We start from the raw sequence: 54,896 nt of genomic DNA on the forward strand, positions 1-54,896 counted from the left end.
TGTGGCTCGTTGGGCTCATGGTAGGCCCGCTCGACCATCGCGTCGCGAAACCCATCGAGGCCGTACTCGCGTTCGGCCAGCTCGAAGAGATGGACCGCCCGGTACCCCAGCGGATCCAGGTCGGGATCGCTGATCGCGAGCTCCCCCTCGTCGGCGTCCTCGAGAACGTCGTACCACGGATCGCCGTCCTCGAGCCGCGCGCCCGGCTCGGTCTCGGGAGTGTAGGCGATCCCGACCTCGTTTGCCGCGAACTCGACGTCCCAGTCGGCGTGGTCGGGGTAGAGCCGATCCCGGAGCAGTTCGACGTCGGCGCTGATCACGACGTCGGGGTGTTTCGATCCGTCCTCGACCATCCGCATGACGGCGTTCGCGCCGTGGTACTCGCCCTCGTAGGCGATCCCGGTTTCCTCCTCGAAGGCCGGACCGACGTGGTCCTCGAGGACGACCGCCAGGCTCCCCGCCGAGAGGATCTGCACCCGGTCGTCACTGCCGAGACAGCCCGCCCCGAGCCCGAGCCCGCCGATCGCGGCCACCACCGCCCGCCGGCTCGCGGTCGATCGATCGTCGTCTCCGCGCATACATCAGCCGTTCGCACCCTTGGCCCATTATCACTCGTTTCGATTCCAACACCGCGGGAAGATAACCAAATTCAGTTACGTTCCGGTCAGTCCCCGTCAGCCGATCGCTCCTCGAGCGGGTCGAGCGCCAGCACCGTCTCGACGAGCGTCGCGAGGTCGTCGCGTCCTCGGCCGACGACCTCGCCGCCGACTGCGTCGGGGTCACGATCCCCGACGAGGATCGTCGGCAACGGTGCCTCGGCAAACCCCTCGACGAGGACGACGTCGTAGCCGCGACGGTCGAGGCGCGTGAGCACCCGCGACAGCGCCCGGAGTTCGGAATCGGTGGTCTCGAAGTAGTCGGCGTCGGGCTCGCGGGGCGGCTCCTCCTTCCCGCGGGCGGTGATGTCGATGGTCAGCTCGGGCGTGACCCCGACGACCGTCTCGGCGCCCGCGGTGCGGTGGCGGTGGGTGTCCGCACCCGGCGTGTCGATCTCGATGTCGTGGTGAATCGACTTGACGGTCGCGACCCGTCCCGCCTCGGCCAGCCGGGGGACGAGCTTCTCGACGAGGGTCGTCTTCCCCGAGTCGCTGGGGCCCGCGAGACAGACGGCTCTCATGGGTTGGGTGGGACGTCCTCGGGGGCGATCGGATCACGGTCGCGCACGTCGTGCATACGTGGAAGTGGGCGACGTTCGCCAATAGCCGTTGGGATTTGACGGTCCGAAATCCGATTCGTCGTACTACGGCTCCCAGAAGGCGCGCTGGCGAGCTTCGATTTCCGAGAGCGCCATCGAGAGGACGTCCCGCCAGTCTTCCGGGTGCGACGTATCGTCACCAGGTGTCGGGGCGTCAGGCCCTGGATGGACGTGGTCACGACTGTTGTGATTGGATGGATGTCTGTCCCATCGATGGTCGAACTCGGTAGCGTCGTGCTCTTCGTGGTAGTGAAGCGAGAAATCCCCGTTCTCGAACCAGACTACCTCCAAGCAAGCGACGTGAATCCGCTCCGGATAGAACCGCCGATCGTATACGCAGACCAACCGCTCGGGGGCAAACGCCGGCTGACCATCGAGTCGTTCAAAACGATCGCTAGCGGCAAATCGCTCCCGGATCGCGTCGAGCCGATCAAAATCGATCGGTGCGCCGCTACACCCGTCGGCCGACCGTTCGTCCTCGTCGGTCATACTGCGGACTGGAGATCAGCGCTGTCACCGGTGGCGAGTGCCCGTTCTAGAAGCATCACCCGACGACGGGCCGTTCGCCACGCGGAAAGTTGTTCCCAGACGGCTTCGATGGATCGGTCGGTTTCTTCGGCATACTGTGCTATCGAGACGGCGTCGGGGGACGTGGCGTCGAATTCTCCCTCGAAGGTCTCCGTCCGCTCTACTTCTGACTCCAGCAGATCCAGGAGGGCCTTAGTAGTGTACTCCTTCCGAAGCGTCTGAACGCGACGCCAATTTAGATATTCCTGGTTACGTTCGTAGGTAGCTGGTGATTCCGTAACCTGCGTTACGATCCCCATCTGCTCGAACCAGTCCAAGTACTCGCGTGCAGCATCGACACCGTGACCCGCAAGTTCGGCTACGTCGCTCGCCGTCGCCGGCTCGTCGAGTGCGAGGACCGTATCGAAGAAATCGTCTCGCGTCGTGGTTTCCGAGCCAGGAGAGACTCAATCTACGGGCCTAACGTTCCCCGAGTGTGTCGACGCAGACGGGAACGAAGGCTACGTCTATGCGTCAGTGACTCGCATCGAAGAGGTTGAGGAAGGAGTCGACGACGAAGAGTCTGAGGAAGACGACGAAGACGAAGACGTCGACGAGGAACCGGAGGAAGAACCGGACGAGGACGAAGCAGAAGACGATGTCGGCGAAGAGCCCGAGAAAGATGACGAAGACGTCGACGAAGAGCCGGAAGAGGACGATCATGACGACGAAGAAGACGACGTTGACGAAGAATCCGAAGACGACGTCGACGACGAGGACGATCACGACGATCGCGACGACAAACCAGAGGAAGACGAGAAGGAAGAAGACGTCGACGAGAAGGACGACCACGAAGAGCGTGAGGTGGACGAGAAAGACAACGATGTCGCCGAGAAGGACGACGACTGTCCCGACGACGAAGCCGACGAGGCCGAGTCGAAGGACGAGAAGTCGAAGGACAAGAAGTCGGAGTCGAAAGACGACTACTGTCCCGAAGAAGAGCCAGAGCCGAAGCCTGAGCCCGAGGACGACTGCTAACGGGTAGCTACTCGTTCTCGAGTTTCCCGGGGACGTCTGAGTGGACCCAAATACACTATCCGATTTGTTTTTGCGGACCGAATTGCATTATAAACGGAGCTCTGTGGGACTGAAAAAAAGATTATTCAAACGCGTAGTTCGAATTAGTAGTAATATTTTGGGGAATGCTTTTGTAATACACCATTGTACTACTACACAGTATGACGGCAACAGTCTCAGCAAAAATTCCCGACGAGATGAAAAAGGACATCGAGGACGAGGATATCAACGTCAGCGAGGTCATCCGGAACGCCCTCGAGGAAGAGTTAGTCGAACGTCGGCGTGAAAAGCTCCGCAGAGATGCATCGTCTCTTCGGGAGAAAGTCGGTGACGGAGTTGAAACCGAGGATATCGTCTCTGCTGTTCGCGAAACGCGGGAGGATCGATGAGCTGTGTCGGACTCCTATTTGTTTGATGCGAGCTCCCTCGTCGATATCGTCCTCGGAACGGGAGGCGTGGACGTCGATATTGACGTCTTATTCGATGAGCACATCCTGGATTTGACGAAGTACGAAGCCGGGAACGCGGTATGGAAAAATGGTATTACTCATGATAATTTGAGTGACGATGAGATCGCAGACGCAGTCGAGCTTATCGATGACCTCAAATACGAGCTCGAGATCGAGGAGGCTCCCGGGAACGGGCTCGAATGGACAATGCGTGTCGCTGAGCGCAACGGGTTGACATTTTATGACGCATCATATCTTGCTGCTGCGGAACTCAACGATCTCAAGCTGATCACCGAGGATGGGCCTCTCGAGGATGCAGCGAAGGAACAAGATATTCCTGTCGGGTCGATATCTGATCTGAAGTGACCCTACCGTTCAGGAATTCTCAGAACCGCAAGAGGGTGGAGTCGGAAGTAGATGGTTGGTGGGTTTGACGGTCATTGGCCAGTTGCACGCTTACCTACGCTGCTTCAGAATCGGAAAGGTGGTACAAACGACAATCGGTTACTGAACATATTCTTCGTATTCAACAGTCAATTCTTGTCGTCTCCCGAGGACTTCAACAGAACCTCTCATCCCACCCTTCCGCGATTAACATCACGTAATTACAACAGGATATTCTAAGCGGTCAATTCGCACGTGGAGTGTGCAGTCGATTCACGTAAATAAATCTCTAAAGAAGAGGGTTTCAACAGAGCCCTGCTGTCGAATAATACGACTCAAAATCGTGAGGAGCAAAAGCGGGCCGGGCGCGATTTGAACACGCGACCGTCTGATTAAGAGTCAGACGCTCTGCCGGACTGAGCTACCGGCCCTGTACCTCCGACTTTCGGACGCGGATAAATATACGTTTCCCTTGGTAGGCGCCGTGTGAGAGGTCTCCAAACGCTTTCGACGCGTGCGTGCGCTGACGTGCCACTCTTCGAGAACGTTAAGTAGGGTCGGTTCGACCTCACGGTCACATGAGTACGGGGGTTACGATCTCGTCGATCTCGGACTACGCGATTCTCGGCTGCGGGAGCGTAGGGTACGCCGTCGCCGAGGAACTCGTCGAGCAGGGGAAAGACGTCGTAATCATCGACCGCGACGAGAGTCGCGTCGAATCCCTGCGCGACCAGGATCTCGACGCCCGCACGGCCGACATTCGCGAGCCCGAAGCCGCCGACCTCGTCGCCGAACGGGACGTCGTCCTGATTCTGGCCTCCGACGTCGAGGCCAACAAGGCCGCCGTCGAACACATCCGCTCGCGAAACGACGAGAGTCAGTTCCTCGTCGCGCGCGCGAGCGACCCCGTATCGGGCGACGAGCTCTCGGAACTCGGCGCCGACATCGTCATCAACCCCTCGTCGGTGATCGCCGAATCCGCGCTCCGGGCCCTGGAGTCGGGCGAACTGGAGTACAACGCCGAGAAGCTCGCCCGGCTGCTCGAGTCGACCGACTCGCGGCTGGCGATCCTCACCCAGGACAGCCCCGATCCCGACTCGATCGCCAGCGCGGCAGCCATGCAGGCGATCGCCAACCACCTCGGGATCGAGGCCGACATCGTCTACCTGGGCGACGTCGGCCACCAGGAAAACAGGGCGTTCGTCAACCTGCTGGGGATCGATCTGGTCCAGTGGGACGAGATCGACGACCCCGGCCAGTACGACACCGTCGCGCTGGTCGATCACGCGACCTCCTCCCAGATGAGCCTTGGCGTCGACATCATCATCGACCACCACGAGGCCGAGGACGCCTACGATCCCGAGTTCGTCGACATCAGGCCGAACATGTCCTCGACGTCGACGATCATGACGAAGTACATCCAGGAGTTCGACATGAACGTCTCCGAGGAGGTCGCCACCGCCTTGCTGTACGGCATCCGCGCGGAGACGCTGGATTTCAAACGCGACACGACCCCCGCCGATCTCACCGCTGCGGCCTACCTCTACCCGTTTGCCAACCACGACACCTTAGAGCAGGTCGAGTCGCCCTCGATGTCCCCCGAGACGCTTGACGTCCTCGCGGAGGCGATCACCAACCGGGACGTCCAGGGGAGCCACCTCGTCTCGAACGCCGGCTTCGTCCGCGACCGGGAGGCGCTGACCCAGGCCGCGGGCCACCTGCTGGATCTCGAGGGGGTGACCACGACCGCGGTCTTTGGCATCGCCGACGAGACGATCTTCCTGGCCGGTCGCTCGAAGGACATCCGCATCAACATCGGCAAGGTGTTAGACGACGCCTACGGCGAGATCGGCGAGACCGCGGGCCACTCGACGCAGGCAAGCGCCGAGATCCCGCTGGGGATCTTCACGGGGATCGAGATCTCCGAGGGGACTCGCGACACGCTGCTGGAGCTGACCGAAGAGGCGGTCAAGCGAACGCTGTTCGACGCGATGGGCGTCGACGGAAGCGAAGGATCGAACGGAAACTGATCAGGCGACGATCTCGTCGGATTCTTCCTCGTCGGGGTCGCGGACGCGCTCGACGACGTCGTTGATCAGGATGACGTCCCCGACCGACCGCACCCAGCGGTAGGGGACGATCACGCCCTGTCCCGCGTTGACCTCCTCCTGGAACAGCTCCGCGTTGAGGTTGCCGAGCGCGAGCCCCTCGATGGTCTGTTCGCTGATGTTGAGTTTGAGATCCTCGACCTCGCCGACGAAGACGCCGTTGTTCGAGTAGACCTCGCGGCCGACGAGCGAGGTAACCTCCTGGTGAGTGTCGTCCATGCCAGAGGTCATGGGTGGACGGCTCTTAACTTTTGGTCAGACGCGATCTGTCGGCCGAGCGGACCGTGGCGGTCACTCCGCCAGAAGTTCCTCGACGGCCGTGTGGTTGGTCAGCAGCCGTTCCATCCGCTCGACGGTCTCGGCGTCACGCGTCCGCCCGCTTCTGATGACGTCCTCGGCGCGTTCGACTGTCGTCAGCGTATCCGTCTGGACCGAGAGGATCGGCATCCCTTTCTCGGTAGCCTGGCCGACGATCGCTCCGGACGGACGGTGCCCGCCCGTGAGGATGAGACAGCGGACGCCGGGTGCTTCGAGGGCGGCCGTATGGACCTCGGCGCGGTCGCCGCCGGTGATGACCGCGGCGTCTTTCGTCCGCCGGAAGTGTCGCAGGGCGCTGTCGGCGCCCATCGCCCCGACGGTAAAGCGTTCGACGTAGGCGTCGTCCCCGGCGTCGACGAGCGTCGACGCGCCCAGCTCCTCCGCGAGCTCGGCGACGGTGACGCCCGCGAGGGTTCGTTCGCTCGGGATAACCCCGTGGACCGTGACGCCGCGTCCCTCAAGGAAGGGGACGACGTCGGTCTCGAGCCCGTCGTAGGCCGCCTCGGAGACGTCGTTGAAGATGACACCCTCGAGGCGGTCGCCGAAGGTTCGGGCGGCCGCCAGCACGTCGTCGGCGTCGCCGGGCACCTCGTAGGGTGCGACCAGCACCACTCGGGCGTCGAGCAGCTCGGCCAGATCGGCGTCGGCGAGCTCGATGATTTCGCCGACCTCGTAGCTGCCACCGCCCTCGAGGAGCATCCGATCGTGATCGGCGGCGAGCGAGTCGAACGCCTCCCGGACGCGCTCGCGGATCTCCGCGGGCTGTTCGCGGCCACGGATCGCCTGCTCGACGAACGTCGGCGAGTAGACGACGGGCTCGAGGTCGTGCATCTCCGCGTCGAGGTCGAGCAGCTCCCGGGCGAGCATCGGGTCCTCGTCTAAGGTCTTGCCGACGTTGCTCTGCAGGCGGGTCCCCTTCGGCTTCATGTAGCCGACGCTGTCGCCGTCCTCGTGGGCGAGGCGAGCCAGCGCCAGCGCGATCGCCGTCTTGCCGGTGCTCTCCGCGAGCGAGGCGACGAGGATCGGCTGGACGGAGCTGTCGGCGGTCGATTCGGTCTCGGTGTCGGTGTCGGTGTCAGTCATAGTTCGTCGGTGTCGACGGTGAGTCGGAGGTCGATCGCCTGTACGCCATCGGGGCCGGCCACGAGCGGGTTGACGTCGAGTTCGAGAATCGACGGGAAGTCGGATACCAGCTGGGAGAGCCGCTGGATCGTCTCGACGACGCCGTCGACGTCGGCCGGCTCGCGGCCGCGGGCGCCCCGCAACAACGGCGCGGCCTGGATCTCGTCGACCATCTCACGGGCCTCGTCCTCGCCGATCGGGGCAACCCTGACGGCGGTGTCCTCGAGGATTTCGACGAAGATTCCACCCAGGCCAAAGAGCAGCAGCGGCCCGAACTGCGGATCGCGGTTCATCCCGACGATCGTCTCGGTCGCAGACTCGAGGTCGAGCTGTTCCTGGACCTGCACGCCCAGAACGGTCGCGTCGGGCTGGTAGTTGCGCGCCCGGGCGACGAGGTCCTCGTAGGCGTCGTAGACGTCGTCATCGGCGACGCCGATCTTCACGCCGCCGATATCCGACTTGTGGGAGATGTCGGGGCTGACGATCTTCATGACGACGTCGCCCTCGATCGATTCGGCGACGTCGCGGGCGCGGTCGGGGTCGTCGACGATCTCGCCGTCGGGCGTCGGGATCCCGTAGGCGTCGAGCAGCGCCATCGACTCGACGCCCAGTCGGTTATCCTCGCGGTCGTGGGCCCGCTCGAGGATCTCCCGGGCGCGCTCACGGTCGACGTCGAAGGTGGTCGGCTCGCCGATCGTCCGCTCGCTGACGTCGCAATAGCGTGCCAGCGCGTCCAGTCCCGCGACGGCCCGGGACGGATCGAAGTAGTTCGGAATGCCGAACTCCCGGAGCACCTCCTCGGCGGCCCGGGCGCGCTCGCCGCCCATCAGGCAGGTGACGACGGGTTTGTCGTGTTCCTCGCGTTTCTCAATGACGACCTCGGCGAGCTTGTCGTACTCGAGGACGGCCGTCGGTGCGCTGACGACGACCGCGCTCCCGACGTTGGGGTCGTCGAGCGCGGTATCGAGCGCCTCGCGAAAGCGCTCGACGTCGGCGTCGCCAATGGCGTCGATCGGGTTGTAGACGTTTGCCTCGTCGGGCATCGCCTCGGCGAGCGCGTCGATCGTCTCGTCGGTGAAGTCGGCCATCCGGAGCGAGGAGTCCCCGACCGCGTCGGTCGTGAGCACGCCGGGACCGCCGGCGTTGGTGACGACGGCGACGCCGTCGCCGTCCGGCTGGGGCAGTCCGGACAGCGCGCGGGCATAGTCGAACAGCTCCTGGACGGACGTCGCCCGGATCACGCCCGCTTGCTCGAGACCTGCCTCGTAGGCCCGCTCGCTGCCCGCGATCGCGCCGGTGTGCGAGGACGCCGCCTGCGCGCCGGCGTCGGTGCGGCCGGACTTGACCAGTACGATCGGGGTGTCGTCGGTCACCTCGCGGGCCGTCCGGAGGAACGCCTGGCCGTCGTCGATATCTTCGAGGTAGCCAATGATGACGTCGGTGTCGGCGTCCTCGCCCCACTCGCGGACGAAGTCGGTCTCGTCGAGGACGGTCTTGTTGCCAAGCGAGACGACGTCCTGGAAGCCGATCCCCTGTTCGTTGGCCCAGTCCAGCACGGCCGTAATAAAGGCCCCCGACTGGCTCATAAAGGAGATCGAGCCCTCGAGGGCGTTCTCGGGGCCGAACGTGGCGTTCATCCCGTTCGGCGTCGACATCACCCCCAGGCTGTTCGGTCCGACGACGTTGAGGTCGTACTCCGCGGCGAGTTCGCGGAGCTGTCGCTCCCGCTTGGCGCCCTCGCCGCCGGTTTCGGCGAAGCCGGCGGTGATGACGACGACGTCGTCGATGCCTGCCTCGGCGACGTCCTCGATGGCGTCGATTACGATCGTCGGCGGAACGACGACCACCGCCAGATCGATCGGCGGCGCGGCCTGTACGTCGCGATAACACTCGAGTCCGAGCACTTCGTCGCGGTTGGGGTTGATCGGGACGACCTCGCCCGCGAACCCGTCTCGCAGGTTCTCGAGGATCGCCCGACCGACGGCGCCCTCGCGGTCGGTGGCGCCAACCACGGCGACGGTCTCGGGTGCAAAGAGATCGGATAACCGTCCCATCGCCCTGGTGTTCGCCAAGGACGCGGTTAAAGATATAGTGTGGTCCCGCAGCCCGGGAACCTAGTGCATCGAGATCGCGCTCCCGGAGCGACTCGAGGCGAGGATCGCCAGCGCGTAGATCGCGATCGCGACGACGACGATCGAACCGCCCGGCGGTAGCCCCTGCGAGATCGCGAAGCCGAACCCGCCAAGCACCGAGGCCTGGCCGAACAGAATCGACAGCGCCAGCGTCTCGCGGAACCCGTGGGCGATCTGCGAGGCGGCCGCGACCGGGATGACGAGCATCGCGGCGACGAGGATCACGCCCATGATCTGCATGGCGCCGACGACGACGACGGCGGTCATCACGATCAACAGCGTGTTGTACCAGGTGACGTTGAGGCGGGCGACCCGGGCAGCCTGCTCGTCGAACGTGATGAAAAGCAGCTGCTTGTAGGTTACCGCGACGACGCCGACGACGGCGATGGTCAAGATTGCGACCAGCCGCGCCCCCTCGGCGGGGATGACGGCTGCGCTCCCGAACAGGTAGTCCTCGATGCTGACTCCCGAGAAACCGCCCCGACCGTAGCTGATGATCAGGGTCCCGACGGCGAAGCTCCCGGTGAGCATGATCGCGATCGGGACGTCGCCGTAGGTGTTGGTCCGCTCGGCGAGATACTGCACGAGCAACGCGCCGATGACCGCGACGACGAGCGCGGCGACCAGCAGGGAGCCGTCCCAGTCGGTCGTCGCGCTAAAGAGCAGGCCGATGGCGACGCCTGCGAAGGCAGTGTGAGCCAGCGTCTCGCCGATCAGCGCCATCTCGCGGTGAACGAGATAGGTCCCGACCAGCGGTGCGGCGATCCCGACGAGGACTCCCGTCGCGATCGATCGCAGCATAAAGGAGTAGCCGAAGACGCCCGTACCGAGGTAGTGGTCGAGCCACATTCCGGCGATCGTGTACTGGTCGTACAGCGTCCCGGCGTATGGGTACTCCTGGAGCCACTCGAGAGCCAGGAAGGCAAGCATCACGACCGCGAGCAGGCCCGTCAACGCGATCCCGATCCGCTCGAGGCGGCGTCTGTGTGTCCGATCCATCAGTGATGGTGGTGGACGACCTGCCCGGTCGTTCCGTACGCTTGCTCCAAGGCGTTGCTTTCGACGAACGATTCCGTGTCCCCGTGGTGGAACAGCTCCGTGTTGATGCAGGCGACCCGATCGGCCCGGTTGGTGACGACGCCGATATCGTGTTCGATCAGGACGATCGTGATCCCGGCGTCGTTGAGCGAATCCAACAGCGCGTAGAACGCGTCCCGGGATTCGGCGTCGACGCCGACGGTCGGCTCGTCGAGCGCCAGCAGGTCGGCCTCGGAGGCCAGCGCCCGCGCAATGTAGGCCCGCTGGCGTTGTCCACCGGAGAGCTGATTGACGCGGCGGTCGGACAGGTCGGTGATGCCGACCGTTTCGAGGGCGTCGTCGACGATCTCGTGGTCCTCGTCGCCGAGCCGGGAGTGGCCCGCGTGGGCGAACCGTCCCATCGTCACCGCCTCGCGGACGGTAACGGGCATCGTCCCGCCGCGGCTCGTGGCCTTCTGGGAGACGTAGCCGATGCGCTCGCCCTGGTCGAACTCGTCGACTGGCTGGCCGAACAGCTCGATCCGTCCGCTGTCGGGGCTGTGAAGCCCGAGCATCAGGTGCAACAGCGTTGTCTTCCCCGACCCGTTCGGGCCGACCAGCCCGAGAAAGTCACCCGCCTCGATCGTCAGCGAGACGTCTCGAATAGCGACAGTTTCACCGTACGCGAACGTTACGTTCTCCATCTCGACGATCGAGCTCACTGCAATCTCACTCGCGTATCGAACGCGGATCGTCTTATGTCTTCCATTTCGGTGTCCTACTCGGCTCCGAGCGCGTTCGCGAGCGACGGGATCGTGATCTCTTCCATCAGTTCGACCCAGCCGTACCCCTGCTCGCTCCACTCTTCGGTGGTCCCCTCCGCCGGCGTAACCGGTTCGGCGTCGGTCGCGTCGGTTTCCTCGAGCAACACCTCGACCATCTGGGGGACGTCCTCCTCGGGATCGGGCGTCTCGAAGGGGTCGTAGAGGATCGTCTCGATGTTTTCCTCCTCGATCACCTCGATCAGCTCGGAGACGTCCTCGCTCGACTCGACGGCGTCGGGCGAGACGCCGACGGGGGTTCGGATCTCGAAGTCGTAGCGCTCCTCGAGGTAGCCGAACGACTGGTGGCCCGCGAGGACGGCGACGTCCCGGGTCGCGTTCTCGGCGACGTCCTCGAGCTGCCGGTGGACCTCGTCCATCCGGTCCGTGTAGTCGGCGGCGTTTTCTTCGTACGTATCGGCGTTGTCCGGATCGAGCTCGCCCAGCTCGGCCGCGATCGTCTCGACCATCTCCTGGGCGAGGACGGGGTCGACCCAGACGTGGGGGTCGGCGAACTCGGTTCCGTCTTCGCCGTCGTCCTCGACGACCGCGACCGAGAGGTTGTCCGCGCTCGTGTCCCAGACGACCTCGCCGTCGACGACGAGTTCGAAGACGACCATCGTTCGACTCTCCTCGAGGCCGTGGAACTCGACGTGGTCGCCCTGCGGTTCGATCTCGAGGGCGTCCTCGTCCGCGCCGTCGACGACGGTGGCCTCGAGTGTGAACGGCTCGTCATCGCCGAGCGGGAGGACACGACCCTTCGCGTCCTCGAAGACGCCCTCGATCGTGATCTGCCCGTCGAGCGGGACGTCGGGGACGCCGCCGTGCCAGTGGTCGTCGTGCCAGTAGGCGACCTCTTCGCCGGTGCGCCCGTCGTAGAGTTCGAACTCCGCGATCTCGACGGCGGCCGGATCGTCGTCGTACTCCGCGACCGGCTCGCGGTCCTCGTCGGTCTCGCGGTCCATCGGGAGCAGCTGGCTCTCGACGGCCTCGAGACCGTTGATCAGTGCGACGTCCTCGGACTCGAGGTCGGCGGCGACGTCTTGCGCCCAAGCGAACTCGGGGCTGTCGAGGTAGACGAAAAACGCCGACTCCGTGATCTCACGCTGGAGATCGACGGGCGGCTCCCAGCCGTGACCCATCTCTCCGGTTTCGACCGGGTTCTCGATCGTCAGCTCGTCGCCGACGATATGTTCCGTCCAGTCGGCGAGCGTGAAGAAAGCGGCGTACCCCTCCTCCGGGTTCCCGTCCTCGCCGCCGGGTTCGCTCAGACAGCCCGCGAGGACGCCGAGGGAGAGCGCGCCGGCACCCGAACGTAACACTGCGCGGCGTGACCGTGTCATAGGTAGAGGTACGGGCGAGCGGATAAAAGAGTTATTATGTGTACGAGGGGAGTTAATAACTCGTTGCAGCAATCGCTCGTGGGATAACAACGTGTCACGGCGTCGAGCGCGGCGGGTGAAATGGGGGGGGGGGGCCCGATTCGGGCGAGAAGGTGACACGAGAGTCGGGTTACGGGTTCGGGAGGGCGGGATCGAGTCGCTAGTGGTCGTCGTCGTGATCGTGATCGTCGTCGTGATCGTGGTCGTCGTCGTGATCGTGTGCGTCACCCTCGGCGTGGTTCTCCTCCGGATCGAAGTCCTCGACGACTTCGACCTCGAGCTCCGGGGAATCCCAGTCGGAGTGGTCGTCGTGCCAGACCTGGAGGACGATCTCGGTGATCCCTTCATCGTCGCCGGTTAGCTCGACGTGGTCGCCGTGGGACTCGATCTCGACGTTCTCCTCGGCACCCTCGACGACCTCGGCCTCGAGCTGGTACTCCTCGTCCTCGCCGAAGACGATCTCTTCGCCGTCGGCGTCCTCGGCGTGGGCTTCGACCGCGATGGCGTCCTCGAGGGGGACGTACAGCGGACCGTGATCCCAGTGGTCGTCGTGGACGTACGCGAGCTGTTCCTCCGACTCGTGGTCGAAGAGCTCGAACTCCTGGACGTCCATGTGGTGGTCGTCATCGTGATCATCGTCGTGGTCGTCGTGATCGTCGTCGCCGTCATCCGCATCTGCCTCGTCGTCCTCGTCGTCCTCGCCGTTGTCGCCGACACAGCCCGCAAGTCCGAGTGCCGCGAGGGAACCGGACGCTGCGAGCAGCTTCCGACGGGTCGAACGCGTTGAGTCCATCGTCATTGTTAGGTAGCGTGTGTAGAGTGAGATTGATTAGTAATCAACCTAACGATCTTGTTAATGTCGCCACGCGGAGCGAGGGGGCTTGGCAGGACGGAGTTCGAAGCGAGCGCGGTTCGAAGCGAGCGCGGTTCGGAACGAGCGCGGTTCGGAACGAACGAAGTGAGTGAGAACCGCGACTGCGAGCGCGGAACGAACGTGACGCGTGAGTGGACGAAGTGAGTGAGAACCGCGGAACGCGAACGAAACTATCCGTGTGACCAGTGTACAAACAGTTGCAGTTGGGACGAGACTCGCGGCCCGATCGCACAGCCGTTACAGGTGAACCGACTCGGGGGCAAGCCGTTCAGCGGGTCCCGGTATCGCGGTGATTCGCCGCGTCCTCGAAGTCGTCGACGACCTCGACGGCGAGTTCGGGCGAATCCCAGCCGAATCGGTCGCCGTCCCACAGCTCCGCGACGATCCTCGTCTCGCCCGTCGCGCGCCCGATCAGATCGAGACGGTCCTCGCGAGGCTCGATCGCGACGGGGTCGTCTCCGTCCTCGGCTGGAACCGCGCCGAGGCGGTACGGCTCGTCCCCGCCGAGCGCGAGCTCGCCGTCGGCGTCCTCGGCGCGGGCGCCGACCGAGAGCGTCCCCTCGAGCGGAACGAGCAACGGGCCACCCTCCCAGCGGTCGTCTGCGACCGTCGCGAGCGAATCGCCCGTCTCGGGATCGACGAGCTCGAACGACTCGACCGCGACGTGTTCCTCGTCGCCGCCGAAACAGCCCGCGAGCCCGAGCATCGTAAGCGAGCCCGACGCCGCGAGCACCGTCCGACGGGTCCGCTTAGTCGTCATCCGCAGTGTCCCGGCGCGGGCGATCGAGGAGACGAGCGGCTCGTGACGGGTTCGAATACATTACAGAAATCATGAACGTCGAGGACGCAAATGCTTTCGGGTACGGCGACGCCGACCGCTGGGGGACCGATCGATCAGTCCGCAACGGGCGCCGGTTCGGCGTCGGCGAGCCGGCGCAGTCGCTCGGGGTCGATCGGGAAGACCGCCGTCGGCGTCCCCGCGGCCGCCCAGACGGTGTCGAACTCGAGCAGCGTCTCGTCGACGACGACGGGAACCCGGGTGTCGTGACAGAACGGCGGGACGCCGCCGATCGACCAGCCCAGCGTCCCTTTGATCCGCTCGGGGTCGGCCATCTCGACGTCCTCGGCAGGAACGCCGAAGACGGCGCCGAGCGCGTCCTCGTCGACTCGGTTCGCGCCGCTGGTGACCGAAACTACGAGGGAGCCGTCGACGTCGAACGCCAGCGAGCTGGCGATCTGTGCGACGTCACAGCCGACGGCGTCGGCGGCGTCGGCCGCGGTCTTGGTACCTTCGGGAAACTCCTCGACGTCGGGATCGAGCCCGTACTCCTCGCGGGCCCGTTCGGCGAACGTCGCTGCGCGTGGATGCATGCGACACGCCACCGCGACCGCAACCAAAAAATCGTCGAGTGGCGTCTACTCGAGCGAGACGTCCACCTCGACGCCGTCGAGACGCCGGTAGGCGGGAACCGGATCGCGAACGACCTCGAAGGCGTCGAGTCGGATCACGAGGCGGCCGGGATCGACCGTCGCCCGAAGGACCGGTCCCCGGCTAGTGACGGTGACGTACGGCGGGGCGGGGACCGGACTGGCCCGCAGCTCACAGTCGGCAGCCTCGACGACGTCGGCGAGCAACGCCGCGAGTTCCTCGAGCAGGTTGGCCTCCTCGAGGCTTCTCCCTAGCGGGGCGACGACCCGGTCCGGGTTCGTCGTCCGGGACGTATCCCAGGGCTCGGCGACTCGATCGGCGCAGTCGTCGACCCCATGGACGACGGGCTGCCACTCGGCCTGGATCCGTCGTCGAGCCGCCCTGACTGGGTGGGACACGAGCCGGACTGCTACGGGCTCGTACTAAGCTCTCACGACTTCCGGCGCTACCGCTCGCGGATCGTTCCGATCCGCAGCGTCTCGATCCGGGAGGCGGCCTCGTGGAGCGCCTGTTTCCACTCGGGTTCGTCGCGGATCTCCAGCTCCGACTGCAGCCGTTCGGTCTCCGCCTCGAGCGCTCGGACCCGCTCCTCGAGCTCGCCGGTCCGGTCCTCGAGGCGGTATCGTCGGCTCCGATGGGCCTCGAGGTCCTGGCGGAGCTTGTTTCGCTCCCGCCGCAGCTCCCCGATCTGCTGGCGGAGCTGATCGTTCGTCCGGCGGCTCCGGTCGAGCCGCCGTTGCTGGACGGTCGCCTCGTCGTCGTCCTCGAGCGAGACCCGCCCCGATCGCGTCGCGTTGACGACGGCGCCGACGAGCAGGATCATCCCGCCGAAGTACAGCCAGGTGAGCAACAGGAGAATCGCGCCGATCGCCCCCGCCGACTCGGAGTCGGCTGCCAGCGAGACGTACACCTGGAACAACGACTGCAGCGCGGTCCAGCCGACCGCGGCGACGGCGACGCCGGGAAGGATCTCGCGGACGGAGACGTCGATCTCGGGGAAGAAGTAGTACATCGGAAGAAACGCGATCGAGAGGCCAACGATCAACAGGAGCGGGTTCAGCAGTCCGAGAAACGGGACGTCGGGCAGGACCGCAAACGCGATCGTCGCCCCCGACGCCGCGACTAGCGCGAGCGTGATCGCACCGAGGACGATGATCCCGTCCCGAACCTCACCGAGCAGGGAGCTCTCGCCGGTGGTGCCGTAGATCTCTGAGAACGCGGTGTCGATCCCGCGGAAGATCTTCAGCGACCCCCAGACGAGCGTGACGAGCCCGATGATCGAGGCGCCAGCGGTTGCGGGCGACTCGGTGAGGGCGTCCTCGAGCATGATCTGTCCGCTTTCGGGGAGGACGCCTTCGGTCGTCGCGGCGACGTCGGCCGCGAGCTGTTCGTCGCCGAGCAGCGAGACGAGAAAGAACAGGAGGACGAGCAGCGGGATCAACGAGATAAACGCGTGGTACGCGATGCTCGCAGCCATAAACGGGACGTTCTTTTCCTGAATCCCGTCGACGACCGATCGTCCGAACGAGACGGCGCCGCTGGCGTCGGTTGACATGTGCTACAGAACGCTCACGGAGACCAATAGATAATCGGCTTGCAGCGCCGAGCTAGGGCGACGACGCGGGTCGTCGGGAGTCCCGACACCCGGCAGGATTGCTCCGAGGGGAAAATATCTTTCTCAATACGGAAAAATGGTTTTTTCATGGGGAACCTTTAAGAGCGATGCGGTCGTACGTTAGAGTACGATGAGCACCCAGAAGACCGTTCGCCAGCAGGCAGACGTCGTCGAGGAGAACGAGCTCCGGCTCGAACAGGAGAAAGCGGAGCAGGTCGTCGAGGCGCTGAACACCGAGCTGGCCAACGCGTACGTACTGTACCACCAGCTCAAGAAACACCACTGGGTCGTCGAGGGCGCGGAGTTCCTCCCGCTCCACAAGTTCCTCGAAGAAGCCTACGAACACGTCGAGGAGGGCGCCGACGTGATCGCCGAGCGCGCACAGGCGCTGGGCGGCGTCCCCGTCTCCGGACCGTCGAACCACGAGGAGCGTGCGACCGTCGAGTTCGAAGGCGAGGACGTCTACGACGTGCGCACAATGTTCCAGAACGACCTCGAGATGTACGGCGACATCATCGAGTCGATGCGCGACACCATCGAGCTCGCGGACAACCTCGGCGACTACGCGACCGCCGAGATCCTCCGTGAGATCCTCGTAACCCTGGAAGAAGACGGCCACCACTTCGAGCACTACCTCGAGGACGACACGCTGGTGCTCGAAGAGGCGACGAAGTAACGCCACGCCGGCTCCCGACGACGGATCGAGCGGTTCGAGAACGAATTTTTCCGGCGTTCCGAACGAGGTTAAGGGCCCCGCGTTCCTATCCTCGCCCGTGTGTACGCTGACACTCGCCTGGCAGGTCTTCGAGGACGCCCCCGTAGCAGTCGCCGCCAACCGCGACGAGTCCCTCGAGCGCGAGTCGGTGCCACCGGGCGTCTACCGCGAGGAGCCACGGATCGTCGCACCCCGGGACGCGGAAGCCGGCGGCACCTGGATCGGGTACAACGAACACGGCGTTTTCGCCGGTGTCACGAACCGCTGGGGAACCCCCGAGCTCGCCGGCGACCGCTCCCGCGGACTGCTCGTGGCCGACGTCCTGGAGGCCCGTTCGGCCCGCGAGGCAGCCGAAATCGTCGCCGAGGAGACCGCGGCTCGAGAGTACGACGGGTTCTACCTCGTGATCGCCGACGAGCGCGACGCCGTCTGTCTGCAGTGGAACGGCGCGCTCGAACGGACGACCCCGGAGCCGGGGGTCCACGTCGTGGTCAACGTCCCGGTCGACGACGCCGACCGACTGCCGCCCGGACGGATCGACGCCGCCCGCGAGCAGGCTGCAAACGCCCGCCGGGTGCGGGCCGAGCTGGCCCCCGACTGCGACGAGGACGTCGACGGCTGGCTCGAGCGAGCGGGCGACGTCCTCGGGACTCACGAGTACGGCGTCTGCGTTCACGGCGACGGCTACGGCACGAAGTCCTCGTCGCTGATCGCACTCGGTGACCGCCCACGGTACGCGTTCGCGCCAGGGCCGCCCTGCGAGACGGCCTACGAACCGGTCACCGTCCCCGACTGGGATGACGACCGCGAAGGGCACATTTAAGCGGCTCGCTCCACCTGATACTGGTATGCACGCACTTGCGCCCGTAGCGTCGAGTACGGGGTGGTCGCAGTGAGCGTCTCCGAGACCGAAGCCGAGCTCAGCGAGGACGAGCGGGCCGGCCTCGAGCTCGTCCGTGAGACCGGCGGCATCCACCAGAGCGACTTCTGGAAGGAGCTCGACGTCTCCTCCAGGAAGGGGAGTCGAATCGTCGAGTCGTTAGTCGAAAAGGGGCTGGTCGACCGTGAGGATACGATCTACAACGGGCACAACACCTACTACATTACGCCGATCGCCCGTGACCTGGATTTTACCCTGCTGATGGCGGGCGACATGCTCTCGCCGTTTATCGGCGAGGACGAGGTCGATCCAAACAGCGACGCCTTCTCGCAGTGGATCATGAACCTCGCCTACGAGGAGTGAGCTAGCCCGGGCGGCGTCGCTTGCTCGCCGCCGCGCTCGGTCGGTAGCTCGAACAGCCGTCGCTACCGCTTCTGGTCGTCGGCGATTCGGGCTCGGAAACACACACCGGCGGTCGAAAAAACGTGCGTCGGCCTACTCGAGCGCGCTTGCAGCCCGAATCAGTCGCTCCTCGCCGAAGGCCGGACCGATCAGCTGGAGCCCCACCGGGAGCCCGTCGGTCTCGCCGGCCGGCACCGAGATCGCCGGCAGATCGGCGAGGTTGACCGGGACGGTGTTTGCGTCCGCGGGGTACATCTGCAGCGGGTCCTCGAGGCTCTCTCCCTGCTCGAACGGCGGCACCGGCATCGTCGGCGAGGCCAGCACGTCTGCGTCCTCGAGGGCCTCGTCGAAGTCCTGTTTGACCCAGGCGCGGGCGTCCTGGGCCTTCTTGTAGTACTTGTCGTGATACCCCGCCGAGAGCGCGTACGTACCGAGCAGGATCCGTCGCTTGACTTCGTCGCCGAACCCTTCCTTCCGCGCCTCCGCGAAGGTCTCGTTCCAGTTGCCCTCGCTATCGACGTCGTGACCGTACCGCACTCCGTCGAACCGGGCGAGATTCGAAGACGCCTCCGACATCGCGATCACGTAGTAGGCCTCGACGGCGTGTTCGACGGAGGGCAGCGAAACCTCGTGGTACTCCGCGCCCTGGGCCTCGAGGTCGGCAATCGCGTCCCAGAACGTCTCGACGACGTCCTCGTCGGCACCCTCGAGCAGTTCGGTCGGGACGCCGATCGAGAGTCCGTCGACGTCGCCAGTCGCGGCGTCGGCGTAGCTCGCGTCGTCGCCCTCGTCCCGCGTGGTCGCGTCCCGGTCGTCGCTACCTGCGATGACGTCGAGCAGCCGGGCGGCGTCCGAGACGGTTTCGCCGAACGGGCCGATCTGTTCCAGACTGTTGCCGTAGGCGACCAGGCCGTACCGCGAGACCAGCCCGTAGGTCGGCTTGATCCCGACGACGCCACAGAAGGCGGCCGGACAGCGAATCGATCCGCCGGTGTCGGAGCCAAGCGCGAGATCCGCCTCGTCGGCGGCGACGGCGGCCGCCGAGCCCCCCGAGGAGCCACCCGGGACGCGGCCCGGTGCGGCGGGGTTGTCCGTCGGTCCGAAGTACGACGTTTCGGTGGTCGACCCCATTCCGAACTCGTCCATGTTGGCCTTGCCGACGATCGTCGCCCCCGCCTCCTTGAGCCGCGAGATCACGGTCGCGTCGTAGGGCGGAACGTACTCCTCGAGCATCCGGGAGCCACAGGTCGTCCGGACGCCCGCGGTGGAGATGTTGTCCTTGACGGCGACGGTCGTGCCCGAAAGCGGACCCTCGTCGTCGCCCTCGATGCGTTCCTCGGTGATGAAGACGTTCTCGCTCATGAGACGTTCGGCCCCTTGAAGTAGCCGTCCTCGGTTTCGGGCGCGTTCCGCAGCGCCGCGTCCCGGTCCAGCGAGTCCCGTTCCTCGTCGGGTCGCATCACGTTCGTGAGGTCGGCCTCACGGTCGACCTCGGGCACCTCGTCGAGGGTCTCGAAGTACTCGAGGACGTCCGCGAACTGTCGGGTGAACTGGTCGACCTCCGCGTCGGTCAGGTCGACGCGAGCCAGCTCCGCGACGTGGCGGACCTCCTCGGCACTGACGGCGTCGTCGCTCATACCAGATCCCACCGGGCTCCGGAGAGTAAGAGTTTCGATACCGCCGTCGACAGTCCGGTCGTGGTAACGGCGTGTTACCTCGCAGGCGGGCCCGAGTACGACCGAAGTATTTAACTCCATCGGATCCGTGGAACGGGAACAGAACGTTCTCCGGTCGACTCCCCCGGCCGGATTCTCCCCCACGATGACAGACTCACGTATCCAGACCAGGAGCGGCCAGCGTCGCTCGGGCGAGCGCGAGGAGGCAAGCGAGTCGACCGACGAGCGAGAGCAGTGTCCCGAATGTGGCGGTCGCTTGCGCTCCGACAGCGAGCACGCCGAGACGGTATGCCAGGACTGCGGGCTGGTAGTCGAGGAAGGCGAGATCGACCGCGGTCCGGAGTGGCGCGCGTTCGACGCCGCCGAGAAAGACGAGAAGTCCCGCGTCGGCGCCCCGACGACGAACATGATGCACGACCAGGGGCTGTCGACGAACATCGGCTGGCAGGACAAGGACGCCTACGGCCGCTCGCTGTCGAGCCGCCAGCGCCAGAAGATGCAGCGGCTGCGCACCTGGAACGAGCGCTTCCGTACCCGTGACTCCAAGGAGCGCAATCTCAAGCAGGCGCTTGGCGAGATCGATCGGATGGCCAGCGCACTCGGACTCCCCGAGAACGTCCGCGAGACTGCAAGCGTGATCTACCGCCGGGCCCTCGAGGAGGACCTGCTGCCCGGCCGCTCGATCGAGGGCGTCGCCACCTCCGCGCTGTACGCGGCCGCCCGCCAGGCCGGCACCCCCCGCAGCCTCGACGAGATCTCGGCGGTCTCGCGGGTCGGTAAGGACGAGATCGCCCGCACTTACCGCTACGTAATCCGCGAGCTCGGGCTCGAGGTCCAGCCCGCTGATCCCGAGAGCTACGTCCCCCGCTTTGCGAGCGAGCTCGAGCTCTCAGACGAGACCGAACGGCGCGCCCGTAGCCTCCTCCAGACGGCCAAGGAAGAAGGCGTCCACTCGGGAAAGTCGCCCGTCGGACTCGCCGCCGCAGCCGTCTACGCCGCTGCGCTACTCACCAACGAGAAGGTCACCCAGAACGACGTCAGCGAGGTCGCCAGCATCTCCGAAGTGACGATCCGCAATCGGTACCACGAACTCCTCGAGGCCGAGGGCAGCCCCGTCATCTGAACGAGGACGAAGGCACGTCCGCAGCGAGATCGGTCGCCACGGCCGGCGCTCGCCGGGGGGTACGCAGATGGGCCTCCGGCCCGGACGTCCCGACGTGACCGCGACAGCACCAGCCACCGAGACGGACGCGTCGTTGCTCCCGTCCGGGGGAGCGACGTCGTCCTCGCGGGTCGTCAACGGAGTAGAGCTACACACCGTCGTCGCCGGTGACCCGGACGATCCGCTGGTCGTGTTGTTACACGGGTTTCCCGAGTTCTGGTACGAGTGGCGCGAACAGATCGAGCCGCTGGTCGAGGACGGCTACCGGGTCGTGGTCCCCGACCAGCGGGGGTACAACCTGAGCGAGAAACCCCGGTCGGTTCGAGCCTACCGGCTTGCGGAGCTCTCCCGGGACGTCGCCGAGCTGATCGCGAGCGAGGGCCGCGAGAGCGCTCACGTCGTCGGTCACGACTGGGGCGGCGTCGTCGCCTGGGACCTCGCGTACCGGTACCCCGACCGGATCGATCGGCTCGGGATCGTCAACGCGCCACATCCGACCGCCTACCGCCAGCAGCTCCTGTCGAACCCCGAACAGCTCAGGCGCGGCTGGTACGCGATGGCGTTCCAGCTCCCCTGGCTACCCGAGCGGCTGTGTCGATTCGACGACTTCCGACTGCTCGAGGACGCTCTCCAGGGAACCGCGGCGGAGGGAACCTTCACCGAACGGGAGCTGTCCCAGTACCGACGCGCGTGGCGTCGCGAGGGAGCGGTGCGCGGGCCGCTAAACTGGTACCGCGCGATCGCGCGACACCCGCCCGAACGGCGACGGGACTCCCTCGAGCAGCCGACGCTCGTGATCTGGGGCGAGGACGACGACGCGTTCGTTCCCGAGCTGGGACTCGAGAGCGTTCGCTTCTGTGAGCGCGGCCGCCTCGAGCGGCTGCCGGAGACGAGCCACTGGGTGCCCCACGAGCGGCCCGCGGAGACGATAGCGCTGCTGTGTGACCACCTCGCGGGTGCCGACTGACACGTAGGCCGTAGCGGATCGGTCGCCGTCTACGGCGTCGCGGCGTGCCGTCCAGTCGGGCGAGGACCCGCCGACGCCTCTCGACCGAGACCTCGATCGCAGCGCCACTCGTCGGGAGCGGTCCTGTACGCTCCATTCCCACGACGTAGGAATCGTAAGGGTACTATTGTCATCCTCCTCCCTAGGTCCGAGCCGAACAGGTTCGCATGGCCCACGCAACACTCACCGTCACGATGCCCGAACAGGTCTGGATTCAGCAGGTGTCGACGGCCTATCCGGCGGCGACGTTTCGTGTCCTCGCAGCCGTTCCCGGCAGCGAGTCCGGATTCGCGCTCGTTCGGATCACCGGCTCGTCCGTACCGGAGATGGTCGCCGAAATCGAGACCCACCCGCAAGTCCTCGAGCTCACGGTCGTCCAGCGAAGCGAGCGGGAGGCAACGATCCACTTCGAAACAACGGCGCCCCTCCTGCTGTTTTCGGCCAGGGAGTCGGGGATCCCGATCGAGCTCCCCGTCGAGATTCAGGACGGCGAGGCGACGATCGAGGTCACGGGTTCGCGCGAACGCCTCGCCGAACTGGCCGAACAGCTCGAACAGTTCGGACTCCAGTACCGTATCGAGCGGGTGCAAGAGCGGCTTCACCAGAGCCAGCTCCTCTCCGAGCGCCAGCTCGAGGTCGTTTCGGCCGCCGTCGACGCGGGGTACTACGACACGCCCCGGCGGTGCTCGCTGACCGAGCTGGCCGGCCACCTCGGAATCGCCAAATCGACCTGTAGCGAGACGCTCCACCGGGCAGAGGAGGCGATCGTCAAACAGTTCGTCGAGGACCTGCCGGGCGAAGATCGGCTCGAGGAACAGCTCGCGAGCGGGTGAGTTTCTCCGAGGACGTTCTTTCTCCGAGGACGTTCGCGATCGATCCCGAGTTCGTGCTAGTGAGAATCGGTACCATATATCGCCTCGATAAATCAGTTTCGGTCCCTGTAACTAAAGTATAGGCGAACATGTTCGCAATCGTTCTCAGAAGTTGGAAATCAGCTCGATGGTTCAACACCATCTAGTTGCGACTGCGGGATAGAGGCTACAGATATGGCTGTATTCAACTTTGTCCCGACGTGTAATCGATCGGACTCGACCAGAGGTGTTCTCGGGGAATGAGTGCGGACGACGAATCGTTCCACCCGCTCGGCGAGGAGTGGGAGAACGACCTCGAGGGGATGCTCGACGACACCGAGTACGACACCGACCTCGGGATGGCGATGGCCGAGGACGCCATGCGGGTTACCCGTGGCGAACTCTCCGAGGCCGAGTTCCACGAGAAGTACCACGAGGACGTCCTCGAGGAGTTCGGCGAGGACAACCGTCCGACCCAGGAGGCCTACGAGAAGGCCCAGGAGGAAGCGAAAGGCACCGTCGCCAGTATGCTCGAGCGCTTCGAGGGCGACGGCGAAGAGCCCCGCCGTGACGTGATGAAGAAGATGGGCGCCGGCGCCGCCGCCGTTGGACTCGGCGCCTGGGCGACCGTCGACGACGGGCAACAGGAAGCCGTCGCCGCCCAGGACGACGAGGAGGGCGAGGCCGGCGCGCCCGGCGAGGAAGAGGGCGAGGGCCTCCAGTGGGGGATGGCTATCGACCTCGAGCGCTGTGACGGCTGTCTCTCCTGTGTGACTGCCTGTTCCTCCGAGAACAACCTCGACCAGGGCGTCAACTGGATGTACGTCCTCGAGTTCGAGGACCCGGGCGCCTCCGAGAACGTCCAGGCAGAGGGCGCTCGCGACGCCGGTGTGGCCGCAACCCGGCTCGTCCGACCGTGCCAGCACTGTACCGACGCGCCCTGTGAGAAGGTCTGTCCGACGACCGCCCGCCACACGCGGGACTCGGACGGCCTCGTGCTGACCGACTACGACGTCTGTATCGGTTGCCGGTACTGTCAGGTCGCCTGTCCCTACGGTGTCAACTACTTCCAGTGGGACGAGCCCGACATCTCGACCGACGAGATCGCGGAGTTCCACGAGGATCACGAGGGCGATCACATGACGACCGACGACGGCTACGGCAGCGAACGCTGGGTCGACAGCCGTGCGCCGCGTGGCACGATGAGCAAGTGTACCATGTGTCCGACCCGACAGGACGGACAGATGGGCGACGAGATGGTCGGCACGACCGCCTGCGAGGAGGCCTGTCCGCCGGACGCGATCCAGTTCGGGAACATGAACGATCCGAACGACGATCCCCAGCTCTACGCCAGCAACCCGGCCCGCGGGCGGACCCTTGCACGGATCAACCCGCCGTCGGCCGACGAGCTCGAGGAGGAGCTCGACGGCGAGGACGATGACCTCGAGTCGGTCCTCGACGCGACCGACCTCGACGATGAGGAGCTAAGCCTGATGGTCGCCGTCCAGATCACCGGTGGCGACGAGATGGCCGAGGGCGACGGCGACGTCGCCGACCTCGAGGAGGACGTCCAGGACGCCCTCGCAGTCCTCGAGGACCACGGACTCGACCTCACCAGCCAGGAGGTTCTCGCCCAGCTCGACCTCGCCGACGAACCCGAGGACGAGGAGAACGGCGCTGACGACGAGGAGGAGGCCGAAGATCAGGCCGACGACGCCGGCGACGCCGACGACGACGACGCCGAGGAGGACGAAGACGAGGAGGACGAGGACGAGGAGGACGAGGACGAAGACGACGAAGACGAGTTCGAACCCGACGAGCAGGCGGCACAGGTCCGCCTCGAGCAGTTCGCCGGAACGCCGACCTCGAACTTCAAGCTCCTCGAGGATCAGGGTACCAACCCGAACATCATCTACCTCGGCAACGAACCCGGTCCGAGCGCCGAACAGGTCGAGCCGACCGGGACCGGCGTCAACTACGAGGACATCAGCTACGAACGCGCTGACGGCGAGTCGGTCGACGCCGTCGACAACCGCAAGGACGTCCTCGACGAGCAGACGGTCGGTGACGCAGGGGTGTCGCTATGAGCACCAAGTCGCCGACCGAAGCGGACATCCTCCGCCCGATCCAGAACGTTTCCAAGACGTACTTCATCGTGTTCGCCCTCGCCGCCCTGGCGCTTGGTGCGTTCCTCGTCGGCTGGGCCTACCAGCTGTCCGAGGGGATGGCTGTCACCGGGCTCTCCGACTGGGGCTCGGGCGGCGGTGTCACCTGGGGGCTGTACATCGGCGCGTTCATCTGGTGGGTCGGGATCGCCCACGGCGGCATTATCCTCTCTGCAGCGGTGCGACTGCTCGGCATGGATCGGTACATGCCCGTCGCCCGCCTGGCCGAGCTGCTGACCCTCGCCGGACTCTCCGCCGCGGGCTTTTACATTATCGTCCACATGGGGCGCCCGGACCGAATGGTCACGAGCGTCCTCGGCCACTACCACATCACGGTCAATAACTCGCCGCTGGTGTGGGACGTGACGGTCATCACGGCCTACTTCGTGCTGACCGCGACCTACCTCGCGCTAACGATCCGGTACGACGTCACGCGACTGCGCGACCAGCTGCCGGACCGCTTCGATCTGATCTACAACGTCCTGACGATCGGCTACTCCGAGAAAGAGGACAAGGTCATCGATCGGATGGTCTGGTGGGTTGCCCTCGCGATCATCATTATGGCGCCGCTCCTGTTGCACGGCGGTGTCATTCCGTGGCTGTTCGCGGTGCTTCCGAACTACCCGGGCTGGTTCGGCGGGGTCCAGGGGCCGCAGTTCCTCACCATCGCGCTGACCTCCGCGATCAGCGGCGTCATCCTGCTGTCGGCCGCCTTCCGTAAGGCCTACGACTGGGATCACATCATCACCGACGACATCTTCCGCGGGCTCTTGCTGTGGCTCGGGTTTTTCTGTCTGCTGTTCCTCTGGCTCCAGCTCCAGCAGCTCACCGCGGGGAGCTTCCACGCGACGGTCGACCACGCGACAGCAACCGAAGGGAAGTTCTCGAACCCGCTGTACTACGTGCCGATCCTGTCGGTGCTCGGCGTGCTCGGGTTTATCTTCGCGACGACGATCCGTCCGTCACTTTTCACCAAGCTTCGGGCGATGGTCGCCAGCGTCATCGTCCTGCTGGCGACGCTGACCGAGAAGCTCTACTTCGTCCTCTCGGGCTTCTGGTACCCCACCTTCAACATCTACGACGCCGTCCCGGGGGACTACTTCCCGAGCGCGATCGAGCTGCTCTCGTTGGCCGGAACGATCGGAATGGTCGTCCTGTTCTTCCTGGTCGTGGCGAAGGTCATCCCGGTGGTCGAGCTCCACGCGATCGAACACCTTCGTGGTGATCACGGCCACGGTCACGACTCCGAACACGAACCGGTAGAGGAAAGTGCGAAGCAGCCGGAGGTTGAAGCATGATTTCGGCACCGGCTATCGCAACCGCCCTCTCGCAGATCATGTACCACGGGTACGGTGGCACCGAGGGGCTGACCGGGTTCCCCAACATCGGGACCTACCTGATCTTCGGGGTCGTCCTCGTGCCCGTCTACGTGATGGTCGCCGCGTGGTTCCTCGGCGAACCCCGGGATACGAGCACCGGACTGCTCGGGGTCGGCTACCTCGTCGGCATCACGGCCCAGATGTGGATCGGGATGTTCATCCTGACCGTCATCATCGGGATCGTGTTCTACGGCGGGATGCCCGAGCCGCTCGGCTCGCCGGGCCCCTGACCCGACGGCGTCCGGAACTACTCCGTCGATCACTTGTTTGCTTTTTTGGGTCGATAGCGATCTAGCGCCGCGTTCGCCCCCGTTCGTCGTTCTCGGCTGGTTTTTCAGGGTCCGAACCATCACACGTATCCCGTTGCACACCCTACCGATTTCCGAGCACAGCCCGACACAGTATGAGCATCACAGAATACGAACTCAAGATCAAACTCGAGGGCATCGAAGATCCGGACGTCGGCGAGGACATCGTCACGCTCGGTCTGGTCAACGACGTCACGATCGACGACGAGACCGCCCGGATCTCGCTCGCGTTCAACACGCCCTACGCCCCCGCCGAGATGGAGATCGGCAACCGGGTCCGGGAGGTCGTCGAGGAGGCCGGCCTCGAGCCCGACCTGCGGGCTCACGCCGGCGCCGAACACGGCTTCGACGACGAGGTCCTCCCCAGGGTGCGCAACGTCATCGCGGTCTCCTCGGGGAAAGGTGGCGTCGGCAAGACGACCGTCGCGGCCAACCTCGCCGCCGGGCTCGAGAAACGCGGCGCGATGGTCGGCATCCTCGACGCCGACATCCACGGGCCGAACATCCCCCGCATCCTGCCCGTCGAGAGCGATCCAGGCGTTACGCCCAACGAGGACATCGTCCCGCCCCGCTCGGACGGCGTCCGCGTGATCAGTATGGGCTTTATGACCGAGGAGGAAGACGACCCCGCCATCCTCCGTGGGCCGATGGTCAACAAGTTCATGATGAAGTTTCTCGAGGGCGTCGAGTGGGGCCGACTCGACTACCTCATCGTCGACCTCCCGCCGGGGACGGGTGACGCGACGCTGAACCTGCTGCAGTCGATGCCGGTAACCGGCGCGGTTGTCGTCACGACCCCCCAGGAGATGGCGCTGGACGACACCCGCAAGGGCGTCCAGATGTTCAATAAACACGACACGCCCGTGCTGGGGATCGTCGAGAACATGAGCTCCTTTATCTGTCCGAGCTGTGGCGACCAGCACGGCCTCTTTGGGACCGAGGGCGCCGACAGGATCTCCGAGAAGTACGACGTCCCGCTGGTCGGTCGCGTCCCGATCCACCCCGACTTCGGCGCCGAGGGCAGCAAGGGCACGCTCGTCAAGGACGACGACAGCGAGGTCCAGGACATCCTCGAGGAGATGGTCGCCACCGTCGCCGATCGGGTCAGCGAGGCCAACCGCCGCACCGTCTCCGAGAACACCGCCGACGAGCCCGACGACGCCCTGCCGACCGAGATCGAGGACTGACCGTTTCTCCTGCCGAGTGCCGTTTTCGCCGTTACCATCGCCGAGCGCTACGTTCGGGTGTCACGCTCGCAAGCGGCCGCGACGAGTTCGGCAACACGCTCGCCCGAAACCGGGTTCGTCGTCTCGCCACCCTCCTTGAGCGCGGTGCCGACGATGACGCCGTCAGCGCCGGCTGCGAGACAGTCACCGACCGTCTCCGGAGTGACGCCGCTGCCGACGAGGACGGACGTCTTGCCGTCTCCCCCGCCGAGGACGTCGGCGACAGCCTCGACGTCCTCGAGTGGCGTCGCCGCGCCCGTTCCGGAACCCGAGACGATCACCCCGTCGGCGCGGCCGCGCTCGGCGGTCTCGAGGGCCGTCCGCCGAACGTCGCCGTCACCGATCGGCGTCGCGTGTTTGACGTGGACGTCCGCGAGGACGTCGACGTCGGCGTCGAGGCGCTCCCGCAGGCGCAGCGTCTCGTGGGCTCGTCCCGCTACCACGCCCTGGTCGGTCGCGGCGGCCCCGACGTGGACGTTGATCCGGACGAACGCGGCGCCAGCAGCCGCGGCGACCGACAGCGCCGCCTCGGCGTCGTTGCGGAGCACGTTGATCCCCAGCGGGACGTCGACGGCCTCGGCAACTGCGGTCGCGATCGCGGTCATCTCCGCGACGGTGTGGGTCGGCACGTCCTCGGGATAGAACGGCGCGTCGCCGAAGTTCTCGAGGACGATCCCGTCGACGCCACCATCGACGAGGGTGCGGGCGTCCTCGAGGGCGCGACGGCGGATCGCCTCGCGGCCGCCGTCCGCGTCGTACCCGGGCGCGCCGGGAAGCGCCGGGAGGTGGACCATTCCGAGGACGGGGCTGTCGGCGTCGAACCGATCGATGAAGTCGCTGCTCATACCCGCACTGTCGCTGCGAAGGGAATAAGGGGTCCGTTCTCGTAGCTCACACCGGCAAGAGCCTCGGTTTTCGGGGTCGTTAACCCCCGAGAGCGGCTACCCGCGGTCGATGTCAGAACTGTTCTCGACGCTATCGATGCGCGAGGTCGAGGTACCGAACCGGCTCGCCGTCTCGCCGATGTGCCAGTACTCCTGTGAGCCCGACGGGCTGCCGACCGAGTGGCACCGGGTTCACCTCGGCAGCCGCGCCGTCGGCGGCGCGGGGATCGTGATGACCGAGGCGACGGCCGTCGAGCCCCGCGGGCGGATCACGCCCGCCGACCTGGGTATCTGGAGCGACGAGCACGCGGCCGCGCTCGAGCCGATCACCGAGTTCGTCCGCGAGCAGGGCGGGGTCCCCGCGATCCAGCTGGCCCACGCGGGCCACAAGGCCAGCAAGACCCGTCCCTGGGAGGGCAACGTCCCGATCCACCCCGAGGAGAACGACGACGGCTGGGAAGTGCTCTCGCCGTCCCCGTCGGGGTATCCGCCGTTCCCGGGCGACGATCCATCGATCCGGAAGGCGACCCACGACGACATCGCGGACGTCGTCGAGGCCTACCGCGCGGCCGCCGAGCGCTCGCTGGCGGCCGGCTTCGAGATCGCCGAGGTCCACGCGGCCCACGGCTACCTGCTCCACGAGTTCCTCTCGCCGGCGACGAACCACCGCGAGGACGAGTACGGCGGCAGCTTCGAGAACCGCACGCGGTTCGTCCGCGAGGTCGTCACGGCGGTCCGGGAGGTCTGGCCCGACGACAAACCCGTCTTCGTGCGGATCTCGGGTACCGACTGGCTCGCGGACCGCCCGTCCTGGGACATCGAGCAATCCGTTCGACTGGCCAGTGACCTCAAGGAACTCGGCGTCGACCTGGTTGACGTCAGCTCCGGCGGGCTCCACCCCGACCAGAACCCGCCGGGCGGGCCGAACTTCCAGGTGCCCCTGGCCGAGCAGATCCGCGAGGAGACCGGGATCGCCGTCGGCGCGGTCGGCGGGATCACCGAACCCGAGCAGGCCGAGGCCATCGTGCAAAACGGCCGCGCGGACCTCGTCCTCGTCGGCCGGGAGTTCCTGCGCGATCCGTACTTCGGGCTCCGGGCGGCCGACGAACTGGCCGACGAGCCCGAGTCCTGGCCGATCCAGTACCGACGCGCCGTGCAGTAGCTCCGGACGGTCGACCCGACCGGACCGTTCCCGATCCGTGGGAGTCATCGATACCGTTCTGTGCTCTCGTCTCCAACGGAATTCATGACGCGACCGACACGACGAACGACGTTGAAAGCGATCGGCAGCACCGTCCTCGTGACGGCGACTGCGGGCTGTTTCGGCTCGAACGGTGACGACGACGAAGCGAGCGACGACGAGGACGAGGACGTCGACGGCTACGAGATCGATCCCGGAACGACGATCCTGTTCGACGGACGAACGAGCGGCTGGGTCGGGATCGAGCCCGAGGCGATTGCGGACGAACAGAACCCGACGCTGATCCTGCAGGCGGGCGAGGAGTACGAGATCGGCTGGACGGAAGGTGACGGCACCAGACACAACATCGAGATCTGGGACGAAAACGGCGACGTCGTCGAGGACTACGAGACCGACCTCACCGACGACCCCGGCGACGACCAGCTCCTCTCGATCACCGCGACCGAGGAGATGGCTGCCTACCGCTGTCGACCCCACGGCAGCATGGAAGGCGAGATTCGCGTCGAGTAGCGACGCGTGGGGTGCCGACGGTAGCCGGTCGTCGGTCGTCGGCCGTCAGTCGTCGGTCGTCGAAATCCCGGCCTCCTCGCGGGGCGCACTCTCGACGCGGAATCCCTCACCCCGCGGGGAGTGGACCCGGTGTGGGTAGGGGATCGAGATTCCTTCCCGGTCGAGCGCGTCCGCGACGGACTCGATGACCGCCGTCCTGGCGTCGTGGGTCCGGCGTTTCGTCGGGTTACCGATCCAGACGTGACACTCGAGCAGGATCGACGAGTCGCCGAAGGCTTTCGTGATCACCTGTGGGTTCGGGGAGTCCTTGACGATCTCGCAGTCCTCGACGGCGTCGACGATGATCTCTCGGGCCCGTCTCACGTCGGCGTCGTAGTCGATACCGACCTCGACCTCGACCCGGAGCTGGTTGTTCCGCGAGTAGTTCGTCAGCTGGCTGCTCGTCACCTCGTCGTTGGGGACCAGCACGTGCTTGTCGTCGAAGGTCTGGATCTTGGTCGTGAAGATCGTGACGTCGGTGACGATCCCGCCCGTCTCGTTGACCTCGATCCAGTCGCCGACGTGGAACGGCCGGGAGAACAACAGGACGAACCCCGCGAGCATCGCTGCCAGCGTCTCACGGGCGGTTAGCGCGACGATCGCCGTGATCGCGCCCGCCCCGAGGAAGATGTTCGTGAGGTTGATCCCCCACAGCGAGAGGATCACCGTCGCCGCCGCAGCGATGATCGTGACGTCGGCGACGTGGTGGGCGACCTCGCTCTGGTGTTTCGTGACCGCGCTCGTCTCCGCGAGCGTGTCGATCGACCGGTTGACAAAGCGGATCGCCAGATAGGCGGTGATGGCGATCCCGAGCGTGATGATCTGCTGGGCGGCCTCCCACCGGTCGATCGTCGCGGACTCGAGGGTAAACTCGAGGACGAACAACACGCCCCAGATCGCGCTGAAGCTGTAGACGACGACGGCGACGACGACCCCCAGGATGAGGATCGAGACGATCTCGCCGAGCTTCGGCCCGTACCGACTGCGGATCGCGTCGTAGACCCTGGAGGCGCTCGTGGCGCCGAGCAGGACCAGCAGTACCAGCAGGATCGTCGCGAACAGCTGAGCACCGAACGCGTCGAGATACGTCTCCTGGATCCACTCGACGCCGTCGGGCTGGAGCGTTAAACCGAGCGGCAGCGACGCGCTGGAGGGGACGGCGGCCATGGCGATGGGACCTGTCAGATCGACGGGGGGCCGCGCAGTAAGCTCTTGTGGTCCCGCAGCGATGCGATCGTCGCGTCGCTACCGGTCGTCGGCCCACTTGATCGAACAGCCCTGGGAGGGCTGCCACTCGAGGTCGACGTCTTCGTCGGCGAGGACGCGCTCGATGGCCTCGCGGACGTGAAACCGGGTGGGTTCGTCCTCGGGGTTCAGGGCGTCGTCGAGCCGACCGTGGTAGACCAGCCGGAACTCGCCGTCCGCGCGCTCGAACAGGAAGGGGTCGGGCGTACAGGCCGCGCCGTACTCGCGGGCGACGGTCTGGCTCTCGTCGCGGAGGTAGGCGTCGTACTGAATCGTCCCGTCGGCGACGTACTCGCGCATCTTCTCGAGGGAGTCCTCGGGGTACTCCGCGGCGTCGTTCGGGTTGATCCCGACGACCGAGACCGCGTCGTACTCGTCGGCCAGCTCGTTCAGCAGGTCGAACTTCGCCGCCGCGTACGGACAGTGGTTGCAGGTAAACACGACCAGCAGGGCCTCGCTGTCGGCGAAGTCCTCGGGCGAGTACGTGTCGCCGTCGGCGCCTTCGAGCTCGAAGTCGGGTGCGGGGTCGCCGGCGTCGAGTTCGGAATCGGACTCTTGGACCATACCGGTAGTTACGGCTAGCCGATCTTATAAGATACGCCGCGAGGACGCCGACGAGTGCTGCCGGAACGAGCGACTGTTCCAGACCGACTCCGGTCACGACCGAGGCGATCACCGAACCGGCGAACGCGAGCGGGCGCAACCCGAGCGCGAATCGACCGAGCCCGCTCTCGCGGCGTCCCTCCCTCGATGGTCGGTAGTATTCTGTGTCGAATTCCCAGGAATATATTTGTACCAGCAGAATGACTGGTTATATATGAAGACACTCGAGGTAACCGACGACCAGTACGCGATCGTCCAGCAGCTACGCGACGAGATCGGCGACCACGTCGTCGGCAAGTACGGCCACGTCCGGGAGCGCGACGCCGTGCAGTTCCTGATCGACAACCTCCACGACGAACTCGAACTCGAACCGGGAACGGCGAGCGAGGACGTCGAGATCGGCGAGGACGCCGTCCTCGAGGACGACTCGGATCTGCAGACGGTCTCGTACGACGAGAGCGAATCGGTCGACGACGAGAGCGAGACCGTCGAGGAGGACGATGACGGCGACTCGGCGCCGGAACCGGAGCCGACCGTCGAGGAGAGCTCCGAAACGGGGCTCGCGGGGACGCCCGGAGCGCCGACCGACGACGGTGAGGAAACGACGGGTGACGACGGTGGCGCCGACGACGACGAGATGTTAGACGAGATGCTGAACCTTCTCGAGACTCACGACGGGAAGTGGACGGAGTCGTCCGCGGCTGATTTCAGGTACACGGTGACGCTGCCCGACGGCTCGACGGAGTCGGTCCAGACGAAAGACGACGTCCGGGCGCTGCTGTTCAAACACTACCGGTGAGCCCCCGGCCGAAGCGGGCGCTCGGGCGCAAAAAACCGGGGATGGACAACGCTTTACTTCGCCCTCGCGCTTGGGTGGGGTATGAGCGAACGCGAGGTGCTCGAGTTGCTTCGTGAGAACGCGCGTTACTCCGCCGAGGATATCGCGCGAATGACCGACCTCTCGGCCGAGGAGGTCGAGGAGACCATCCAGGAACTCGAGGCAGCCGGCGTGGTTCGGGGGTACCAGGCCGTCGTCGACTGGGACGAACTCGAGGACGAGCGCGTTCGGGCCGAGGTCGAACTCAACGTTCACCTCGACCGCGAGACCGGCTACGGAGAGATCGCCGAGCGCCTCGCACGATTCCCCGAGGTGAAGGCGCTGCGGCTGGTCAGCGGGGACTACGACTTCGACATGGAGGTCGAGGGCGACTCGATCCGGGAGGTCTCGCAGTTCGTCAGCGAGAAGGTCGCCCCAGTCCCCGAGATCACCCAGACGGTCACCCACTACGTGATGACCTCCTACAAGGAGAACGGGATCGAGTTCGGCGACGGCGAGGAAGACGATCGGCTCTCGTTCTCACCATGACGTTCGAACTCTCCGAGCGGGTACAGGAGGTTCCACCCTCGGGCATCCGGCGCTTCTTCGAGATCGCCGAGGAGCGCGACGACGTCATCTCGCTTGGCGTCGGCGAACCCGACTTCTCGACGCCGTGGGCGGCCCGCGACGCCGCGATCGCCTCCCTCGAACGGGGTCGGACCTCCTACACGGCCAACCGCGGCACCCGGGAACTGCGCGAGGCGATCGCCGACTACGTCGCCGACCGATTCGCACTCGAGTACGATCCCGGCGAGGAGATCCTCGTCACCGCCGGCGCCAGCGAGGCCGTCGATCTGGCCTTTCGAGCCTTCGTCGACCCCGGTGACACCGTCGCCGTCGCCCAGCCGTCCTACATCTCCTACGAGCCCGGCGTGATCTTCGCCGGCGGCGAGGTGCTGTCGGTGCCGACGACCGAGGACGACGACTTCCGGCTCACGGTCGAGGCCCTCGAGGACGCCGGCGCCGAGACGGCCGACGCGCTCGTGCTCTGTTACCCGAACAATCCGACGGGTGCGATTATGCGCGAATCAGATCTCGAGCCGATCGCCGAGTTCGCCCGCGAGCACGACCTGACGGTGTTTTCCGACGAGATCTACGCCGAACTCACCTACGGTGACGACACAGACCACACCTCGATCGCGACGCTGCCAGGAATGCGAGAGCGGACGATCGTCTTCAACGGGTTCTCGAAGGCCCACGCGATGACCGGGCTCCGGCTGGGCTACGCGCTCGGACCCGAAGAGGCGATCGGGGCGATGAACAAGATCCACCAGTACACGATGCTGTCGGCGCCAACGACCGCCCAACACGCCGCGCTGGAGGCCCTCGAATCCTGCGAGGACGACGTCCGCGACATGGTCGATCAGTACGACCGTCGACGGCGGTTCGTGCTCTCTCGGTTCCGAGAGATCGGAATGGACGTCTTTGAGGCCAAGGGGGCCTTCTACTGTTTCCCCGAGGTGCCCGAGGGCTGGACCGCCGAGGAGTTCGCCGAGGGAGTGTTGCGCGAGCAAGGCGTCGCCGTCGTCCCCGGGGACGTCTTCGGACCCGGCGGGGAGGGCCACCTGCGGATCTCCTACGCGACGGGGCTCGAGGACCTCCGGAAGGCTCTGGCCCGAATCGAGACGTTCGTCGAGAACACCGTCTGAGCGCGCTCCAGAACCTTCTTTTCCGCCGCCGACGCGGTCGTTCGTATGGCCGACTACCGTCCGATCCCGGACGAGCGGGAGCGCTTCCACGAGTACCGCAGCTACGCGTTCAGACCCGAGGGGGGCGTCCCGCCCTACGACCCCGACGAACACGAGGACCCACGATCGACGCGAGGGGCCCGCCGCGGGATCGTCGCCGAGGGCGAGGAGCGACCCCGCGCCGTCTGTCGGCACTACTGGCTCGCGGCCCGCGTCCGCGGCGACGCCCACCCCGTCGCCGGGCTGGCGTCGGTCGCGACGCCCCCGGAGTACCGCCGCGAGGGCAACGTCCGCGAGCTCCTGGCGGGCTCGCTCGCGGAGTACCGCGATCGGGGCGACCGCCTCTCGATCCTCTGGCCGTTCCAGTACCGGTTCTACCGGCAGTACGGCTGGGACACCGCCAACCGAATCCTCACCCACGCGCTCGAGCCCGACGTCCTCTCGTTTGCCAGGGGCGTCGAGGAGGGTTCGTTCCGTCCTCTCGCGGCCGACGAGTACGACGTCCTCGAGCCGGTCTACGACGCCGCCGCGGCGGGGTTGGCGATCGAACGCGACGAGGAGTGGTGGCGCCACCGGATCTTTGCGGGCCACGACGCCGACCCGTTCGTCTACGTTTACGAACGGGACGGCAAGCCCGCGGGCTATCTCGTCTACCGGATCGAACGCGAGGACGGGGACCGAACGATGCGCGTCTCGGAGCTGGCGGCGGTCGACCGCGAGGCGCTACTCGCACTGTTTGCCTTCTGTGCCGACCACGACTCGCAGGTCGCCCGCGTGGAGCTGCAGGTCTCCGAGGCGGTCCCCGTCCGGGAGCTCGCGCTCGAGCCCGACGAGATCAAGACGACCGTCGAGAACGGCCCGATGGTCCGGCTCGTCGACGTTATCGAAGGGCTTCCCGCGCTGACGTCGGGCGAGGGCGACGCGGCGCTAACGCTCGAGGTCGAGGACCCGCTGGCCGACTGGAACGACGACCGGTTCGTCCTCGAGGCGACCGACGGAACGGCGACCTGCGAACGGAGCGACGGCGACGGCGAGCCCGACGCCGTCCTCGATATCGGCGCGCTCTCGCAGCTCGCCGTCGGCGCCCGCTCGGCGAGCGCCCTCGCGTACGCGGATCGGCTCGCGGCCGACGCCGAGACGGTGGCCGTCCTCGAGGACGTCTACCCCGAGACCGACGTCTACCTCGGCCACCACTTCTAGGACCGCACCGAGGTCACGTCTCGGTCGACGGCAGCGTCACCGAGAACGTCGATCCCTCGTCGGGTTCGGACTCGACCCAGATCTCGCCCCCGTGGCGCTCGACGATGCGCTGACAGAGCGCGAGCCCGATTCCCGTCCCCTCGTACGTGTCGTGACTGTGGAGCCGGTCGAACACCGTGAAGATGCGGTCCTGGTCCTCCGGCTCGATCCCGATACCCTCGTCCTCGACCGAGATCACCCGTTCGTCGCCGCGCCGGGTGGCGCCGACGTGAACCCGCGGCGCCTCGTCCCCGCTGTAAGTGATTGCGTTGTCGAGCAGGTTCTGGAACAGCTGCCGGAGCTGGCTGGCGTCGCCCTCGACACGGGGCAACTCCTCGATCGTCACGTCGGCACCGTGCTCCTCGATCTGGACCTGGAGATCCGCGACCACGTCCTCGAGAACGGCGTTCAGGTCGACAGGTTCGAACGGCTCGCCCTGTGTGTCGATCCGCGAGTACGCCAGCAGGGCGTCGATCATCTCGCGCATCCGCTCGGCGCCGTCGACCGCGTACCCGAGGAACTCCTCGCCGTCCTCGTCGAAAGCGTCGGCGTACCGGTTCTCGAGGAGCCTGAGGTAGCTGATAACCATCCGAAGGGGCTCTTGCAGATCGTGGGAGGCCGCGTACGCGAACTGTTCGAGACGGTCGTTCGATTCTTCGAGTCGGTCGACTACCTCCTCGAGGCGTTGCTCTCGGGCGACCTGTTCGGTGATGTCCTGGGCGAAGCTCAGCCCGGCGAAGATATCGCCGTCAGGATCGCACAGCGGTACCGCCCACACCCGCCAGTTCCGCCCGCCGAACTCGGTCGTCGTCTTCCCGGTTTCACCGTCCTCGACGGCGGCCCGAAACACCGGTTCGAGGTCCGCGACCGTGTCCTCGGGAAACAGCTCCGGCATCCGGTTGTCCTCCAGGCGGTCGGCGCTCGGTAAGGTCTCGCCCAGGACGCTCCCCTCGGTCAGGGTGTACCGGAGGTCGTGGTCGTACATCCCGACCGCACCGTCAGGGAAGTTCTCGGCGAGCGCCCGATACCGTCGTTCCGACTTCTCGAGCGCTCGCTCGCGTCGCTTCCGCTCGGTGATGTCACTGGCCATGCCGATCCACTCCTCGATCTCGCCGTCCTCGTCCAGCATCGGTACTGCACGCGAGAACGTCCAGCCCGTGCTTCCGTCCTCCCGTTCCACCCGGTGTTCCAGCTCGAACGTGCTCTTCGTCCGGATCGCTTCATCGATAGCCGCCAGGACTCGCGGCTGTTCGTCCGGATGAATGTACTTATCGAGCCAGTCGCTGGTCGACTCGTCCGTATCGGCGAGGAACGCTTTACCCTCGAGCTCGTGCATCTCGCTCCAATCGGGACTCATACGGTACACAACCTCAGAGCTCGCGGTGACCAGCGCGCGGAACCGCTCCTTGCTCTTCCGGAGGTTCTCCTCGGCCCGCTTGTGCTCGGTGATATCGTCGAAGAGAATAGCCACCTCGTTGCTGGCTTCGTCACCGACGGGGAACGCGAAGACGTCGAACCACTTCCCCCACGCTTCGACGTACTCTTCGAACCGCATCGACTCGCCGGTGCGGGCGACTTGCCCGTAGCGCTCGTACCAGTAGCGCTCGAGCTCCGCACCCATCTCGTTGACCGTCCGTCCGTCGGGATTTTCCAGTCCAGTGAACGTCTCGAACGTCTCGTTGGCTTCGACGACGCGGTAATCGACTGGCACTTCGTCCTCGAAAATCACGTCGACGATGCAGAACCCTTCGTTGATCGATTCGAAGAGCCGTCGATAGCGTCGCTTGCTTTCGCGGAGTTCCCGTTTGGCCCGTACCCGATCCGTGACCTCGAACGAGATCGTGAACAGGCCACCAACCGAGTCGTCTCCGTCCGGAATCGGATTGAACGTCACGTCCCACCAGCTGTCCTCCGGCTCCCCGTTGCGTTCGAGCGGGAGGGAGAACTCCGCTTTCCGAGCGGACCCATCGCCAGCCATAACGCCGTCGTAGATCGGCTCGAGCGTCTCCCAGGCTTCCGGAAACACGTCTCGGGCGGGTCGTCCGAGCGCGTCGGGGTGGTTCTCGCCGAGTTGCTCGAGAGCGGCATCGTTGTACAGCAACCTGCGGTCGTCTCCCCAGTAGATTCCGATCGCCTCGTTCGCGCCGAGCATGATATCGACTGCGATCCGGAGCTGAGACGGCCAGTCGGCTATCGGACCAAGCGGTGTCTCGGCCCACTCGAACTGCCGGATGCGTTCGGCCATCTCTCCGTCTGAGTGAAACGGAGGCGGCTGCTCGACGCGGGATGACTGCGAATCCGCGTTCGAGCGGTCGTTCTCGGCCCTCCCGCGGTCGTCGGAGACGGGACGCCACCAGACGCGCCCTCCGGTACCGACCTTCTTCGTCCGGAGCACGCCGTCCCCGGCGAGGACCTCGAGCCTCTCGGAAATCGTTCGACGAGTACAGTCGAACTCGTCGGCTACCTCCGGTGTCGTAAACGGCGTTCCGTGGGGTCCAAGCGTATCGAACACGTCGAGGACCTCGTTCGGAGGGGGAGCCGAACTCATAGACGTTGGTATTCGAAGTACGCGGAAAAGAATTCGGCCGACAGAACGGAGCCGTCGAGACAGTGTGGGAGGTCGGTTTTCACCGGGCGATGTTGGTTAGGCGAGGTCGTTGGCTGCAGTGGAAGCGTACTGGCGCTACTCCCGGGCAGTCGAGCCGTCTCGGGGATGGGTCTTCTTGAACAACGGCCACGCCAGCACCATCAGGCCCGTCCAGAGAAGGATGAACGAGGCACCGAGGGCGCCACCTGAGAGCCCCAGAAGCGACAGGACGAACGTGCCGACGATCGCCAGGACGGCGACGCCCATCCCTACCGCCTGCATTCCGCTGTAACCGCCGGTAGCAACCGTATCACCGAGCATGATAAAAGCAGTATGATACGAGTGCAAGTGCTTTCCGGAGCAAACGGCGAATCGCGTCCCAGCGCACACCGTTCGTCCCCTCGACGCTTAGACGACGTTTCGCTCGACGCGCTCGCGTTCGGTCCCGAACCGGTCGCTCGAGAGCGCCCCGACGTCGACCAGCGAGGACGTCCCGTCGACGATCAGTTCGGCGACGATCCGCCCCGTCGCGGGGGCGTGCTGGAAGCCGTGGCCCGAAAAGCCCGCGGCCGTGATCAGGCCGGGGACCGTCTCCTCGAGGACGGCGTTGTCGTCGGGGGTGACGGCGTACAGCCCCGCCCACCCCCGTTTGATCCGGGAGTCGGGTCCGAAGTAGGTCGCCCACTCGGATGCGGTCTCGAGGACGTCGGCGGCCCAGCCGAAGTCGATCCCGCGGTCGTAGCCGTCGGGATCCCGGTCCGGGTCCGCGTCGCCGAGGTGGCCCCCGACCAGCGCCTCGCCGTCGCGCTCGGGTCGGAAGTAGGTGCCCGTCTCGAGGTCGACCGTCAGCGGGTCGGTTTCGGGGACTGACGTCTCGGGATCGACGACGACCATCTGGCGGCGCTTGGGCGCGATCGGTAAGTCGACGTCGGCCATCGCGGCGACCCGACGCGCCCACGGCCCCGCGGCGTTGACGACGTACTCGGCCTCGAGGGGACCGTCGGGCGTCTCGACGCCGACGACGCGGCCGTCCCCGTCCTCGCATATGATGTCCGTAACGGGCGTCTCCGTCCTGATATCGACGCCCGCGTCGGCGGCCGCGCGGGCGTAGCCCTGCAGGGCGAGGTGGGGGTCCGCGAAGCCGTCGGTCGGGGCGTACGTCGCCGCGACGAACCTGTCGGGGTCGATCCCCGGACAGCGTTCGCGGGCGTCCTCGGGCTCGAGCAGTTCGCTTGGCACTCCCCGTTCGTTCTGCATCTCGACGGCCGTCTCCAGGGCCGCGGCGGTCTCGGCGGTGCGCGCGAGAAACAGGTAGCCGTTCGTCCGGTAGTCGACGTCGGTCCCGAACCGGTCCTCGAACTCGCTCCAGACGGCCATGCTCGCGAGCGAGAGCTCGACGTTCGTCGGCGTCGAGAACTGCGCGCGGATCCCACCCGCGGACCGCTCCGTGCTCCCGTTCCCGACCGAGCCCTTCTCGCAGACGACGACGTCGACCCCGCGTTCGGCGAGTTCGAGCGCGCTCGCGAGCCCCACGATCCCGCCACCGATGACGACGATGCGCATACGGGATACGTTGGCACGGGTCGGGATAAGCGTTCGTCGTCAGCCCCGAAACCTGGTCGGCGAGAGCCGACGCCGGTACTCGGGGTCGACGTCACCCCCGATGACGTCGGCGACTGCGGGCGCCAGCGTGATTCCCTGGCCGCTCAATCCGACCGCGACGAGGTAGCCCTCAACGGTGGTCTCGCCGACCAGCGGGCGGCCGTCGGGGGTGACGGTCCGGTAGCCGACCCAGTCGTCGACGACCGTCGCGTCCTCGAGGGCGAGGACGACGTCCTCGAGTTCCCGTGCGGAGTCGCGAAACGACGCGGAGACCGATCGGTCCGCGAGGTCGTAGCGCTGTCCCTCGACGTAGTCGGTCCGGTAGGCGCCGAGCCAGGCGCCGGTCTCGGTGGGCCGGACGTACCGCTTGGACTCGAAGATCGCCGTCGGTCCCTCGAGGGGCTCGCCCGTCTCGACCGCGAGCATCGGCCCGCGGGTGTGACACAGCGGTAGCTCGATCCCGACGGCCTCGTTCAACTGTGGCGCCCACGGTCCGGCCGCGTTGATCACCCGATCGGCCGCGAGCCGGCCCTCGCTCGTCTCGACGGCCGTAACGGCGCCGTCGCGGGTCTCGACGTCCGTAACTGACACGCCAGTCCGGACGTCGACGCCCGCCGTCCGCGCGCGGTCGGCGAACAGCCTCGCCGCGACCGCGGGATCGCAGACTCGGTCCTCGGGCGTGTAGAGCCCGCCCGCGAGGCCGTCGGGTTCGATCCCCAGCCCGACGAGTTCGTCGGGCTCGAGGACGGAGGCCTCGATCCCGTCCTCGCGAAGCGCAACGGCGGAGTCCGCGAGGCGGTCGGCGAAGGCCTCGCTTTCGGCGACGTAGACGATACCGATCCGATCGGTCTCGAGGCCGTCCTCGCGGAGCTCGCGGTAGCGCTCGCGGGCCCGTTTCCGGAACCGGAGATCGAACGGCTCGGGATCGACGACGGTCCGCATCAGCAGTCCCGCGGAGGCGGCGGTCGTCTCCCGGCCGATTTCGGATCGTTCGAGGACGGTGATCTCGTGGTCAGTCGAGCCGAGGCGGGCGGCGATCGCGGTGCCGACGATCCCGCCGCCGACGATGACGGTGTGCATACCCTCCCTTCGGGGGCCCGGAATACAGTCGTTTCCCGCGCTCGCGTCACTGAAGTGGGGGCCCGACGATAGTCGGAGTATGGTACGCGTGCTCTCCGAGTCGGAGGTAGCGTCGGTGCTCGAACTCGAGGCCCTCCTGCCGGCCCTCGGCGAGGCCTTCGAGAAACAGTACGCGGGCGAGGTCGAGCGCCCGGAGCGTCCCCACTACCCGATCGGAACGGGGCTCGATCCCGACGCACCGACGGAGTCGACCGGAACGGGGCTGTGTATGCCCGCCTACCTGCACGGCGAGCCGTACGTCACGACGAAGCTGGCGACCGTCTGTCCGGACAACCCCGACCGCGGGCTGCCGACGGTCACGGCCCAGCTCGCGCTCGTCGACGCCAAGACCGGGCAACCTCGCTCCTACATGGCCGCAAACCGGATCACCAGCGCCCGCACTGGCTGTATCGGCGGGCTCGCGGCCCGCGAGCTGGCAGCCGAGGGGTCGATCGAACTCGGCGTGATCGGCGCGGGCACGCAGGCTCGCTGGCAGACCCGGGCGATCGCGGCCGCGGTGGGCTCGCGACTCGAGGCGATCCGGGTCTACTCGCCCAGCGACTCGAAGGTCGACTGCGCCGCCGACCTCGAGGACGAACTCGGCGTTCCGGCGACCGCGGTCGAGACGCCTCGCGAGGCCGTCTCGGCGTCGTCGGTCGTCGTGACGGCGACGACGAGCACCGAACCGGTGTTCCCGGGCGAGGCGCTGGCCGAGGGAACGCTCGTCGTCGCGGTCGGGGCCTACACGCCCGAGATGCGCGAGCTCGACGCGACGACGATCGACCGCGCGGCGACGATCGTCGCGGACGTCCCCGAGGAGGCCGCCGAGACGGGCGATCTGCGCGAGCACGACGATCGGGAGCTGGTCCCCCTCGGCGGCGTTCTGGCCGGCGAGTTCGACCGGGAGTCGTCAGCCGAGATCGTCGTGGTCGCGAGCGTCGGCTCGGCGGTGTTAGACGCCGCGACTGCGGCGTTCGTCTACGACCGGGCCCGCGAGACGGAGCTCGGCACCGACGTTCCGCTCTAACCGGCAGGGTGGCACGTGCGGCCACGGCACTCAAATGGGCGTCCGCCCAACGTCTATCCGAATCGATGCACGGGGAGCGAACGAGGACGGGCCGCGACGGCCCGCGAGGACGAACTCGGAGGACTCGAGCGTGACGGTTCGGTCGATCCCGTTCGTCGATCGAATCGCCGACGGCGTCTTCGCACTCGACGATCGGCTCCGGGTTACCTATCTCAACGACGCGGCCGCGTCGCTGTTCGACGCCGACCGCGAGGGCGTCCTGGGCGAGCACGTCGAGGAGGCGGTCCCCGACATCCTCGAGGGGCAGTTCCCCGCGGCGTTCTACCGCGTCGTCGAGGACGATCTTCCGGCGACCTTCGAGCTGTACCACCACGAGCGCGACGCGCGGTTCGAGCTGCGCGCCTACCCGGTCGAGGACGGCCTCTCGGCGTTCGTTCTCGAACTCGACGACCGGGAACGAAACGTCGACCGCCGTGCGGCCGTCCTCGAGGCGATCGACGACGGGGTCGTCACGATCGACGGCAACCGACGCATCGTCGGAATCAACGAGGCAATGACGTCGTTTCTCGGCGCCGACCGCGCGGAGCTCGTCGGCGAGGACGTCGACGTCCTCGCGGCGCTGGCCGGCGTCGCCGACGACGACCTCGAGGCGATCCGTCGAGGGATCGGCGACGTCGAGTCTGGACTGGCCCGAAATCGCCGGTTCGACCTTCCGGTCACCGACGGCGACGGGAGCGAGCGCGTCGGCGAGCTCCGGCTCGTGCCGATCAGGGACGGGACGGCCTCGGTCGCGGCCGTCGTCAGGGACGTCACCGACCGCCGCGAGTACGAACGGGTCGTCGAGTCGCTCCACGAGGTGACCCGATGGCTCCTCGAGTCCGACGATCCCGAGGAGATCTGTGCGGTCGCCGTCCACGCCGGCAGCGACCTGCTCGGACTGCCGATCAGCGGCGTCTGGCTGCTCGAGGAGGAGCAGGGCTACCTCGAACCCGTCGCCGGCACCGCCGAGGCCTACGACGAGTTCGGCGGCTTCCCCCGGTTCGGGCCGGGCGAGGGAATCGTCTGGGACGTCTTCGAGGCCGGCGAGATCGAGCGGATCGACGACCTCCGGAGCGCCGACGACCCGTACAACCCCGATACACCCCTTGGGTCGGAGATCATCGCGCCGATCGGCACCCACGGCGTGCTCATGACCGGGTCGTTCGAGCCGGAGGCGTTCGACGAGACCGACGTCGAGTTGCTCTCGACGCTCGTCGAGAACACCCGCGCCGCGCTCGATCGGACCGAACGTGAGCAGACGCTCCGGGAGCGAACCGAACGGATCGAGCGCCAGACCGAACGGTTAGCGGAGATCGCGCGGCTTCTGTCGGGGGAGCTCCAGTGCCAGTTCGAGCGGGTCGCGGACGTCCTCGCGGACGAGGACGCACGGGAGCACTCCCTGTCCGAACGCGAGGTGGAGACGACCCTCGAGCGGACCGACCGGCTCGTCGACGATATCCGGGAACTCGCCCGCGACGCCGGGGCGGTCGGGGCTCGCTCGAGGATCGATCTCGCGACCGCGCTCGAGGACGCCCGATCGGCGTCCGGACTCGATCCGGACGCGGTCCGTCTCCTCGACGGGGCGAGGCTCCGGGCCGATCGGGATCGGTTTTGCCACCTTCTCGAGTCCGCGCTCGACGGGATCGCCACGCGAGCCGACGGCGACGTCGACGTCGAGGTCGGTCCGCTCGAGGACGGCGAGCCCGGGCTGTTCGTTCGGGAGGCTGGGGCCGTTCCCGGCGTGGGTCGTGCGGACATCGACCACGAGGAGACCGACCTCACGGTCCTGCGGGCGATCGCGCGAGCCCACGACTGGCGGCCGGTGATCGAACGCGACGGGCAGGGTCGAATCCGGATCGAGATCCGGGAGCTGGCGACCCTCGAACGGGTTAGTTGACGGAATCGGAGGCGACCGAAACCTCCCAGTAGAGCTGTTGGTGCTCGTCCTGATCGAGCAGCCGGGTCCGGGTCTCGTCGATCTTCGTCCGGAGCACGGCGATCCGATCCTCGAGTTCGGCGTACTCCTGGCTCGACCGGAGCTCCGCCTCGCTGAGCCGCCTGCTGAGGGTCGCCCTCTTCGAGGCGAGCTCGAAGTACGTCTCGAGCTGTTCGCTGTATCGTCGCCGCAGGAGCTGGGTCTCGACGCTGGCTCGCAGCTCCGTCCGCGACACCGGTTTGAGAAGGTAGTCGTCGACTGCCGCGTCGGGTGTGTCCGGTTCGGTCCCGGTTACGACCACGGTCGGAACCGCGTCTCGGTCGCCACCGACGTCGTTCAGCTCGGCAGCGCCGCCGTCGGGCCGTCCGTCGACGACGACGACGTCGACCCGATCGTCGACCGCACGCGCCGTCGCCACGTCACGGACGGTCTCGACGTGGTAAGCGTCCTCGAGCCAGGAGGCGTACAGCTCGGCGAGGTCGGGCTCGTCCTCGACGAGCAGTACGGACGCAGTGTCGCTATCCATGTTGGGCCGTTCCGGAACGATCGGTTCGTGGGGGATTCCACGCGAGCGTATATCAACCTACTGGGCGCGGTGTGGCGTTCAGTCCAGTCCGCGCTCGATCGTCGCCCGCCAGTCGCCGATCGTCGCCGCGTCGACCGCGAGGTGCTCATCGCCGACGTCGATCGTGAGACGGCCGTCGTCGGTCGCGCGTCCGAGGGAGACGACGGGTGCGACGTCCTCGAACGCCTCGCGAACGGCCTCGGGGTCGTCGGTCTGGATCAGCGCACGACCCGGCTGCTCGTGGAACAGTTCGCCTGCCGGATCGTCGCCGGGAAGCGACACCGCCAGTCCCGCGTCCCCGGTGACCATCTCGGCCAGCGACACCGCCAGCCCGCCGTGGCTGACGTCGTGGACCGCAAGCGTCGAATCGTCGTCCGCGACCGCCGCCAGCGTCTCGATCAGGGCGGCCGGCTCCTCGGGCAGGGCGGGGAACCGGTCGCTCCCGTCGAACCGCGCGAGATACTCGGAGCCGCCGAGCCGGGCCTCGCCCGACGCGAGGACGCGGTCGCCGACAAGCACCAGCTCGCCCTCGGGTTCGACCGACAGCGGGGGCGCGTCGTACCCCGCCTTCGTGCCGACCACCGCGAGCGTCGGCGTCGGCGGGATCGGGCCCGCGACCGAGTCGTTGTACAGCGAGACGTTCCCGCCGACGACCGGTGTCGAGAGCGTCTCGCACATCTCCGCGAGCCCGTCGACGATACCCCGGAACCCGCCGTAGACGTCGGGCTTCTCGGGGTTGCCGCCGTTGAGACAGTCGACCGCTGCGAGGGGGGTCGCGCCCTTGGCCGCGACGTTGGTCGCGTTCTCGAGGGCAACCGCGCGGGCGCCCTCGTAGGGTGCGGTGCTCGTCCAGTTCGGCGCGGCGCCCGACGAGATCGCGACGCCCGTGTCGGCCTCGCGAACCGCGACGATCGCGGCGTCGTCGCCCGGGCCGACGCTCGTTCGAACGCCGACCTCGTGGTCGTACTGGCGGTAGATCCAGCGCTTCGAGGCGGTGTTCGGGCTCGAGAGGACCGTCTCGAGAGCAGTTTCGAGGGGGACTTCGGGCAGGTCGGTCTCGGGTGTGTCGGGCTCCGTGGCGGGAAGGTCGTTCATCGGTGCCCCCTCGCCGAGGAACTCGGCGTCGACGTCGACGACGGTCTCCCCCTCGAAGGTGCAGGTATAGCTCCCGTCGGTGACCTCGCCGATGATCGAACACCCCAGATCGAACCGTTCCGCGATCTCGCGGACGCGGTCGACGTTCTCCGGCGTGACCTCGTAACACATCCGCTCCTGGGACTCCGCGAGCAGGATCTCCAGGGCGTTCATGTTCGGCTCTCGCTGGTGGACCCGCTCGAGTTCGATGTGAGCGCCGAGTCCGCCCTTGGCGACCAGTTCGCTCGAGGCCCCACCCAGCCCGGCGGCGCCGAGGTCGCGGGCCGACTCGAGGAGTCCCTCGTCGACGAGGACTTCGTTGGCCTCGATCAGCAGCTTCTCCGCGTAGGGGTCGCCGACCTGGACCGCGGGTCGGTCCTCGGTTTCTGCGTCCTCCGCCAAGTCCTCGCTGGCGAAGCTCGCGCCGCCCAGCCCGTCCCGTCCCGTGGCGTTGCCCACGAGGACGAGCTTGTTGCCCGGCTCCTGGGCTACGGCGGTGACGAGGCGATCCTCGTCGGTGAGTCCGACACAGGCGACGTTCACCAGCGGGTTCCCCTCGTAGTCGGGGTGGAAGTCGGCGCTCCCCGCGACGGTGGGGACGCCGATGCAGTTGCCGTAGTGGCTGATCCCCTCGACGACGCCCTCCAGCAGGTACTTCGAGTGTTCGCGGTCGAAGCTCCCGAAGTACAGCGAGTCGGCGAGCGCGATCGGGTAGGCGCCCATCGAGAGCGTGTCCCGGACGATCCCGCCCACGCCGGTCGCGGCGCCGTCGAACGGGTCGACGTAGGAGGGGTGGTTGTGGCTCTCGATCCCCATCGTCACGTAGGTCCCGCTGTTCTCGCCCGTCTCCTGGTCCGGCAGCGCGACGACGGCCGCGTCGTCCCCGGGTCCGACGACGACCTGCTCGCCCTCGCTGGAAAAGGCCGAGAGCAGCGGCCGCGAGGAGCGGTACGCGCAGTGCTCGCTCCAGAGGTTCTCGAACAGCGCCGCCTCGGCCGGCGTCGGCTCCCGACCGAGCTCCTCGACGACGAGTTCGCGGTCCGAATCGGCAAGGCTCATTCACCTAGGTGATGAAAGCCGGGGAGTATATGGGTTTCTATATGCACGCTCGTGGATACCGCAGTCTGTTCTCATACTGTACGCGTCGGACGGAACCTGAACCGTTTCCGAACACGTTTGCGCTTGCGTTTACGAATTCGGGGCGTGCCGGTCGGTCTGTTTTTAGAAAAATACTTATACAGGATTTGACTATATTGGAGCGCCCGGAGTTACGACGAGTTCGCGTCCCCGCTGACGCGTCCCCTCCACCGACGTTCTTTCGTCGCCCCACCGACGAGCGACGGCGCTCGCCCCGCGATCGGGGTGTTTTTGACCGATCGCGCGAAAGACGAGGACGTGCTGTCGGTCGAACTCCACGCCCACTCGTCGCTGTCCTACGACGGCCGCGACTCCGTCGAGCTCATCTTAGAACAGGCCGAAGCCGTCGGCCTCGACGCGATCGCGGTCACGGACCACGACGAGATCGACGCGAGCCTCGAGGCCGCCGAGCGCGCCCCCGAGTACGGCCTGGTCGGCATCCCGGCGATCGAGATCTCGAGCACGGCCGGCCACGTCCTCGGGCTGGGGATCGAGGAGGCGGTCCCGCCGGGGCTGTCCTACGAGACGACCCTCGAGCGGATCCGCGAGCAGGGCGGACTGGCGGTGATTCCCCACCCGTTCCAGCAGTCGCGCCACGGCGTCACCGCCAGAATCTCTCTCGAGGCGCTCGCGGAGGGCGACGCGATCGAAGTCTACAACTCCCGTCTGCTGACCGGGCGGGCCAACCGCCAGGCCGAGCGCTTCGCCCGCGAGCACGACCTTCCGATGACGGCGGGCAGCGACGCCCACATCAGCGAGATGGTCGGGCAGGCGATCACCCGCGTCGACGCCGACGAGCGCTCGGCCGAGGCGATCCTCGAGGCGATCCGCGAGGGACGGACGTCGGTCGAGGGGAAACGAACACCGTGGCACATCAGCTTCCGCCAGTTCGGTGGCGGCGTTACGCGACGCGTCAGAAGTACGGTGGTGGGGCTGTTCCGATGACACTTCGCGGTACCGACCCCGAGACCGTTCGTGAGGCCCTCGAGGCCGAGGACTCGCTCCCGGGAACCGCCGGCTTCGCGGGCGTCCTCGACGGCCGACTCGTCCGTGACTCGCTGGGGCGGGTTCCGCTGTTCGTCGAGCGCGACGGCGACGACTGGGACTTTGCGCCCGGCCCGCTCGAGGACGCCGTCCTCTTCCCTGCGGGTTCGGTCGGCGCCCCCGGTACGGAGCCCCGGCAGGTCTGGCCCCTTCCGGAGCCGACGCCCGAACCCGACCACGAGACGGCTCTCGCCGGGCTCGATCGCGCGATCCGAACGGCGACCGAGCGCGTCCGACGCGCGGACCGTGACCTCGCGGTCGCGTTCTCCGGCGGCGTCGACTCGGCGCTGCTCGCCGAGGCCCTCGACGCGCCGATCTACGCCGTTGGCTTCCCGGACAGCCACGACCTCGCGGCCGCCCGGACCGCTGCCGACGCGATGGGCCGCGAGCTTCGCGTCCTCGAGCTCGAGCCCGCGGACCTCGAACGGGCGGTCCCCGAGGTCGCTCGCGCGATCGGGCGGACGAACGCAATGGACGTCCAGATCGCGCTCCCGCTGTACCTGGTCGGCGAGCGCGTCGCCACGGACGGCTTCGACGCGCTGGCGGTCGGCCAGGGCGCCGACGAGCTGTTCGGGGGCTACGAGAAGGTCGTCCGGCTCGACCACCGCGTCGAGGCCGAGACGACCCGCGGGGCGGTCCGCGAACAGATTCGAAGCCTGCCCGAACAGCTGCCCCGCGACGTCCGTGCGATCGAGGCGACCGGGCTCGAGTCCGTGGCGCCGCTCTTGCACGACGACGTCGTCGACGCTGCACTCCGGCTGCCCGACGAACTGCTGGCCGACGAGGACGTCCGCAAGCGCGGGTTCCGACGGGTCGCGGCCGACTCCCTCCCCGAGGAGGTCGCGACGCGGGACAAGAAGGCGGTCCAGTACGGCAGCCTCGTCGCTCGCGAACTCGATCGGCTCGCCCGCCAGGCCGGCTACAAGCGACGGATGGACGACCACGTCACGAAGTACGTCGAATCGCTGCTCGAAAACTGACCGATCGCCCCGGCGACGGTCGTGGTACCACGACTCTCGGAACCCTTATCCCCTGACCGGACATACGTTTGTTTGTAATGGCGAAAGGTAACGTTGACTTCTTCAACGATACAGGCGGCTACGGTTTCATCTCGACGGACGACGCGGACGATGACGTGTTCTTCCACATGGAAGACGTCGGCGGCCCGGACCTCGAAGAGGGTGAAGAGATCGAATTCGACATCGAACAGGCTCCCAAGGGCCCCCGCGCGACGAACGTCGTCCGCAACTAGTCTCGTTGCTCCGTCGCAGTTCTGCGGCGGGAAACGGTACTTCGTTTTTGGTGACTCACGGCCGACAGCTATCGGTATCGACGACCGCTCGAAGTCGATTCCGATGGCCCGCAGCGACCGCTCAGGACGGCAGCGGGCAGAGACTCGCGGTGAAGATCACCGTCTCGTCGGTCTCGTTCTCCGCGCCGTGTTCGACGCCCCGCTCGTTGAGCACGACGCCCGGCGCCTCGATCGACTCCCGGTCGTCGTCCTGCAGGACTGTCACCGTCCCCTCGAGGACGTGGAAGACGTTCGTGCTGTCGCCGTGTTCGTGGGGCTCGAGGGTCGCGCCCGGACCGAGCGCGAAGGCCTTGACCAGCACGTCGTCCTCGACGACCAGCTCCGCCGTTTCGACCTCACCCTCGTCGGGCTCGAGGTCGGCGATCGCGTCAGCGTATCTGTCGAGTGTCATCGTGCGCCCGTTCGGGTCGCGGCGGGATAAATCTCGGACAAGCGGAGCCTAGAGGCCGAGCATGAGCGGCCCGATCAGCACGCCCATCAGGTGGACGCGCCTGGCCCGCAGCCGAACGGGCACCATCCCGATCGCGGCCGCGGCGACGAAGACGCCGACGCCGACGGCCCCCGCGAACAGAAAGGAGAGGACGACCAGCCCGCCGAGGACGGCCGTCGAGATCTTCCAGTAGGCCGTTCGGCCGACTAGTTCGAGGTAGGCGTCGCCGGCGACGATCACGACCACGAAGCCGATGACGCCGGCCAGAAGGATCGCCGACAGCAGGATCGGGATCTCGAGGGGCGCGTTCACGCTCTCGAAGGCGACCATCACGCCGGTCCGGGGCTGGCCGATCGCGAGCAGGGCGAACAGCGCGAAAATGGTGTTGGCGGTGTCGACCCCGCTGGTGGCGACGATGTAGCCCCGATCGCCCGCGTCGCCGGGAATGAACACGAGCGCCGCGACGGCGGCGATCGCCGCCGAGATCCCCGGCAGGTAGCCGACCACTGCTCCCGCGAGGGCGCCGGCGACGGCTGTCGCCCCGACCAGCCAGCGGGGCAACGCGAGCGCCGCGTCCTCCTGGGAGGGGATCCCGCCGCCCCGGATCGCGTCGATCAACACCGGCGCGCCGAACAGCCCCGCGAAGATCGGCGCGAGCATCCCGCCGGCCTCGAGCGGGGCCTCCGGGGAGAGATCGAGCGCCACCGCCCCGAGCGCGGCCGCGAGGCCGAAGGCGAGCGTTCCACCGGCCTTGCCGCGCCAGCCCCGCTCGGAGGCGATCAGCGCGACCACGATCAGCGCCAGCACGAGCGAGAGGTTGCTCCTGATCGTCGGGTAGACGGCGGTCACCCCGCGGGTGATGGGGACCGCAAGCGGGATCGCAATCAGCACGGCGAGCAGGCTTCCCAGCGCCGAGAGGCGGATCGCCTCGTACCCCCGCCCCGCAAGCACCATCCGGTGGCCCGGCAGTGCGGTGACGGCCATCTCGGCGTCTGGAACGCCAAGCGCCATCGCGGGCACGGCGTTCAGGAAGGTGTGAACAACGCCGGCCGCGAGCATCCCCGCGCCGACGAACAGCGGCGGGCCGGGGATCGCAGGGGCGACTCCCGCGAGCAACAGCGCGAAGTTGTTGGCGTGCAGGCCGGGGACGAGCCCGCTCAGCGTGCCAAGCACCGAGCCCGCGAGCACCCAGGCGAGCAGGCGAAGCGCCAGCCCGGGGTCCCCGACGAGCTCGATCATCACCGACGTTGGCCGTGGCTTCGGACTTAAACTCTCAGACCAGTTCGAACTGCAGCGCTACCGCTGTCGGTGTGGGCGCGAAAAAATATCGGGTTCGCTGAATCGTCGCGTCGCGACTTAGCCGAAGAGCTCGCCGAGGCCCTCGCCACCGGCCTCCTCGTCCTCGTCGTCGTCGTCATCGTCTTCCTCGGCCGCGTCGGCCTCGTCGGCCTCGTCGGCGTCCTCGTCAGCTGCGCCCTCGTCGGCCGCGGCGGCGCCAGCGGCGGCGCCTCCCGCAGCGGGGACGGCAGCAGCCTCGTCGACGGCTTCGTCGATGTCGACGTCCTCGAGCGCGGCGACCAAGGCCTTGACGCGGGACTCCTCGACGTCGACGCCCGCAGCGTCGAGTACGTCGGTCAGGTTGTCTTCGGTGATCTCTTCGCCCGTTTCGTTCAGGATGAGTGCAGCGTAAACGTATTCCATTGTCGTATACCTCGAAGTTGGTTATCCGAACATCGCGCCGAGCCCTTCGCCGCCACCGCCGTCCTCGTCGTCATCGTCATCGTCGTCGGTGTCGGCCTCGTCGGCCTCGGCTTCCTGGTCGTCTGTCGATTCCTCCTCGCCCTCGTCGTCGGCGTCAGCCTGCGCGGCTGGCGCTTCGACGCCCTGCAGCTCCTCGGGCAGGGCCTCCTCGTCGTCGATCTGGGCCGCGAGCGCGCGCAGCTGCGCGTCGGCCTTGCTGACGAGGTCGGGCATGAGCGCCTCGTCCTCGATCGCGGCCTGCAGGCCGAGGCTCTTGGCCTCGCCCGTGGCCTTCGCGATGAGGGTCGGCGCCGTCGACGCGGTCGGGAACGTCGCGTTGATCGAGAGGTTCCGGGCCCGCGCGGCCGCGGTCGCGATGTCGCTCTCGTAGGCGTCGACGTCGATGTCGAGGTCCTCGGGGTCGAACAGCGTTCCCTCGGCCACGACGGCCCGCAGATCGAGCCCGACTTCCTTGGGCTCGATCCCCAGCTCGTTGAGGACGTTCGAGAGGTCGGCGGAAACCTCCTCGCCGGCCTCGAGGACCGTCGAGTCCTCCATGACCTGGATCGAACCGTCCTCGATCCGGGCGTTGGCGCCGACGCTCTGGAGTTCGCCGACGAACGGCCCCGGATCGACGCCCGTGTCCCCTTCGGGGATCACGATGTCGTTGGGCGCGACCTCGCCCTCGTTGATCGGGGCGGGGGTCTTCGACGCCTCGAGCTCCTTGTAGAGCGCGAACGGGTTGTCGTTCGTTCCGACGAGTCCGACCTGTCCCTCGACGTGCTCGACGAGGTCGCCGAGGCCGGCGTCCTCGAGCGCACGAACCTGCAGGGTGTTGCGGCTCACGCGCAGCTCGGCGGTGCCGTGCAGGTCCCGGCGCATGTCCTGGAGCTGCTTGCTCGGAATGCCGGCGATGCCGACGATCCCGACGCTCTCGTAGCTCTCGATGAGCTCGGCGAGTTCATCGACTTCCTCTTTCTTCCACTGGGGAAGGTTCTGGGTCTTGCGTTCGGCCTCTGCGCTCATCTCAGGCCACCTCCACGGACGGGCCCATCGTCGTCTTCACGTAGACGGTGTCGATGTTCTGGGGGCCCTTCTCGAGGTCGGCGTGCAGGCGCCGGAGGATCACGTCGATGTTCTCGGCGATGTCCTCGGCGTCCATATCCTCGGCGCCGACGCGCGTGTGGAACGTGCGGCGGTCCCGGGAGCGGATCTGCACGGTGTTTTTGAGTCGGTTGACCGTCTCGACGACGTCGTCGTCGGGACTGAGCGGGTCCGGCATCTTCCCTCGGGGACCGAGGATGGTACCGAGATACCGGGCGATATCTTGCATCATCGCCTCCTCGGCGATGAAGAACTGAGTCTCGTCGGCGAGGTCTTTGGCCTCGTCGTCGTCCAGATCGGCCACGTCGTCCTCCGAGAGAACCCGATCCGCGACCTCCTCGGCGCGGACCGCGGTTTCGCCCTCGGCGATGACGACGATCTGCGTTTCCTGGCCGGTTCCGGACGGCAGGACGACGGACTCGTCGACACGGTTCGACGGTTCGTTCAGGTCGAGATCGCGCAGGTTAATCGCGAGGTCGACCGTCTCGGTGAAGTTCCGATCGGGTGCGTCCTCGAGTGCGCGAGTTACTGCTGTTTGGATATCCGAATCTGCCATCGTTCACCTCCGTAGTACGCAGGAGTGCTCCTACGGTAGTGAAACAGGCTAGGCCTGTCTCTGTTGAACGAAGTGGCATGCCGGACTTAAACCCGTCGAACTGTCCTGCCTGTGTGTCTCCAGCCCGTAGCCGCGGGATCGGCGCCGTCGGCGAAAGGCGTTTGCTCCTCCCTCTGGTAGCCGGCCGTATGGCCGATCCCGCCGCGGATCTCGAACGCGAGTCGCTCACGCCGACCCACTGGGCGGCGATCGGGCTGGCGGCGGTCACCGCCGTGGTCCACCTGGCGCTCGGGCTCTCCTTTCTCCCCCACTGGATGGGTGGCGCCTTCCTGGTCGCGACCGCTGGCTTTCTGCTTGGCATCTGGCTCGTCCTCGCCGACCGCCGACGGCGCCTCGTCTATCTCGTCGGGATCCCCTTCACCGGCGCCCAGATCGTCCTCTGGTACGTCGTCAACGAGCCGTCCGGACTCGCCGACCTCACGGTCGCCGGCGCGGTCGACAAGGTCGCACAGACACTGTTGCTCGTCGCGCTCGTCACCCTGCTGGTCAGCGAGGACGACGACCCGTGACGGCCGACCACCTCGGACGACGTCGCCGGACGCTTCCCCGGTGGGGGCTGGCGACGACAGGCTGTGTCGCGACCGCCGCCCTCGCGGTCCTTACCCTCGAGGCCGTCTGGCCCGAGGGCCCCTCGAGCGGCTTTCTCGCGGTCGTCGCCGGCGTCCTCGTCCTCGAGGCAACGCTGCTGTTCCGGACGATCGACCGCACCCGATCGGCGCCGCTTACATCCGCGACGTGGGTGACCCTCGTCCGCGGCGGGACGATCGCCGTCCTCGCCGGCTTCCTCCTCGCGCCGACTCCCACCGGCCCGATCGCGTGGGCGCCGGCGATCCTCTTCGCGCTGGGGGCCGGACTCGACGCGATCGACGGCCTCCTCGCGCGGGCGACCGACTCGACGACCGAGCTCGGGGCCCGGCTCGACGTCGAGACGGACGGGCTGGCCGTCCTCGTCGGCGCG

58 protein-coding genes, 1 tRNA gene and 1 pseudogene (2 of these 60 only partly in view) are annotated in these 54,896 nt (G+C 66.8%); 27 read left to right on the forward strand and 33 right to left on the reverse strand.

The window, feature by feature from the left end:
* The 5 genes and pseudogenes from NATOC_RS07555 to NATOC_RS21785 all read right to left on the reverse strand — a co-directional run.
* Positions 1-578, reverse strand: the 5' portion of a protein-coding gene (locus NATOC_RS07555) for an extracellular solute-binding protein (RefSeq protein WP_015320837.1). Its footprint begins 355 nt before the window's first position; 578 of the gene's 933 nt are visible here — the first part of the coding sequence; its start codon is at positions 576-578; its stop codon lies off the left edge, out of view.
* An 86-nt stretch (positions 579-664) separates the two neighbouring features.
* Positions 665-1,177: a molybdopterin-guanine dinucleotide biosynthesis protein B gene (gene mobB / locus NATOC_RS07560; protein WP_015320838.1), complete on the reverse strand. Its 513-nt coding sequence runs from the start codon at positions 1,175-1,177 to the stop codon at positions 665-667.
* A gap of 123 nt (positions 1,178-1,300) precedes the next feature.
* Positions 1,301-1,744 carry a hypothetical protein gene (locus NATOC_RS07565; protein ID WP_015320839.1) on the reverse strand — a complete coding sequence of 148 codons (444 nt, stop codon included), beginning with the start codon at positions 1,742-1,744 and terminating at the stop codon, positions 1,301-1,303.
* Positions 1,741-2,205 (reverse strand): annotated as a pseudogene (locus NATOC_RS07570) (DUF7342 family protein); the annotation flags it as partial. The gene NATOC_RS07565 and the pseudogene NATOC_RS07570, both read right to left, overlap by 4 nt.
* 91 nt (positions 2,206-2,296) lie before the next feature.
* Positions 2,297-2,614 carry a hypothetical protein gene (locus tag NATOC_RS21785; RefSeq protein WP_049888704.1) on the reverse strand — a complete coding sequence of 106 codons (318 nt, stop codon included), beginning with the start codon at positions 2,612-2,614 and terminating at the stop codon, positions 2,297-2,299.
* Positions 2,615-2,626: 12 nt separating this feature from the next.
* Here NATOC_RS21785 and NATOC_RS21790 point away from each other — a divergent pair, with 12 nt between their 5' ends.
* From NATOC_RS21790 to NATOC_RS07585, 3 genes are all read left to right on the forward strand, one after another.
* Entirely contained in the window at positions 2,627-2,800 is a 174-nt protein-coding gene (locus tag NATOC_RS21790; protein WP_157224599.1) for a hypothetical protein, read from the forward strand.
* A 200-nt stretch (positions 2,801-3,000) separates the two neighbouring features.
* Positions 3,001-3,228 (forward strand): hypothetical protein, encoded by a 228-nt coding sequence (locus tag NATOC_RS07580; RefSeq protein ID WP_015320841.1) that lies wholly within the window; start codon positions 3,001-3,003, stop codon positions 3,226-3,228.
* Positions 3,229-3,231: 3 nt separating this feature from the next.
* Positions 3,232-3,654, forward strand: a complete 423-nt coding sequence (locus tag NATOC_RS07585; RefSeq protein ID WP_015320842.1) for a type II toxin-antitoxin system VapC family toxin — start codon at positions 3,232-3,234, stop codon at positions 3,652-3,654.
* A gap of 375 nt (positions 3,655-4,029) precedes the next feature.
* Here the strand turns inward: NATOC_RS07585 and NATOC_RS07590 are convergent.
* Positions 4,030-4,103 (reverse strand) — tRNA-Lys (locus tag NATOC_RS07590).
* Between the two features lie 147 nt (positions 4,104-4,250).
* Between NATOC_RS07590 and NATOC_RS07595 the strand changes: the two genes are divergently transcribed.
* Positions 4,251-5,702, forward strand: a complete 1,452-nt coding sequence (locus NATOC_RS07595) for a DHH family phosphoesterase (protein ID WP_015320843.1) — start codon at positions 4,251-4,253, stop codon at positions 5,700-5,702.
* Here NATOC_RS07595 and NATOC_RS07600 read toward each other — a convergent pair whose 3' ends face one another.
* The 11 genes from NATOC_RS07600 to NATOC_RS07650 form a co-directional block, all read right to left on the reverse strand.
* Entirely contained in the window at positions 5,703-5,999 is a 297-nt protein-coding gene (locus NATOC_RS07600; RefSeq protein WP_015320844.1) for a PRC-barrel domain-containing protein, read from the reverse strand.
* A 72-nt stretch (positions 6,000-6,071) separates the two neighbouring features.
* Positions 6,072-7,181, reverse strand: coding sequence for a phosphotransacetylase family protein (locus tag NATOC_RS07605; RefSeq protein ID WP_015320845.1), 1,110 nt, complete (start codon positions 7,179-7,181; stop codon positions 6,072-6,074).
* Entirely contained in the window at positions 7,178-9,274 is a 2,097-nt protein-coding gene (locus NATOC_RS07610) for an acetate--CoA ligase family protein (RefSeq protein ID WP_015320846.1), read from the reverse strand. The genes NATOC_RS07605 and NATOC_RS07610 overlap by 4 nt, the downstream gene beginning before the upstream one ends.
* 60 nt (positions 9,275-9,334) lie before the next feature.
* Complete coding sequence (locus tag NATOC_RS07615) at positions 9,335-10,351, reverse strand: metal ABC transporter permease (RefSeq protein WP_015320847.1); 1,017 nt, start codon at positions 10,349-10,351, stop codon at positions 9,335-9,337.
* Positions 10,351-11,073, reverse strand: a complete 723-nt coding sequence (locus NATOC_RS07620) for a metal ABC transporter ATP-binding protein (protein WP_394296445.1) — start codon at positions 11,071-11,073, stop codon at positions 10,351-10,353. The genes NATOC_RS07615 and NATOC_RS07620 overlap by 1 nt, the downstream gene beginning before the upstream one ends.
* A 74-nt stretch (positions 11,074-11,147) precedes the next feature.
* Positions 11,148-12,533 (reverse strand): metal ABC transporter solute-binding protein, Zn/Mn family, encoded by a 1,386-nt coding sequence (locus NATOC_RS07625; RefSeq protein ID WP_015320849.1) that lies wholly within the window; start codon positions 12,531-12,533, stop codon positions 11,148-11,150.
* A 199-nt stretch (positions 12,534-12,732) separates the two neighbouring features.
* A complete protein-coding gene (locus NATOC_RS07630; protein WP_015320850.1) occupies positions 12,733-13,371 on the reverse strand; it encodes a hypothetical protein in 639 nt (212 codons plus the stop codon).
* A 343-nt stretch (positions 13,372-13,714) separates the two neighbouring features.
* Positions 13,715-14,206 (reverse strand): hypothetical protein, encoded by a 492-nt coding sequence (locus NATOC_RS07635; RefSeq protein WP_015320851.1) that lies wholly within the window; start codon positions 14,204-14,206, stop codon positions 13,715-13,717.
* 134 nt (positions 14,207-14,340) lie between these two features.
* Entirely contained in the window at positions 14,341-14,817 is a 477-nt protein-coding gene (locus NATOC_RS07640; RefSeq protein WP_015320852.1) for a YbaK/EbsC family protein, read from the reverse strand.
* Positions 14,818-14,862: 45 nt separating this feature from the next.
* The gene (locus NATOC_RS07645) at positions 14,863-15,273 is read right to left on the reverse strand and encodes a hypothetical protein (RefSeq protein WP_015320853.1); all 411 of its coding nucleotides are present in this window, start codon (positions 15,271-15,273) and stop codon (positions 14,863-14,865) included.
* 47 nt (positions 15,274-15,320) lie between these two features.
* Positions 15,321-16,430: a YihY/virulence factor BrkB family protein gene (locus NATOC_RS07650; protein WP_015320854.1), complete on the reverse strand. Its 1,110-nt coding sequence runs from the start codon at positions 16,428-16,430 to the stop codon at positions 15,321-15,323.
* Positions 16,431-16,620: 190 nt separating this feature from the next.
* Between NATOC_RS07650 and dpsA the strand changes: the two genes are divergently transcribed.
* The 3 genes from dpsA to NATOC_RS07665 all read left to right on the forward strand — a co-directional run bounded on the left by dpsA (position 16,621) and on the right by NATOC_RS07665 (position 18,448).
* Positions 16,621-17,166, forward strand: coding sequence for a DNA starvation/stationary phase protection protein DpsA (dpsA, locus tag NATOC_RS07655; RefSeq protein WP_015320855.1), 546 nt, complete (start codon positions 16,621-16,623; stop codon positions 17,164-17,166).
* Positions 17,167-17,263: 97 nt separating this feature from the next.
* Entirely contained in the window at positions 17,264-18,028 is a 765-nt protein-coding gene (locus tag NATOC_RS07660) for an NRDE family protein (RefSeq protein WP_015320856.1), read from the forward strand.
* A 69-nt stretch (positions 18,029-18,097) separates the two neighbouring features.
* Positions 18,098-18,448, forward strand: a complete 351-nt coding sequence (locus NATOC_RS07665; RefSeq protein WP_049888705.1) for a helix-turn-helix transcriptional regulator — start codon at positions 18,098-18,100, stop codon at positions 18,446-18,448.
* A gap of 132 nt (positions 18,449-18,580) precedes the next feature.
* On the opposite strand, the gene gatA is transcribed toward NATOC_RS07665, so the two are convergent.
* Together gatA and gatC are read right to left on the reverse strand one after the other, a co-directional pair.
* Positions 18,581-19,849 (reverse strand): Asp-tRNA(Asn)/Glu-tRNA(Gln) amidotransferase subunit GatA, encoded by a 1,269-nt coding sequence (gatA, locus tag NATOC_RS07670; RefSeq protein WP_015320858.1) that lies wholly within the window; start codon positions 19,847-19,849, stop codon positions 18,581-18,583.
* Positions 19,846-20,124, reverse strand: a complete 279-nt coding sequence (gatC, locus tag NATOC_RS07675; protein ID WP_015320859.1) for an Asp-tRNA(Asn)/Glu-tRNA(Gln) amidotransferase subunit GatC — start codon at positions 20,122-20,124, stop codon at positions 19,846-19,848. The genes gatA and gatC overlap by 4 nt, the downstream gene beginning before the upstream one ends.
* A 184-nt stretch (positions 20,125-20,308) precedes the next feature.
* On the opposite strand from gatC, the gene NATOC_RS07680 reads away from it, so the two are divergent.
* The 7 genes from NATOC_RS07680 (at position 20,309) to NATOC_RS07710 (ending at position 28,221) form a co-directional block, all read left to right on the forward strand.
* Positions 20,309-21,286, forward strand: coding sequence for a transcription initiation factor IIB (locus NATOC_RS07680; protein ID WP_015320860.1), 978 nt, complete (start codon positions 20,309-20,311; stop codon positions 21,284-21,286).
* A gap of 67 nt (positions 21,287-21,353) precedes the next feature.
* Positions 21,354-22,292 carry an alpha/beta fold hydrolase gene (locus NATOC_RS07685; protein WP_015320861.1) on the forward strand — a complete coding sequence of 313 codons (939 nt, stop codon included), beginning with the start codon at positions 21,354-21,356 and terminating at the stop codon, positions 22,290-22,292.
* Positions 22,293-22,498: 206 nt separating this feature from the next.
* On the forward strand, positions 22,499-23,164 hold the full coding sequence (locus NATOC_RS07690) for a helix-turn-helix domain-containing protein (RefSeq protein ID WP_015320862.1): 666 nt from the start codon (positions 22,499-22,501) through the stop codon (positions 23,162-23,164).
* Positions 23,165-23,442: 278 nt separating this feature from the next.
* The gene (locus NATOC_RS07695) at positions 23,443-25,269 is read left to right on the forward strand and encodes a 4Fe-4S ferredoxin N-terminal domain-containing protein (RefSeq protein WP_015320863.1); all 1,827 of its coding nucleotides are present in this window, start codon (positions 23,443-23,445) and stop codon (positions 25,267-25,269) included.
* Entirely contained in the window at positions 25,266-26,645 is a 1,380-nt protein-coding gene (gene nrfD / locus NATOC_RS07700; RefSeq protein ID WP_015320864.1) for an NrfD/PsrC family molybdoenzyme membrane anchor subunit, read from the forward strand. The genes NATOC_RS07695 and nrfD overlap by 4 nt, the downstream gene beginning before the upstream one ends.
* Positions 26,642-26,956 carry a hypothetical protein gene (locus NATOC_RS07705; RefSeq protein WP_015320865.1) on the forward strand — a complete coding sequence of 105 codons (315 nt, stop codon included), beginning with the start codon at positions 26,642-26,644 and terminating at the stop codon, positions 26,954-26,956. Before nrfD ends, NATOC_RS07705 begins: the two co-directional genes overlap by 4 nt.
* A 173-nt stretch (positions 26,957-27,129) precedes the next feature.
* Positions 27,130-28,221 (forward strand): Mrp/NBP35 family ATP-binding protein, encoded by a 1,092-nt coding sequence (locus NATOC_RS07710; RefSeq protein WP_015320866.1) that lies wholly within the window; start codon positions 27,130-27,132, stop codon positions 28,219-28,221.
* A gap of 47 nt (positions 28,222-28,268) precedes the next feature.
* Here the strand turns inward: NATOC_RS07710 and NATOC_RS07715 are convergent, their stop codons facing one another.
* A complete protein-coding gene (locus NATOC_RS07715) occupies positions 28,269-29,105 on the reverse strand; it encodes a BtpA/SgcQ family protein (protein WP_015320867.1) in 837 nt (278 codons plus the stop codon).
* 109 nt (positions 29,106-29,214) lie between these two features.
* Here NATOC_RS07715 and NATOC_RS07720 point away from each other — a divergent pair, with 109 nt between their 5' ends.
* Positions 29,215-30,306 (forward strand): NADH:flavin oxidoreductase/NADH oxidase, encoded by a 1,092-nt coding sequence (locus NATOC_RS07720; protein WP_015320868.1) that lies wholly within the window; start codon positions 29,215-29,217, stop codon positions 30,304-30,306.
* A gap of 84 nt (positions 30,307-30,390) precedes the next feature.
* Positions 30,391-30,855 carry a cupredoxin domain-containing protein gene (locus NATOC_RS07725; RefSeq protein ID WP_015320869.1) on the forward strand — a complete coding sequence of 155 codons (465 nt, stop codon included), beginning with the start codon at positions 30,391-30,393 and terminating at the stop codon, positions 30,853-30,855.
* A gap of 45 nt (positions 30,856-30,900) precedes the next feature.
* Here the strand turns inward: NATOC_RS07725 and NATOC_RS07730 are convergent, their stop codons facing one another.
* The gene (locus NATOC_RS07730) at positions 30,901-32,061 is read right to left on the reverse strand and encodes a mechanosensitive ion channel family protein (RefSeq protein ID WP_015320870.1); all 1,161 of its coding nucleotides are present in this window, start codon (positions 32,059-32,061) and stop codon (positions 30,901-30,903) included.
* A 78-nt stretch (positions 32,062-32,139) separates the two neighbouring features.
* Positions 32,140-32,703, reverse strand: coding sequence for a thioredoxin family protein (locus NATOC_RS07735; RefSeq protein ID WP_015320871.1), 564 nt, complete (start codon positions 32,701-32,703; stop codon positions 32,140-32,142).
* A gap of 253 nt (positions 32,704-32,956) precedes the next feature.
* On the opposite strand from NATOC_RS07735, the gene NATOC_RS07740 reads away from it, so the two are divergent.
* The 4 genes from NATOC_RS07740 to NATOC_RS07755 all read left to right on the forward strand — a co-directional run bounded on the left by NATOC_RS07740 (position 32,957) and on the right by NATOC_RS07755 (position 36,507).
* Positions 32,957-33,541, forward strand: coding sequence for a hypothetical protein (locus tag NATOC_RS07740; protein WP_015320872.1), 585 nt, complete (start codon positions 32,957-32,959; stop codon positions 33,539-33,541).
* An 81-nt stretch (positions 33,542-33,622) separates the two neighbouring features.
* Positions 33,623-34,108: an Lrp/AsnC family transcriptional regulator gene (locus NATOC_RS07745; protein WP_015320873.1), complete on the forward strand. Its 486-nt coding sequence runs from the start codon at positions 33,623-33,625 to the stop codon at positions 34,106-34,108.
* The gene (locus NATOC_RS07750) at positions 34,105-35,268 is read left to right on the forward strand and encodes a pyridoxal phosphate-dependent aminotransferase (RefSeq protein WP_015320874.1); all 1,164 of its coding nucleotides are present in this window, start codon (positions 34,105-34,107) and stop codon (positions 35,266-35,268) included. Before NATOC_RS07745 ends, NATOC_RS07750 begins: the two co-directional genes overlap by 4 nt.
* Before the next feature lie 45 nt (positions 35,269-35,313).
* On the forward strand, positions 35,314-36,507 hold the full coding sequence (locus tag NATOC_RS07755) for a GNAT family N-acetyltransferase (RefSeq protein WP_015320875.1): 1,194 nt from the start codon (positions 35,314-35,316) through the stop codon (positions 36,505-36,507).
* Positions 36,508-36,520: 13 nt separating this feature from the next.
* Here the strand turns inward: NATOC_RS07755 and NATOC_RS22690 are convergent, their stop codons facing one another.
* The 4 genes from NATOC_RS22690 to NATOC_RS07775 all read right to left on the reverse strand — a co-directional run bounded on the left by NATOC_RS22690 (position 36,521) and on the right by NATOC_RS07775 (position 41,815).
* The gene (locus tag NATOC_RS22690) at positions 36,521-39,094 is read right to left on the reverse strand and encodes a PAS domain-containing sensor histidine kinase (RefSeq protein WP_015320876.1); all 2,574 of its coding nucleotides are present in this window, start codon (positions 39,092-39,094) and stop codon (positions 36,521-36,523) included.
* A 135-nt stretch (positions 39,095-39,229) separates the two neighbouring features.
* Positions 39,230-39,454 (reverse strand): hypothetical protein, encoded by a 225-nt coding sequence (locus NATOC_RS07765; protein ID WP_015320877.1) that lies wholly within the window; start codon positions 39,452-39,454, stop codon positions 39,230-39,232.
* 87 nt (positions 39,455-39,541) lie between these two features.
* Complete coding sequence (locus NATOC_RS07770; RefSeq protein WP_015320878.1) at positions 39,542-40,696, reverse strand: NAD(P)/FAD-dependent oxidoreductase; 1,155 nt, start codon at positions 40,694-40,696, stop codon at positions 39,542-39,544.
* 39 nt (positions 40,697-40,735) lie between these two features.
* Positions 40,736-41,815, reverse strand: coding sequence for an NAD(P)/FAD-dependent oxidoreductase (locus NATOC_RS07775; protein ID WP_015320879.1), 1,080 nt, complete (start codon positions 41,813-41,815; stop codon positions 40,736-40,738).
* A 79-nt stretch (positions 41,816-41,894) separates the two neighbouring features.
* On the opposite strand from NATOC_RS07775, the gene NATOC_RS07780 reads away from it, so the two are divergent.
* Positions 41,895-42,881, forward strand: coding sequence for an ornithine cyclodeaminase family protein (locus NATOC_RS07780; RefSeq protein WP_015320880.1), 987 nt, complete (start codon positions 41,895-41,897; stop codon positions 42,879-42,881).
* 34 nt (positions 42,882-42,915) lie between these two features.
* The gene (locus tag NATOC_RS07785; RefSeq protein WP_015320881.1) at positions 42,916-44,817 is read left to right on the forward strand and encodes a PAS domain-containing protein; all 1,902 of its coding nucleotides are present in this window, start codon (positions 42,916-42,918) and stop codon (positions 44,815-44,817) included.
* On the opposite strand, the gene NATOC_RS07790 is transcribed toward NATOC_RS07785, so the two are convergent.
* A complete protein-coding gene (locus NATOC_RS07790) occupies positions 44,810-45,382 on the reverse strand; it encodes a HalX domain-containing protein (RefSeq protein ID WP_015320882.1) in 573 nt (190 codons plus the stop codon). The two genes, NATOC_RS07785 and NATOC_RS07790, sit on opposite strands and share 8 nt — an antisense overlap.
* A 78-nt stretch (positions 45,383-45,460) precedes the next feature.
* Positions 45,461-47,614, reverse strand: a complete 2,154-nt coding sequence (purL, locus tag NATOC_RS07795) for a phosphoribosylformylglycinamidine synthase subunit PurL (protein WP_015320883.1) — start codon at positions 47,612-47,614, stop codon at positions 45,461-45,463.
* Between the two features lie 336 nt (positions 47,615-47,950).
* On the opposite strand from purL, the gene NATOC_RS07800 reads away from it, so the two are divergent.
* From NATOC_RS07800 to NATOC_RS07810, 3 genes are all read left to right on the forward strand, one after another.
* The gene (locus tag NATOC_RS07800) at positions 47,951-48,637 is read left to right on the forward strand and encodes a PHP domain-containing protein (protein ID WP_049888904.1); all 687 of its coding nucleotides are present in this window, start codon (positions 47,951-47,953) and stop codon (positions 48,635-48,637) included.
* On the forward strand, positions 48,634-49,716 hold the full coding sequence (locus NATOC_RS07805) for an asparagine synthase C-terminal domain-containing protein (protein WP_015320885.1): 1,083 nt from the start codon (positions 48,634-48,636) through the stop codon (positions 49,714-49,716). The genes NATOC_RS07800 and NATOC_RS07805 overlap by 4 nt, the downstream gene beginning before the upstream one ends.
* 77 nt (positions 49,717-49,793) lie before the next feature.
* Complete coding sequence (locus tag NATOC_RS07810; protein ID WP_008425784.1) at positions 49,794-49,988, forward strand: cold-shock protein; 195 nt, start codon at positions 49,794-49,796, stop codon at positions 49,986-49,988.
* A gap of 121 nt (positions 49,989-50,109) precedes the next feature.
* On the opposite strand, the gene NATOC_RS07815 is transcribed toward NATOC_RS07810, so the two are convergent.
* The 5 genes from NATOC_RS07815 to NATOC_RS07835 all read right to left on the reverse strand — a co-directional run bounded on the left by NATOC_RS07815 (position 50,110) and on the right by NATOC_RS07835 (position 53,878).
* On the reverse strand, positions 50,110-50,439 hold the full coding sequence (locus NATOC_RS07815) for a cupin domain-containing protein (protein WP_015320886.1): 330 nt from the start codon (positions 50,437-50,439) through the stop codon (positions 50,110-50,112).
* Positions 50,440-50,487: 48 nt separating this feature from the next.
* A complete protein-coding gene (locus tag NATOC_RS07820; RefSeq protein WP_015320887.1) occupies positions 50,488-51,717 on the reverse strand; it encodes a tripartite tricarboxylate transporter permease in 1,230 nt (409 codons plus the stop codon).
* Between the two features lie 117 nt (positions 51,718-51,834).
* A complete protein-coding gene (gene rpl12p / locus NATOC_RS07825) occupies positions 51,835-52,179 on the reverse strand; it encodes a 50S ribosomal protein P1 (RefSeq protein ID WP_015320888.1) in 345 nt (114 codons plus the stop codon).
* A gap of 21 nt (positions 52,180-52,200) precedes the next feature.
* Positions 52,201-53,244, reverse strand: a complete 1,044-nt coding sequence (locus tag NATOC_RS07830; protein ID WP_015320889.1) for a 50S ribosomal protein L10 — start codon at positions 53,242-53,244, stop codon at positions 52,201-52,203.
* Position 53,245: 1 nt separating this feature from the next.
* On the reverse strand, positions 53,246-53,878 hold the full coding sequence (locus NATOC_RS07835; RefSeq protein ID WP_015320890.1) for a 50S ribosomal protein L1: 633 nt from the start codon (positions 53,876-53,878) through the stop codon (positions 53,246-53,248).
* A 188-nt stretch (positions 53,879-54,066) separates the two neighbouring features.
* Between NATOC_RS07835 and NATOC_RS07840 the strand changes: the two genes are divergently transcribed.
* Both NATOC_RS07840 and NATOC_RS07845 read left to right on the forward strand, forming a co-directional pair.
* Positions 54,067-54,447 (forward strand): DUF7475 family protein, encoded by a 381-nt coding sequence (locus tag NATOC_RS07840; protein WP_015320891.1) that lies wholly within the window; start codon positions 54,067-54,069, stop codon positions 54,445-54,447.
* Positions 54,444-54,896, forward strand: the 5' portion of a protein-coding gene (locus tag NATOC_RS07845; protein WP_015320892.1) for a CDP-alcohol phosphatidyltransferase family protein. It continues 297 nt past the right edge of the window; the window shows 453 of its 750 coding nt (coding positions 1-453); the start codon lies at positions 54,444-54,446; its stop codon lies off the right edge, out of view. The genes NATOC_RS07840 and NATOC_RS07845 overlap by 4 nt, the downstream gene beginning before the upstream one ends.

The sequence above is a fragment of the Natronococcus occultus SP4 genome, from assembly GCF_000328685.1.
In the GTDB taxonomy this organism is placed as follows: domain Archaea; phylum Halobacteriota; class Halobacteria; order Halobacteriales; family Natrialbaceae; genus Natronococcus; species Natronococcus occultus.

Coding starts and splice junctions, on each gene's coding strand:
- mobB (WP_015320838.1), bottom strand. CDS start 1,177: ATGAGAGCCGTCTGTCTCGCGGGCCCCAGCGACTCGGGGAAGACGACC.
- NATOC_RS07565 (WP_015320839.1), bottom strand. CDS start 1,744: ATGACCGACGAGGACGAACGGTCGGCCGACGGGTGTAGCGGCGCACCG.
- NATOC_RS07580 (WP_015320841.1), top strand. CDS start 3,001: ATGACGGCAACAGTCTCAGCAAAAATTCCCGACGAGATGAAAAAGGAC.
- NATOC_RS07595 (WP_015320843.1), top strand. CDS start 4,251: ATGAGTACGGGGGTTACGATCTCGTCGATCTCGGACTACGCGATTCTC.
- NATOC_RS07600 (WP_015320844.1), bottom strand. CDS start 5,999: ATGGACGACACTCACCAGGAGGTTACCTCGCTCGTCGGCCGCGAGGTC.
- NATOC_RS07605 (WP_015320845.1), bottom strand. CDS start 7,181: ATGACTGACACCGACACCGACACCGAGACCGAATCGACCGCCGACAGC.
- NATOC_RS07610 (WP_015320846.1), bottom strand. CDS start 9,274: ATGGGACGGTTATCCGATCTCTTTGCACCCGAGACCGTCGCCGTGGTT.
- NATOC_RS07615 (WP_015320847.1), bottom strand. CDS start 10,351: ATGGATCGGACACACAGACGCCGCCTCGAGCGGATCGGGATCGCGTTG.
- NATOC_RS07620 (WP_394296445.1), bottom strand. CDS start 11,073: ATGGAGAACGTAACGTTCGCGTACGGTGAAACTGTCGCTATTCGAGAC.
- NATOC_RS07625 (WP_015320849.1), bottom strand. CDS start 12,533: ATGACACGGTCACGCCGCGCAGTGTTACGTTCGGGTGCCGGCGCGCTC.
- NATOC_RS07630 (WP_015320850.1), bottom strand. CDS start 13,371: ATGACGATGGACTCAACGCGTTCGACCCGTCGGAAGCTGCTCGCAGCG.
- NATOC_RS07635 (WP_015320851.1), bottom strand. CDS start 14,206: ATGACGACTAAGCGGACCCGTCGGACGGTGCTCGCGGCGTCGGGCTCG.
- NATOC_RS07640 (WP_015320852.1), bottom strand. CDS start 14,817: ATGCATCCACGCGCAGCGACGTTCGCCGAACGGGCCCGCGAGGAGTAC.
- NATOC_RS07650 (WP_015320854.1), bottom strand. CDS start 16,430: ATGTCAACCGACGCCAGCGGCGCCGTCTCGTTCGGACGATCGGTCGTC.
- dpsA (WP_015320855.1), top strand. CDS start 16,621: ATGAGCACCCAGAAGACCGTTCGCCAGCAGGCAGACGTCGTCGAGGAG.
- gatA (WP_015320858.1), bottom strand. CDS start 19,849: ATGAGCGAGAACGTCTTCATCACCGAGGAACGCATCGAGGGCGACGAC.
- gatC (WP_015320859.1), bottom strand. CDS start 20,124: ATGAGCGACGACGCCGTCAGTGCCGAGGAGGTCCGCCACGTCGCGGAG.
- NATOC_RS07680 (WP_015320860.1), top strand. CDS start 20,309: ATGACAGACTCACGTATCCAGACCAGGAGCGGCCAGCGTCGCTCGGGC.
- NATOC_RS07685 (WP_015320861.1), top strand. CDS start 21,354: ATGGGCCTCCGGCCCGGACGTCCCGACGTGACCGCGACAGCACCAGCC.
- NATOC_RS07690 (WP_015320862.1), top strand. CDS start 22,499: ATGGCCCACGCAACACTCACCGTCACGATGCCCGAACAGGTCTGGATT.
- NATOC_RS07695 (WP_015320863.1), top strand. CDS start 23,443: ATGAGTGCGGACGACGAATCGTTCCACCCGCTCGGCGAGGAGTGGGAG.
- nrfD (WP_015320864.1), top strand. CDS start 25,266: ATGAGCACCAAGTCGCCGACCGAAGCGGACATCCTCCGCCCGATCCAG.
- NATOC_RS07705 (WP_015320865.1), top strand. CDS start 26,642: ATGATTTCGGCACCGGCTATCGCAACCGCCCTCTCGCAGATCATGTAC.
- NATOC_RS07710 (WP_015320866.1), top strand. CDS start 27,130: ATGAGCATCACAGAATACGAACTCAAGATCAAACTCGAGGGCATCGAA.
- NATOC_RS07715 (WP_015320867.1), bottom strand. CDS start 29,105: ATGAGCAGCGACTTCATCGATCGGTTCGACGCCGACAGCCCCGTCCTC.
- NATOC_RS07720 (WP_015320868.1), top strand. CDS start 29,215: ATGTCAGAACTGTTCTCGACGCTATCGATGCGCGAGGTCGAGGTACCG.
- NATOC_RS07725 (WP_015320869.1), top strand. CDS start 30,391: ATGACGCGACCGACACGACGAACGACGTTGAAAGCGATCGGCAGCACC.
- NATOC_RS07730 (WP_015320870.1), bottom strand. CDS start 32,061: ATGGCCGCCGTCCCCTCCAGCGCGTCGCTGCCGCTCGGTTTAACGCTC.
- NATOC_RS07735 (WP_015320871.1), bottom strand. CDS start 32,703: ATGGTCCAAGAGTCCGATTCCGAACTCGACGCCGGCGACCCCGCACCC.
- NATOC_RS07740 (WP_015320872.1), top strand. CDS start 32,957: ATGAAGACACTCGAGGTAACCGACGACCAGTACGCGATCGTCCAGCAG.
- NATOC_RS07745 (WP_015320873.1), top strand. CDS start 33,623: ATGAGCGAACGCGAGGTGCTCGAGTTGCTTCGTGAGAACGCGCGTTAC.
- NATOC_RS07750 (WP_015320874.1), top strand. CDS start 34,105: ATGACGTTCGAACTCTCCGAGCGGGTACAGGAGGTTCCACCCTCGGGC.
- NATOC_RS07755 (WP_015320875.1), top strand. CDS start 35,314: ATGGCCGACTACCGTCCGATCCCGGACGAGCGGGAGCGCTTCCACGAG.
- NATOC_RS22690 (WP_015320876.1), bottom strand. CDS start 39,094: ATGAGTTCGGCTCCCCCTCCGAACGAGGTCCTCGACGTGTTCGATACG.
- NATOC_RS07765 (WP_015320877.1), bottom strand. CDS start 39,454: ATGCTCGGTGATACGGTTGCTACCGGCGGTTACAGCGGAATGCAGGCG.
- NATOC_RS07770 (WP_015320878.1), bottom strand. CDS start 40,696: ATGCGCATCGTCGTCATCGGTGGCGGGATCGTGGGGCTCGCGAGCGCG.
- NATOC_RS07775 (WP_015320879.1), bottom strand. CDS start 41,815: ATGCACACCGTCATCGTCGGCGGCGGGATCGTCGGCACCGCGATCGCC.
- NATOC_RS07780 (WP_015320880.1), top strand. CDS start 41,895: ATGGTACGCGTGCTCTCCGAGTCGGAGGTAGCGTCGGTGCTCGAACTC.
- NATOC_RS07785 (WP_015320881.1), top strand. CDS start 42,916: ATGGGCGTCCGCCCAACGTCTATCCGAATCGATGCACGGGGAGCGAAC.
- NATOC_RS07790 (WP_015320882.1), bottom strand. CDS start 45,382: ATGGATAGCGACACTGCGTCCGTACTGCTCGTCGAGGACGAGCCCGAC.
- purL (WP_015320883.1), bottom strand. CDS start 47,614: ATGAGCCTTGCCGATTCGGACCGCGAACTCGTCGTCGAGGAGCTCGGT.
- NATOC_RS07805 (WP_015320885.1), top strand. CDS start 48,634: ATGACACTTCGCGGTACCGACCCCGAGACCGTTCGTGAGGCCCTCGAG.
- NATOC_RS07810 (WP_008425784.1), top strand. CDS start 49,794: ATGGCGAAAGGTAACGTTGACTTCTTCAACGATACAGGCGGCTACGGT.
- NATOC_RS07815 (WP_015320886.1), bottom strand. CDS start 50,439: ATGACACTCGACAGATACGCTGACGCGATCGCCGACCTCGAGCCCGAC.
- NATOC_RS07820 (WP_015320887.1), bottom strand. CDS start 51,717: ATGATCGAGCTCGTCGGGGACCCCGGGCTGGCGCTTCGCCTGCTCGCC.
- rpl12p (WP_015320888.1), bottom strand. CDS start 52,179: ATGGAATACGTTTACGCTGCACTCATCCTGAACGAAACGGGCGAAGAG.
- NATOC_RS07830 (WP_015320889.1), bottom strand. CDS start 53,244: ATGAGCGCAGAGGCCGAACGCAAGACCCAGAACCTTCCCCAGTGGAAG.
- NATOC_RS07835 (WP_015320890.1), bottom strand. CDS start 53,878: ATGGCAGATTCGGATATCCAAACAGCAGTAACTCGCGCACTCGAGGAC.
- NATOC_RS07840 (WP_015320891.1), top strand. CDS start 54,067: ATGGCCGATCCCGCCGCGGATCTCGAACGCGAGTCGCTCACGCCGACC.